Origin of the sequence: Enterobacter cloacae complex sp. P18RS (genome assembly GCF_014982105.1) — a bacterium.
GTDB lineage: Bacteria > Pseudomonadota > Gammaproteobacteria > Enterobacterales > Enterobacteriaceae > Enterobacter > Enterobacter hormaechei_C.
This window is the reverse complement of record NZ_JADCKV010000020.1, coordinates 39,067-82,583: the sequence shown is the minus strand read 5'-3', so window position 1 is coordinate 82,583 and position 43,517 is coordinate 39,067. Positions and strand designations below refer to the sequence as shown.

Sequence of the window (43,517 nt, the reverse complement as noted above, 5' to 3'; positions counted from 1 at the left end):
ACCCTGGCACGTTCACCGGTCATGTCGTGACAGAGTAGCAAGGAACATAAAGTGAACGGAATGACCACCAGAGCCGTATGTTCCCCCTCACCCCAGCCCTCTCCCTCAAGGGAGAGGGGGCCGTCTGTGCAGGCATTATTTTGTGGGGAACCCTCAGCCCCGTGGGAGAGGGTCAGGGTGAGGGCATCAGGCCGCACATACCCGGCGTTTACGCCGCACGCTCGTCCCTATTCGCCATCACCTGCGGCGTATTGACCTCAATCCAGTCGGCCAGCGCGGCCACCTTCTCGCTTACCTCCTGCCCCATCGGCGTCAGGCTATACTCCACATGCGGCGGCACGACCGGATACGACACGCGATCGACAAACCCGTCATGCTCCAGCGCCTGTAAAGACTGAGCCAGCATCTTCTCGCTGACGCCGCCCATCTTGCGGCGCAGATCGCTGAAGCGATGCGTCCCCTGACGTAACGCCACCAGGATCAGCACGCCCCAGCGGCTGGTTACGTGTTTGAGCACCTCCCGTGACGGGCACTGTTCCGCAAAGAGGTTGCCATCGCGCATTTGCTCGCTGAGCGTTGGTATTGTTGTTTTCATACTTACCTTTTTGTACGTACTTACTAAAAGTTAGTTATGGTGATAGTGTGCCACAACACCAGACAAACACGAAGGAGATTCATCATGATCGCGATTACCGGCGCAACTGGCCAGCTTGGCCAACACGTTATTGAAGAACTGCTGAAAACCGTTCCGGCCAGCCAGATCGTGGCTATTGTGCGTAACCCGGCGAAAGCCGAAGCGTTGCGTCAGCAAGGGGTCGTTGTGCGTCAGGCGGATTACACCGATGAAGCCGCATTTACCACCGCGCTGAACGGCGTGGATAAACTGCTGCTCATCTCCTCCAGCGAAGTGGGCCAGCGTGCCGTACAGCACCAGAACGTGATAAACGCCGCCAAAGCCGCCGGGGTGAAATTCATCGCCTATACCAGCCTGCTGCATGCTGACAAATCTCCGCTGGGTCTGCACGTTGAGCACGTCGAAACCGAAAATGCCCTGGCGGCCTCTGGCGTGCCTTACGCTCTGCTGCGCAACGGCTGGTACACCGAAAACTATCTGGCAAGCGCGCCGCCAGCGCTGGAACACGGCGTATTTATGGGTGCCGCAGGCGAAGGCAAAATTGCCTCTGCGACCCGTGCGGATTACGCGGCGGCGGCAGCGAAAGTGATTTCTGAAGAGGGTCATGCCGGCAAGGTGTATGAACTGGCGGGTGATAATGCCTGGACGCTGAGCGAACTGGCTGCGGAACTGAGCAAGCAGAGCGGTAAGCCGGTAACGTATCAGAACCTCAGCGAAGCCGATTTCGCCGCTGCGCTGAAGGGCGTTGGTCTGCCTGCCGGGCTGGCGGAGATGCTGGCGGACTCCGACACCGGCGCGTCCAAAGGCGGCCTGTTCGACGACAGCCGTACCCTGAGCAAACTGATCGGCCGCCCAACCACATCACTGGCGGAAAGCGTCAAAGCCATCCTGTAGTTGTTAAAAATTGGTTATTTTTTGTGGCATCCCCTCGGGTCATCTCTGATAATGAAGCGATGACCCACAAGGAGGCTCACCGTGCAAGGCGTACCGGAACAGTTCACTGATGAGAGAGACAGCGCGCGCTTTCGCCATCTGGCGCAGCTGCCGGGCCTGGAGCTTTATCACGCCCATATCTCTGACTACGCCTTTGAGCCTCACACTCATGAAGCCTTCGGTATCGGCACCATCGAAACCGGTGCCGAACGCTTCCGCTATCGCGGTACCCAGCATCTTGCCGCGGAAAAATCCGTCGTGACCATGAACCCGGACGAGATCCACACCGGGGAATCCGCCACCGAAGGCGGCTGGCGCTACCGGATGGTCTACATCGAACCCGACCTGCTGGAAGAGGTCACCGGCCTGCGTCACTGGTGGTTTAATGACGTCACGCGCCACGACCCTTTGCGCTCGCAGCAGATTGGCCGGTTAATTTACGGCTTGTGGCACACCAACGATCCGCTGGCGCAGAAGGGGCTGCTACTGGATTTGATTCAGACTTTTCAGCCACTGGCCCATCATGCGCCGGTGGTGCAGGAGGCCGCGCACCGCTTCGAACGCGTTCGCGATTATCTGCACGACAACTATATGCGCTCGCTGACCCTGGACGAGCTGGCTAACGTTGTCTCGCTCAGCCCGTACCATTTTCAGCGCCAGTTCAAAGCCCATTTCCACGTTACGCCCCACCAGATGCTGATGGCCATCCGGCTGTGGCGCGCAAAAGCATTCCTCACCCACGGCATGCCTGCCGCCGAGGTGGCCGCCGCGACCGGGCTGACCGATCAGTCGCATTTAACCCGCGCATTCACCCGTCGCTACGGCATCACGCCCGTGCGCTACCAGAAACAGGTTATGCCGCGCTAATGCGCAACCTCATACAATACGCGCGCGTTTTGCCCTCCTACACTGATCGCAAAGTGAATCAAGATGGATGGAAAAATGATTAGCGGCGTGTTGTATGCCCTGCTTGCGGGTTTGATGTGGGGGCTGATTTTTGTCGGCCCGCTGATTGTGCCGGAGTACCCGGCAATTTTGCAGTCGACCGGACGTTACCTGGCGCTGGGGCTGATTGCCGTGCCGCTGGCGTGGCTGGGGCGCGCGCGTCTGCGTCAGCTGGGCCGCCAGGACTGGCTCACCGCGCTGGCGCTGACCATGATGGGTAATCTGATCTACTACGTCTGTCTGGCGAGCGCCATTCAGCGCACCGGTGCGCCGGTGTCGACCATGATTATCGGCACGCTACCGGTGGTCATCCCGGTTTTCGCGAACCTGCTTTACAGCCAGCGTGACGGCAAACTGGCGTGGTCAAAAATGGCGCCCGCTCTGGTCTGCATCGCCGTGGGGCTGGTGTGCGTGAATATTGCCGAGCTTCGCCACGGCCTCGAAAACTTCAGCTTGTGGCGTTACGGTTCAGGGATCTTTCTGGCGTTTATCTCGGTTGTCTGTTGGGCCTGGTATGCCCTGCGCAACGCACGCTGGCTGCGGGAAAACCCGGATAAACATCCGATGATGTGGGCGACGGCGCAGGCGCTGGTCACCCTCCCTGTCTCGTTGCTGGGCTATGTGGGCACGTGTGTCTGGCTGGGTAGCCAGCAACCGGCATTTACCCTGCCCTTCGGACCGCGCCCGTGGGTATTCGTCGGGTTAATGGTCGCCATTGCCGTGCTCTGTTCGTGGGTGGGTGCGCTGTGCTGGAACATTGCCAGCCAGAAGCTGCCGACGGTGATACTGGGGCCGCTGATTGTCTTTGAGACGCTGGCAGGGCTGCTCTATACCTTCCTGATGCGTCAGAGCGTGCCGCCGCTGCTAACGGCCTGCGGGATCGCGCTGCTGGTCGTTGGGGTGGTGATTGCGGTGAGAGCGAAGCCGGAAAAACCGATGGTCGTTCCGGCGTCGGAGGGGTGAGCTTTTCGCCCAGCGGCGCTTCGCTTGCAGGGCCTACAAACCGTAGGCCGGGTAAGCGTCAGCGCCACCCGGCACAGTATCAGAACGTTTCCCAGTTCGCTTCAGACGCCGCCGCGAGGGGCTGCGCTTTAGGTGCATAGGTCTTAACCGGCGCGGCTTTCACCGCCTGGTTGCGGGTGATCTTAAACACCGCCACCGCGTCGTTCAGGCGTGCAGCCTGATCTTCCAGCGCCGCAGCTGCCGCCGCAGACTCTTCCACCAGCGAGGCGTTCTGCTGGGTGACGCGATCCATCTCCGCCACCGCCTGACCCACCTGGTCGATACCGCGGCTCTGTTCGTCGGAGGCCGACGCAATCTCACCCATGATGTCCGTCACGCGCGTAACCGCATTGACGATCTCCGCCATCGTCGCGCCCGCTTCATTTACCAGCTGAGAACCCGCGTTGACGCGTTCGCCGGAATCATCGATCAGCGCTTTGATCTCTTTCGCCGCCTGCGCGCTGCGCTGGGCAAGGGTACGCACCTCGCCCGCGACAACCGCGAAGCCACGTCCCTGCTCGCCCGCACGCGCCGCTTCTACCGCCGCGTTCAGCGCCAGAATATTGGTCTGGAAGGCAATGCCGTCGATCACGTTAGTAATTTGCGCGATTTTGCTGGAACTGGTGGCGATTTCATCCATGGTGCGCACAACGCCCTCGACCACGTTACCGCCCTTCTTCGCGGTGGAGGAGGCGTCCAGCGCCAGACGCGACGCCTGACGCGCGTTATCGGCGTTTTGCTTCACGGTGGCGGTTAACTGTTCCATGCTGGCTGCCGTCTCTTCCAGAGAAGCGGCCTGTTGCTCGGTACGAGAGGAGAGATCGTTGCTGCCCGCCGAGATTTCACCCGCGCCGGTGTAGATGGTATCTGCGCCTTCACGCACCACGCCCACCGTGTTGGCCAGCGCAGTCTGCATCTCCTGAACGTTGCGCGCCAGGATCGCCATTTCATTTTTACCCTCAGCCTGAATCGGCTGGGTTAAATCCCCTGCGGCAATGGCGCGGATATGGTTGATCACCTCTTCCAGCGGCAGCAGCAGCACACGGCGCATCGCAATCCAGCTGGAAATAATCACCGCGATCACCAGCAGCATCACCGCAGAAAGGATCCACAGAATGCGTTTGTAGTCGCTTTCATTGTCCTGGATACCTTTGGCGGCCAGCACGGCCTGCGCCTCACGCCACTCGCGATAAACCTTTTGCATCGCGGTCTGCTTCTGTTCGGCATTTTGTTTGAACATATCTTCCAGATTGCCCTGCCCCAGCAGAACGTTCATTTGCGTCAGCGTGGCGGAGTAGACGCGGTACTGCTCTTCCAGGCGATCGGCCAGGTGCTCGTCCATACCCGGCGTTTCCGGCAGCGCGTAGTATTTATCGTAATGGGTCTGGGCATCGGCCAGCAGGTTTTTCGCGGTATTGACCAGCTCGTTCAGCTGTCCGCCATTAATCTGCGACGCCATGCTGCTTTGCAGGCGCAACATGCCGCGGTTGAGGGTGACGCGCGCCTGGTTCAGGCTGATCCAGGCGTCGGTAAACTCCGCGACGTTCTGGCTGGAAAGCTGAGAAACGGTGAAGTTCTCTTTATCGTTATTGAGTGCGTTAATGAAAATGCCAGCGGAGATCAGCTGCATGATGCCGAGCACAAGCAGCACCGAAATCAAAAGAGTAATGACTTTTATACGTTTAAACATGCGTTGCCTTTTTTATATACAGGTATTGTCTGACCTGTATCTATCGGCACGCGCGGCAGGTTGTTTACTGTTTCTCCACCTTTAAAAACTTTCGAAAGCCCTTTTCTGCATTCAATCAGCAAGTTAAAAGCACGCTTTTTTTGTGATCCCCTTCTCATTTTCACCCTTGCCTCTAAAGGGTTATAGTATCCACCCAAAGATGCATTTAAAATGCATCTTATATTCCTGATGATGAGGTAACTGTTATGGCCTTCCGCGACCAACCCTTAGGCGAGCTGGCGCTCTCCATCCCTCGCGCTTCTGCGCTGTTCCGTAAATACGATATGGATTACTGCTGCGGTGGTAAGCAAACGCTGGCGCGCGCAGCGTCGCGTAAAGAGCTGGATGTGGAGGCTATCGAAGCGGAGCTGGCTCAGCTGGCTGAACAGCCTGTCGACAAAGACTGGCGCACCGCGCCGCTGGCTGAAATCATCGACCATATCATTGTGCGTTACCACGATCGTCACCGCGAGCAGCTGCCGGAGCTGATTTTACAGGCGACCAAAGTTGAACGCGTTCATGCCGATAAACCTTCCGTACCGCGCGGCCTGGCGAAATACCTGACCATGCTGCACGAAGAACTTTCCAGCCACATGATGAAAGAGGAGCAGATCCTCTTCCCGATGATCAAACAGGGCATGGGCAGCCAGGCCATGGGGCCCATCAGCGTGATGGAAAGCGAACATGATGACGCCGGCGAACTGCTGGAAGTGATCAAACACACCACCAACAACGTCACACCGCCGCCAGAAGCGTGCACCACCTGGAAAGCCATGTACAACGGCATTAACGAGATGATCGACGATCTGATGGAACACATTAGTCTTGAGAATAACGTTCTGTTCCCGCGTGCATTATCGGGTAAATAAAAAAGCCCGGTGGCGCTAGCGCTTACCGGGCCTACAACATCCGCGAACCTAGGCCGGGTAAGCGTCAGCGCCACCCGGCAACATGCTTAGCGCATGCCCGCCATACGTTTCTTACCGATAAACAGCCAGCCCAGCCCCAGCGCGATAAACCACAGCGGCGTGACCATCAGCGCCTGTCGGGTATCTTCTTCCAGCGTCAGCAGCACCAGCACGAAGACGAAGAACGCCATGCACACCCAGCACATCAGCTTGCCCAGCGGCATCTTGTAGATCGACTTCTCGTGCAGGTGTGGACGCTGCTTGCGGTACACCAGGTACGAGCAGAGGATGATGGTCCAGACGAACATAAACAGGATCGCCGACACCGTGGTGATCATGGTGAACGCGCCGATTACGCTCGGGTTGACGTAGAGCATCACCACACCGCCCAGCAGACAGATGCAGGAGAAGGTCAGCCCTTTCGCTGGTACCGCGCGTTTAGACAGTTTGGCAAACGCGCTGGGAGCAACGCCCTCCTGCGCCAGGCCGAACAGCATACGGCTGGTGGAGAAGACGCCGCTGTTCGCGGAAGAGGCCGCAGAGGTCAGCACCACAAAGTTAATCAGGCTCGCGGCAGCAGGCAGCCCCACCAGCACGAACAGCTCGACGAACGGGCTCTTGGTTGGCACCACCGAGCTCCATGGCGTCACGGACATAATGACGATCAGCGCGAACACGTAGAACATGATGATACGCAGCGGAATGGAATTGATCGCACGCGGCAGGGATTTCTCCGGATCTTTGGTTTCCGCCGCCGTGGTACCGACCAGCTCAATCCCGACAAACGCAAACACCGCAATCTGGAAGCCGGCAAAGAAGCCGCTGATACCTTTCGGGAACCAGCCGCCGTCATTCCACAGATGGGCAAACGAGGCCTGTACGCCGGTTGGCGACTGGAAGTGCGTCAGCACCATCACCAGCCCGACGACAATCAGCGCGATGATGGCGACGATTTTGATCATCGCGAACCAGAACTCCATCTCACCGAACATTTTAACGGTGGCGAGGTTCAGGCTCAGCAGCAGAACAATCACCGCCAGCGAAGCCACCCAGTCCGACAGGCCGGGGAACCAGAATTGGGCGTAGGCCGTAATAGCGACAACATCCGCCATGCCGGTAACCACCCAGCAGAACCAGTAGGTCCAGCCGGTAAAATAGCCCGCCCACGGGCCGAGCAGGTCTGACGCGAAGTCGCTGAAGGATTTGTATTCAAGATTCGAGAGCAGCAATTCACCCATTGCACGCATCACGAAAAAGAGCATAAAACCGATGATCATATAAACGAAGATGATCGACGGGCCGGCAAGACTGATGGTTTTGCCCGAGCCCATAAACAGCCCGGTGCCGATGGCTCCACCAATGGCAATAAGCTGAATGTGACGGTTCGTGAGATTTCGCCGTAGCGACTGTTCAGACGTCGCCTCTTCTGCGGCGGCGACTTTGACCTGATCTACCATGTGATATTTTCCTGTTTATGCCTGTCTGTGTTGTTAAGGCTCTTCTGGCCTTTATATACGCCAAATAAATGACGGACCCTGTGTAAGGACTAATCGATAGTAGGTAAGAATCGGCGGGATGAATACTATGATTTGAATATTATGTTAATAATATGTTGAAAGTGAGTGTCATATCACTCATACAGCGCGAAACAGCTCACAAAAATACACGTAACAGTTTCGTTTGCAATACAAAATGTTGATTTCGTCGTAACTCCGGGTTTTATCGCTATTTTCCTCTCCCCGATCGGAGAGAGGAAAATAAGAAAAACCGATTACAGGATTTCCAGCAGCTCGACTTCAAACACCAGGGTGCTGAATGGCGGAATGGACGCGCCAGCGCCACGCTCGCCGTAAGCCAGGTTGTGCGGGATAGTGAGTTCCCATTTGGAACCTACTGGCATCAGGGTCAGGGCTTCGATCCAGCCTGCGATAACGCCGTTGACCGGGAACTCAGCCGGTTCGCCACGTGCGACGGAGCTGTCGAACACGGTACCGTCGATCAGCTTACCGGTGTAGTGTACGCGAACGTGGTCGGTACGCGCCGGGATTGCGCCATCACCCTGATTGATTACGCGGAACTGCAAGCCGGACTCGGTGCTGTTCACGCCTTCACGCTCACGGTTCTCTTCCAGATATTTCACGCCTTCTGCCGCCATCTCTTCGAAACGCGCGCGACGTACGGCGTCAGCACGTTCGTGGATTTCACGCAGCGCACGGTGCACAACGTCAACCGGCACAGCGGGCTGCTTGCCTTCCAGCGCGTCAGCGATACCCGCCACCAGCGCTTCCGGTAACAGACCTTCCAGGCCGGATTCGCTCAGCTGCTGTCCTACCTGCAAGCCGATGCCGTAGCTTGCCTGCGCTTCGATAGTGTCAAAAGTCGGGGTGGTCATGGGTTTTCCTTCCATCACATTTAAAGTAGCGGGCAGCATATCAGCCATGCCCTTATGGGTAAAACTTTGTCTTAAGTAAAGGTGACAAACTGCGACGAAACGGAAACAATAGTAGCCGTCAGGATTTTCCCTAATATATGTCACGAAAGCTGGCTTTGTTACGCCCATCAGGCAGTTAGCAAACTACACTTCTCAGGACAGGATAAAAAGACGCGGAGCAGGAGGAGAGCCATGCCCGGGCGATTTGAACTGAAACCTACCCTGGCGAAAATCTGGCATGCGCCGGATAACTTTCGCATCATGGACCCGCTGCCGCCTTTGCACCGCAGAGGCATTATTATCGGCGCGTTGCTGATCGTCATCGGCTTCCTGCTTCCTTCCGGCAGTGACAACGTTGATACCGCGCCGGTCAGCCGGAATGCTGAGCTGGATATCCAGTCGCAAAGCCAGCCGCAGCCTGATTCACAGCCGATGCAGACGCAGCTGGTCACACCGTCTAACGATCCGGGCCAGGTTGCGCCGGTTGAACCTGAACCGGTTCAGGAAGATCAGGAGCAGGCCGCCGCCCCTTCAGAGCCACAGGCGCAACAGCCCACCGGCATTGAGCAGCAGTGGCGTTCGTATCGCGTAGAGCCTGGGAAAACTCTTGCCCAGCTGTTCCGCGACCACAATCTGCCAGCAACGGATGTGTATGCCATGGCGCAAGTCGAGGGGGCAGGCAAACCGCTCAGCAACCTGCAAAATGGTCAGATGGTGCAGATCCGCCAGAATGCCAGCGGGGTGGTGACCGGGTTAACGATCGATACCGGAAACGGGCAGCAGGTACTGTTTACCCGCCAGCCGGACGGCAGTTTCATCAGAGCACGTTAATGGCCCAGGCCGGGTAAGGCGATGCCGCCACCCGGCACTTTTGTTCTCAGGCACGCCGTTTATTCACCCACCAGATCCCCGAGCAGACCAGCACCAGCGCAATCGCGTATTTGATGTCCAGAATGTTTTCGCCGAGGAAGATGGCGGAGAGCACCGTCCCTGCTACAGGTATGACAAAGTTGAACGGGGCAATCATACTCACGCGGTTTACTTTCAGCAGCGCGCTCCACAGGGCGAACGCCACGGATGAGAGCAGCGTCAGATACCCCAGCACGGCGACGGCTTTCATGCTGTGCACCTCCAGCGTCCCGCCCGTGGCATAGCCTCCCGCAACCAGTGCCGCCCCGCCTATCCCCAGCTGCCAGCCAGTCATCACCGTCGGGTCAACGGTCTGGGAAATGCGTTTCCCGTAAAGCGTGGCCGCAGAGAGAATAAAGGCGGCCAGCACCACAAATCCGTCACCTTTCCAGACAAACTGGAACTCACTTAACCCGCTGTGGAAGTTCACCAGCATCACCCCGGCAAAGCCCAGAACACATCCCAGCGTTTTGTTATAGCTGAGTTTGTCGTTGTGGTAGATAAAGTGCGCCAGCAGCACGCTGAAGAAGGTCCCGGTGGCATTCATGATGGAGCCGTTCACCCCGGTCGTGTAGGCCAGGCCGATATAAAAGAAGGTGTACTGGAGGGAGGTCTGGGTCAGTCCGAGGATCGTGAGCTGGCCAAACTGCGTGGGCGTGAGCCTGCCAATCGGCTTTCGCTGGGCCATGGCAAAAAGCAGCAGCAACGCGCCGGCAAACAGAAAACGGTATCCGGCAAAGACGACTTTGGAGGGGATATCATCGGTCGCGATCTGAAAGAGTTCGTAGCCACTTTTAATGGCCGGGTACGAGCTTCCCCAAAGCAGACAGCAGAGCGTGGCGCAGGCATAGGCCACATTGCGACGGGCAAAGACGGGCGTGGGCAGAGCAGTATCCATGACAAATCTCATAAATAAAATTGCGTTTCAATTTATTATCAGAGAATGCGTCAGGAATAGCGACCTTACAAGAGCAAAAGATGACGCAGGGTCACGCTAAAAAGCAAAACGCCGGCACAAGGCCGGCGCTTCGACGCGAGCAGAGTAAAAAATTACTCAGCTACTACGTTAACAACCAGTTTAGCGAACACTTCGCTGTGAACCTGGAAGTCAACTTCGTGCTCACCAGTGGTACGCAGAACGCCGTTCGGCATACGAACTTCGCTCTTAGCCACTTTAACGCCTGCCGCAGTAACTGCATCAGCGATATCGCGGGTACCGATGGAACCGAACAGTTTACCTTCGTCGCCAGCTTTAGACGCGATAGTAACGGTGCCCAGTGCGTTGATTGCTTCAGCGCGAGCGTTAGCAGCCGCCAGAACGTCAGCCAGTTTGGCTTCCAGTTCAGCACGACGTGCTTCGAAAAACTCTACGTTTTTCTTAGTAGCTGGAACAGCTTTACCCTGTGGAACCAGGAAGTTACGAGCGTAACCCGCTTTAACGTTTACCTGATCACCCAGGCTGCCCAGGTTTGCTACTTTATCAAGCAGAATAACTTGCATTACCTTATCCTCTTAAAGTCGTATTAATGGACCGTGCCCGATTACTGATGACGATCAGTGTACGGCAGCAGAGACAGGTAGCGAGCGCGTTTGATAGCGCGAGCCAGCTGACGCTGATATTTTGCACGAGTACCGGTGATACGGCTTGGGACAATCTTACCGCTTTCGGTGATGTAGTTTTTCAGCGTTGCGATATCTTTATAGTCGATCTCTTGAACGCCTTCCGCGGTGAAACGGCAGAACTTGCGACGACGGAAATAACGTGCCATATGGCTAGTCTCCAGAATCTATCAAATCAATCTGCTCGGCATGCAGAACCATTTTGCTCAGGCCGTTCTTTGCCTTGTGGCAAGAAATGAACCCCTGAACGATTACTGCGCTACCGACCGTTAAACTGTGAGTAATGGCCTGGTTTTCGTGTCCGCTAATAATTACGGGCATTTGGCACCACGCCTGCCGGTGAAACCCGGCTTCCTCTTGCACAGAACGATGCTCAAGCACGAACTGGCAATGCGGAATTCCTGATGGGCTGACCTTTCGAAGGGGGGTCCTGCACACGGTGCCGGACAACACCAGACGGTTGGTCATCAGAAATTACTCTTCAGAATCCCCAGCATCAGAATCATCTGCGGTTTCGTTTGCGAAATCATCGCGACGCTCACGGCGCTCGTCTTTCGCTTTAACCATCGGAGATGCTTCGGTCACTGCGTGTTTGGTACGCATAACCATGCTGCGGATAACGGCATCGTTGAAGCGGAAGGTAGTTTCCAGCTCATCGATCACTTCCTGCGGAGCTTCAACGTTCATCAGAACGTAGTGTGCTTTGTGCAGTTTGTTGATCGGGTAAGCCAGCTGACGGCGGCCCCAGTCTTCCAGACGGTGGATCGTGCCTTCTGCACCAGTGATGGCAGCAGAGTAACGCTCGATCATGCCCGGAACCTGTTCGCTCTGGTCAGGGTGGACCATAAAAACGATTTCGTAATGACGCATCGAATTGCTCCTTACGGATTATTCAGCCTCCTGTCTGGGTCAGCCGAGGCCCGGGGAGGCAAGGAACGTGTTAAAGGTCGGCTGAAAAATTGACGCGTCATAATACTTGCGCCCCCCAGGAAACTCAAGCTGATTGCACAAATAATTCGCACAAAGGGTAAAGCTGTTCTAAGTGGGTGATTTAAAATCGCACTCATCAGAAGCGCTGTTTTTTTGAACAACACCATCAGAAATGGTCATCCATCGCAACCCGGGTAGCGATTACACTTTAATCAGAGACACTGAACAGAGAAGGAGAACATTACCCCGTATCACAGCACGCAGTCGTGGAGCGCATATCATGAAAAGAATCGCAATCGCCATTTTGGCTGCGCTTTTGCTCAGTGCAAACGCGATGGCAGCCATCAGAATAGACAGCCAACAGGCCAGAAACATGGATGATGTGCAGAGCTTAGGCGTTATTTACATCAATCATAACTTCGCCACTGAAAGTGAAGCAGATCAGGCGCTTAATGAAGAAACCGATGCGCAGGGCGCAAAATACTATCACGTCATGCTGACACGTGAGCCCGGCAGCAACGGTAATATGCACGCCAGTGCAGATATTTACCAGTAACGCTACATCGCTAGCACCAGGAAAGCCAACGAAAATCAAAGCCATATATAATTTGCCCCCTGCCCGGGGGCTTTTTTTATGAATGGCTCCGGAATACCACCGGTTACAACTGTTTCGGTATTCCAGAGCACTTATTCACTTCTGCCCGTAATAAGCATTCGGGCCATGCTTACGCATGAAATGCTTGTTCATCAGGTAATCATCAATGCCCTGAAGCTGTGGGTTAATGCCGCGCGCAATCCACGCCATTCTGGCCACCTCTTCCATCACCACCGCGTTATGCACGGCGTCATGCGCATCTTTACCCCAGGAGAACGGACCATGCTGGTACACCACAATACCCGGCGTATGCAGTGGTTCCGTCTCACCCAGCGTTTCGATAATGACCCTGCCGGTGTTAAGTTCGTACTCGCCTTCGACCTCAGCCTGCGTTAACGCTCGCGTGCAGGGAATATCGCCGAAGAAGTAATCTGCGTGCGTCGTACCCAAAGCAGGGATCGCCAGCCCGGCCTGTGCCCAGGCGGTGGCGTGCGTGGAATGGGTATGCACAACGCCCCCCAGAGACGGGTAACGCTGATACAGCGCCAGGTGGGTTGCCGTATCAGAAGAAGGGCGCCATTTGCCTTCAACGACGTGTCCTTCCAGGTCAACCACCACCATATCGTCCGCTTTCATGGCGTCATAGGCCACGCCGCTCGGCTTAATCACCACTAGCCCCTGCTCGCGATCGATGGCGCTTACGTTGCCCCAGGTAAACTTCACCAGTCCATAGCGCGGGAGATCCATATTGGCTTCAAAGACCTGCTGTTTCAGCTTAAGCATGTTCCGCCTCCATCAGCCCTGCCCGCGCCATGCGCTCGCGCACCCAGTCCCGGGCTTTCGCCACTTCTGCCGCCGGGTCGTCCGCGGTTTCGCTCCACATCTCAATCAGGTAAGGCCCGCAATAACCTGTCTGTTTGAGCGTCTGGAAGCACCGTTCGAAATCCACCACCCCGGTGCCGAACGGTACGTTTTTAAACACGCCAGGACGGGTATCTTTAACGTGCACCGCCACGATATGCCCGATGCCCGCCTGAAGCTCCATCTGTACGTCGTTATCCCATGCCGACAGGTTTCCGATATCCGGATAAAGCTGGAACCATGGGTTGTTCAGATAGTGCGCATAGCCCAGCGCCTTGCTGATGGAGTTCATCAACGGATAATCCATGATCTCCATCGCCAGCGTCACCTGCGCACGGCTTGCCATCTCAACGCTCTCTTTCAGGCCCTCCCGGAAACGACGGCGCGTTTCATCGTTGGCTTCCTGATAGTAAACATCGTAACCCGCCAGTTGGATCACGCGGATGCCGACATCCTGTGCAAAGCGAATGGCTTTACGCATGATCTCCAGCCCTTCGGCGCGTACAGCATCATCTTCGCTGCCAAGCGGAAAACGACGATGAGCGCTCAGGCACATGGATGGCACGCGCACGCCGGTTTCGGCAATGGCGCTCACCAGCGCCAGACGCTGGTCGCGACGCCAGTCCAGGCGAGAAAGACGCTCGTCCGTCTCATCCACCGACATTTCGACAAAATCGAAACCCAGCTGCTTCGCCAGCTGCAACCGCTCCAGCCAGCACTCCCCCGCAGGGAGTGCCTTTTCATAGATGCCAAGCGGGACCTGTTTTGACAACATACCCGCTCCTTAACCCCAAAGCTGAGCGATTGAGCGTTTGAACTGACGCGCCGCTTCCACCGGAGACGCAGCATCACGAATGCTACGACCGGCAATAAAGACGTGAATCGGGATACCCTGGAACAGCGGCAGATCCTCCAGCGCCAGGCCACCGGTGACGGTCACTTTGAAGCCCATATCGGCCAGACGTTTGATCGCGCTGATATCGGCTTCGCCCCACGCCACGCCTGCGGCCTGCGCATCACGGCTACGGTGATAAACCACCTGCTGGATACCCGCTTCGCGCCACTCCTGCGCCTGCTCCCAGGTCCAGAAACCAGTCAGTTCAATCTGCACGTCGCCGTTGAACTCTTTCGCCACGTCCAGCGCGCCTTTCGCGGTGTTGATATCCGCACAGCAGATCACGGTGACCCAGTCGGCGTTGGCTTCAAAGCACATGCGAGAGAGGATTTTGCCCGCGTCGGCGATTTTGGCATCCGCCAGCACGATTTTATGCGGATAGAGCGCCTTCAGGTCACTAACCGCACGAACGCCTTCGCCCACGCACAGAATGGTGCCGACTTCGATGATGTCCACTTCTTCCGCAATCAGACGGGTGGTTTCGTAAGCGTGAGACAGAGTCTGGTTATCCAGCGCGACCTGCAACATTGGTAATGACATTTTCAATTCCTCTTAAACGGCCGCCGCAGTGGCGTTATCAATTAAATCCAGCACGTCCTGCGCGGTACGACAGGCGCGTAAACGGTCAAAATTAGCTTCATCATCAAACAGATTGACGATCTGCATGATCCCCACCTCCTGGTGGGTGTTGGCATCGACAGCCGCCATGGTGATCAGAATGTCGACCGGGTCGTTATCTTCGTGGTTGAACACCAGTGGTTTTTTCAACGTCACCAGCGCAAAACCGGTTTTCTTGACGCCCTCTTCGGGACGGCCATGCGGCATTGCCAGCCCCGGGGCAATCACAAAATAGGGTCCAAACTGCGCCACGCCATCCAGAATGGCCTGGTAATAACGCGGCTCGACAACGTCAGCCTTAACCAGCAGGTCCACGCCCAGCTTCACCGCTTCCTGCCAGGTGCTGGCTTCGGCCTGTAAAAGGATGGAGTTATTCTCTGCCAGCGAATCACGTAGTTTCATGTGGCATCCTTACTTCACGTCTTGTGGGAAGTGTTCTTTGATCACTTCCAGCAGCTTTGGCCCGAAATCCGCAGGCGACAGCATGTTGCGTACGCCTACCACATATTTGTTGCCCGACACGCTAATCTCGCCGGCAATGTGCGTTGAGGCGATGATGATGTCCGCGCCGTTCAGTTCACTTTTGTATTCACCCACTGCGCAGCTGTTCACCGTGTGGTCAATGTTTGACTGGGTTAAAAACTGATCCACTTTCATTTTCATGATCATGGAGCTTCCTTGCCCATTGCCACACACAGCCAGGATACGTACGGTCATAATCGAAACTCCTTAGTGAGCAGAAACTTCTGCTGTTTGTTTTTCCGCATCTTCTTCAGCTCGCAGCGAACGGCCAGCGAAGAACATATAAGTCAGTGCAATCAGGATGATGACGGCCATAAAGACCAGCCCGACGGAGGCAAAGCCCTGCATCATCGGCGGCGCCAGAATTGACCAGTCCGCCATGCCCATCCAGGCGCTCATGCCGGTGAGCTTGACCGCCCACACGCATCCGAAGATTTCAACCATGCCCATCACCAGGCAGATCTTGAGCGCTGCGCGCCATCCGCCGAAGTGGTTAGCAAACACGCCGATGGTGGCGTTGGAGAAGAACATCGGGATAAAGCCAGGAATAATCAGGATTGAGGAGCCACAGCCCACCAGGATGCCCACCGCAATCAGCTGGCCGATGGTGCCCCACATAAAGCCCCAGACCACGGCGTTTGGCGCAAAGCTATAGATAGCCGCACAGTCAATCGCCAGCACCGCGCCAGGGATCAGGCGCTGGGAGATGCCGTTAAACGCTTCCGACAGTTCGGCGACAAACATACGCACGCCCTGGGTGATGATGAAAATGGCCACCGCGAAGGAGAAACCGGTTTGCAGGATATAGATCGTCCAGTGGGTTTTACCCGCCATCGCCTGCACCACGTCAATGCCAAAGGAGAGCAGGATGGCACCAAAGAAGATGGTCATCACAATTGCCGTGGAGACGATGTTGTCGTGGAAAATATTCAACCAGCCAGGCAATTTGAGGTCTTCAACACTCTCCTCTTTTTTGCCCAGGTACGGCGCAACTTTGTAAGCGATCCAGGAGGCAAACTGCTGCTGGTGACCGATGGAGAAGCCACAGCCGTCCGTAACGTCCTGCGTTGGCTTATACATCATGTTGGAGGTGATGCCCCAGTAAAGCGAGACCAGCACTGCCGTGCAGATGACCGTGGTCCACATCGGGTAGCCGAAGATATAGAGAGAAACGGCAATCAGCCCCGCCTGCTGGAACATGATGTGCCCGGTGAGCATGATGGTGCGAATACCGGTGATACGGCGCAGGAGCACGTAAATGATGTTCAGCGCCAGCGCGAGCAGTACCGCATACCCAACCCAGCTGTACGCATCTCCCATGCGATCGATGGTGGCCATCATGGACGCGTAAGTGTCAGAGATGGCGCCGTTAATGCCGTACACCTCTGACATTTTGGCAACAACCGGCTTAAACGTGCTGGTCAGAATGCCAGACCCCGCCTGCAACAGCATAAAACCAATGATGGTTTTGATGGTGCCTTTGATAATCACGCTGACGCTTTTGCGCAGCAGGATGTACCCCAGACACGTCACGATACCCAGCAACAGCGGGGCGTTGGTCATTACCTGATTAAAGAAAACGGTAAAGACGTTGTAGAGGATCTCCATAACTCTCTCCAGAAAATGAGAACACGAGGGGCAATCCCTGTGTGGTTGGTGTCATCACTCTATTAATCACAAATAATCATCACAAGATTGCATTTGATTATTTGTGACGGATCACGCAATTTATTTCCATGGTGTTAGTAATGATTTTCACTACCGATATAAACCAATAAATAAATTCTTAAATTTCAATATATTAATTATTTGTAGCGGTTATCTTAACAACGTCATGATGTTTTTTCTGTGATGTGGCGAGGGGAATTTTCCGCAAAACAGCCATTGCAAATCGATTCAAACAGTGCCAGCATTAATCACAACAAGTCACAGTATGATTACTTTTGATTAAAACCAGGAGTCAAACGATGAGTAAAGTGAAAACCATCACCCGTGAATCATGGATTCTGAGTACCTTTCCGGAGTGGGGTAGCTGGCTGAACGAAGAGATCGAGCAGGAACAGGTTGCTCCTGGCACATTTGCGATGTGGTGGCTGGGCTGCACCGGGATCTGGCTGAAATCAGAAGGCGGCGCCAACATTTGTGTCGATTTCTGGTGCGGCACCGGCAAACAGAGCCACGGCAATCCACTGATGAAAAAAGGCCACCAGATGCAGCGTATGGCCGGCGCTGAAAAGCTCCAGCCGAACCTGCGCACCACGCCTTTTGTGCTTGATCCTTTTGCCATTCGCCAGATCGATGCCGTTCTCTCTACCCACGATCACAACGATCATATCGACGTGAACGTGGCGGCAGCGGTAATGCAAAACTGCGCGGACGACGTACCGTTTATCGGGCCGCAGACCTGCGTGGATTTGTGGATTGGCTGGGGCGTGCCAAAAGAGCGCTGCATCGTGATGAAGCCGGGCGACGTGGTGAAAATCAAAGACATTGAGATTCACGCGCTGGATGCCTTTGACCGCACCGCGCTGATCACCCTGCCTGCCGATCAGAAAGCCGCAGGCGTACTGCCAGACGGGATGGATGAGCGCGCGGTGAACTACCTGTTCAAAACGCCCGGCGGTTCCCTGTATCACAGCGGTGACTCCCACTACTCCAACTATTACGCGAAGCACGGTAACGAGCATCAGATTGACGTGGCGCTTGGCTCTTACGGTGAAAACCCGCGCGGGATCACCGACAAAATGACCAGCGCAGACATGCTGCGTATGGCCGAAGCGCTGAACACCAAAGTGGTGATCCCGTTCCACCACGATATCTGGTCAAACTTCCAGGCCGATCCGCAAGAGATCCGCGTCCTGTGGGAGATGAAAAAAGACCGCCTCAAGTATGGCTTCAAGCCGTTCATCTGGCAGGTTGGCGGCAAGTTCACCTGGCCGCTGGATAAAGACAATCTTGAGTACCACTACCCGCGTGGTTTCGATGATTGCTTTACGATTGAACCCGATCTGCCGTTCAAATCCTTCCTCTGATTCTGAGGCCCAATCGCCAGACCTTGCGTCTGGCGATGTCATATTTATCTTAGTAATTTCACGCTATTTCAAATATCATCTTTTCAAATCAATTCTTATCGGAATAGCTCATGACGGAAGCGCAACGGCATCAAATTTTACTGGAACTCCTGGCGCAAACAGGGTTTATCACCGTCGAGAAAGTGATCGAACGTTTAGGGATCTCCCCCGCTACCGCGCGGCGGGACATTAACAAGCTGGATGAGAGCGGCAAGCTGAAAAAAGTCCGCAACGGTGCAGAGGCCATCAGCCAGCAGCGTCCACGCTGGACGCCGATGAACATCCACCAGGCGCAGAATCACGATGAAAAGGTGCGGATTGCCAGAGCGGCATCACAGCTGGTAAATCCTGGAGAAAGCGTGGTGATCAACTGCGGTTCGACGGCGTTTCTGCTGGGCCGTGAGATGTGCGGCAAGCCGGTGCAAATCATCACCAACTATTTGCCGCTGGCCAACTATCTCATTGACCAGGAACATGAAAGCGTGGTGATCATGGGCGGCCAGTATAACAAGAGCCAGTCCATCACCCTTAGCCCGCAGGACAGTGAAAACAGCCTCTACGCCGGGCACTGGATGTTTACCAGCGGCAAAGGTCTGACGGCGGATGGCCTGTATAAAACCGATATGCTCACCGCAATGGCAGAACAGAACATGCTTAACGTAGTGGGCAAACTGGTGGTGCTGGTCGACAGCAGCAAGGTCGGTGAACGCGCCGGCATGCTTTTCAGCCGCGCCGAGCAAATCAGCATGGTGATCACCGGCAAAAACGCCAACCCCGAGATCCTCAGCAAGCTGGAGGATCAGGGTGTCACAGTGCTGCGCGTTTAAAGGTGCTGACGGAAGAATTCCACGGTTGACTCCAGCGCGGCCGGGGTAATACGGTGCCGGACACCTGCTCCCCACAGGCAGGTCAGATTGCTGTCCAGCCCTTCACGCTGTAGCGCCTGTTGCAGGCGGAACGTTTCACCGGGCGGTACGACGTCATCGGCGTCCCCATGCCACAGAAGCAGCGGACGATCGGCCAGCTGCGAAAGCGCATGGCTGACGTCCCATTCAGACAACAGGGCCTCAATCTCCTGAGGGGCCTGCGGCGGGAACAGCGTCTTTGCCAGTGACGTAAAGTAGCCCGATCCCATCAGGCAAGCCACGGACGTCACCTCCGGATGCCTGACCATGATCCCCAGCGCCGTCATTCCGCCCATTGATGCGCCTGCGACCGCCAGCCGTTTCCCCTCCACCAGCCCGGCCTGCAAGAGCGCGTCACGCAGCCCGGCGAACTCGGTCAGATTGCCGTGCAGCGTTTGCCAGAACAGCCCCAGCCGCGCCTGCTCATCGCCCGTAAAGCGTGCCCCATGATTCGGCGCATCAGGCATGACCACCCGGAAACCGGCCTGCGCCAGCGCGACGGCAAAATAGCTGTAGACCAGCTTCGAGGAGAGAAAGCCATGATAGAAAACTACCGTCGGCAGCGGCTGTTCACCTTTACCAGCCGAAAAAGCATGGATGATTTCATGCCCACTCAGCTGGCGAGTTTCAATTTCAATCATTGTCGATCCTGTGCTGATGAATGATTCATAATGTTGAGAGCTGGATTACGGTTTCACGATATTTTCATTCGAAATCTACGTCCCAGATAACACTTCGGGAACATTCCCCCAAAACTAAATTCGCAGACAACTACACTATGGCTATCAGGAAAAGAGACAGGTTTATGCGCAGGCTTACGGCTTTATTGCTGGTCTCACTGCTCAGCGGATGTTCCATATTGCAGGGTACGCCAGAACCGGCGCCGCCGGTTACCGATCATCCTCAGGAAATTCGTCGTAATCAGACGGAAGGATTACAACGCCTGGGTACCGTATCCGCGATGGTTCGTGGTTCCCCGGATGATGCAGAAGACGCAATTGAAGCACAGGCAATTGCCGCAAAAGCAGATTATTACGTCATCACGATGATTGATGAAACCATTATTACGGGACAGTGGTACGCCCAGGGAATTTTGTACCGTAAGTAAGCATCATCATTTGAACGACTTTTACACTGCTTTGCGTCCGTAGACATTTTCCTGTCCACAATAAACTCCATGCCAGCAACAATGGAAATGAGTTTATTCGCGAAGGATTGCCCGGCGGATACCGGAGACACGTGAAAAGGAGCTGACGATGAAACGAACCCTTGCTTTAACGACGCTATTGCTTTCAGCGGGCCTGCTGAGCACCACGGCGCAGTCGGCCGAATTTGCCAGCGCGGATTGCGTCACGGGCCTGAACGAGATTGGTCAGATCTCCGTCAATAATATCACGGGAAGTCCGCAAGACGTTGAACGTGTCGTCGCCCTGAAGGCCGATGAACAGGGCGCATCCTGGTATCGCATCGTCCAGATGCAGGAAGATAACCATGTTAATCACTGGCGCGTGCAGGCCATTCTTTATGCATAATCCCTTCCGATAAAAGCCACTTAATTTTAGTGGCTTTTCACTTTTGCAAATTTTTTATCCCTCCCGAAACTTAATAAAAACAAATAGGTAACATTCAGTTACATTAAACAGATAAACGTTCTCTTCGCTCTGCCGTTGAACAGCCATCACTTTTCAATAATGAGCAATTTATGATCACCTTTTTCCGCCGGGCAGGTCTGGGCACGAAGCTATCGCTGCTAACAGGTGCAAGTGTCGCCACGCTTTTTTTGCTGTTCACTTTTCTGTTGAGCCACAACGCCAGCCAGCAGCTTGAAGATCTTGCGGTTGAAGACCTGCATAACCAGTCCACCGGCATGGTGGATATGGTAGAGATGTTCAACACCAGCCTGAGCGAAGAGGTTGAAAGCTATACCCGTCTGTTCACCACCTTTTTGCCACAGCCGCTGAACAGCGACAGCAGCCAGAGCCGGACCATAAACGGGCTTACCGTTCCTCTGCTGAAAGGCGGCGAAACGGAGTTGCATGAAAACAATACGCTTTCTGATGACTTCCTGAGCCGAACGGGCGCCATCTCGACGCTGTTTGTCCGCAGCGGTAACGATTTTATCCGCGTGGCCACGTCGCTGCGCAAAGAGAATGGCGACCGCGCCATCGGAACCGTTCTTGATACCACCAGCCCGGCATTTGCGGCTGTCACCAAAGGGGAGGTCTATCGTGGCCTCGCGCTGCTGTTCGGCAAGCGCTATATCACGCAGTACCAGCCTGTTAAAAATGCGGAAGGCCAGGTTATCGGGATTATCTTTGTCGGCGTGGACATCACCCATTCGTGGAACGTCATGCGCGAGAAAATCCTTAACCGTCGTCTGGGCGAGAGCGGCCACTTCTTTGTACTGGATCGCAGCAGCGGCAAAACGCGCGGACAGTATCTGTTCCATGCCAGCGATGAGGGCAAACTGCCCAACTGGGACACGGCGACACAGCAGCAGCTTCTGAGTGATAAAGCCGGCACGCTGGAGCGCGTGAGCGCAGATGGCCGTACGCTCAAAGTTGCCTACACGCCGCTGCCGGGCTGGAACTGGACCATCGTGGGTGAAGTGGATAAAGCCGTACTGCTTTCAAGCGTCACCACGCTGCGCGATCGCTTCCTGATCGCGGGCGTGGTGCTATCCGCGCTCTTCGCGGGCCTGTTCGTTATCCTCATTCGCCGGATGCTAACCCGCCCACTGCGCGCAGTGATCGCGCTTGCACGGCAGTATGCCGCAGGCGATCTGCGCGCCAGCCTGCCGGTAACCCGCCAGGATGAGGTCGGCCAGCTGATTGATGCCATCAACGGGATCGGGGGCGGCCTGCAAAAAATTGTGTTGCAGGTCCGCGAGGCCGCAAGCGAAATCCATCTGGGGACTAACGCGCTGGCTTCAGATACCGGCGAGATCTCTGAACAGATCAACAAGCAGGCCAGCAGCGTTGAGGAGACCTCCGCCAGCATGGAGCAATTAGCCGCCACCGTGCAGCAAAATGCCGCCAACATGGAGCAAACGCAGCAGCTGGTGGGTGAAACCTCGCGCGCGGTGCATCAGGGTGGAGAGACGGTGACCCACGCAGTCTCCACCATGGATGATATTCGTGATGCATCGAAACGCATTGAAGACATCACCCGCGTGATTGAGTCCATCGCTTTCCAGACCAATATCCTGGCGCTCAATGCGGCGGTTGAAGCGGCGCGGGCGGGCGAGCACGGGAAAGGTTTCGCAGTGGTGGCGCAAGAGGTGCGCGCCCTGGCCGCACGCAGCGCCAATGCGGTAAAAGAGATTGAACAGTTGATTGGCGACACGCTGAACAAGGTGAGCGAAGGCCATGCGCTGTCTGAGCAGACGCGTCTGGCGATGGATGCCATCATTGTTCATATCGATAACATCAGCCAGCTTGTCACCGAGATCAACCACGCCTCCCGCGAGCAGTCTGCGGGGATTGGTCAGGTGAATCTGGCGATGACGCACATCGGTGAGGCATCGCACATCAATGCCGATCGCATCTCACGCAGCGAGCAGACGGCACAGACGCTGCGCGAGAAGGGTTCACATCTCACCCGGCTGGTGAGCCTGTTCCAGCTGAAAGCTTAACCGACCCGGCCCGTGGCACGCAGCAGCAGGTCGGTTTGCACTTGTTCGCTCATCAGCGTGCCGCCTCGGGTATCCAGCATCATGCGGCACCACGCCTGCGCCACGGGCGGCGATGCGTGCCGCAGCATCTGACTTCCGGCCCCGAGTAAAAAGAGCTGCCGCGCGATCTCCCTGCCCTGCGCTTCCTGCGGTTTACGCAGCTTCTGCTGTAGCTGCCGCCAGCTGCGATCGAAATGCCTGTCCTGGCCTTTGACCTGCGCGAAATCATCGGCGAGCAGGTCGAGAATACCCGACTGCTTCGCCAGCACGCGCAGTACATCCAGGCACATAATATTGCCAGAGCCTTCCCAGATGCTGTTGACGGGCATTTCACGGTACAACCGCGGAAGTTCACTCTCTTCGCAATAGCCTGCACCGCCCAGCACCTCCATTGCCTCTGCCACAAACGGTATGCCCGCTTTGCAGACGCTGTATTTTGCCGCCGGAGTGAAAAGCCGCGCCCATGCGGCCTCCTGCGGGTCGGTGCGGTTGTCCCACGCCCGGGCGAGTCGGAACAGCAGTGCCGTGTGTCCCTCCAGCACCAGCGCCATACGGCTTAGCACGTCGCGCATTAGCGGCTGGTCGATCAGATTTTTGCCGAAGGTCTGCCGCTGATGGGCATGATAAAGCGCCACCGAGAGCGCACGGCGCATCAATCCGTGGCTGCCAAGCGCACAGTCAAAGCGCGTCAGCCCGCCCATCTTCAGAATTTGCCGGACACCTTCACCCTCTTCGCCCAGCAGCCAGCCGTAAGCATCAAGGAACTCAGCCTCACTGCTGGCATTTGAACGGTTACCGAGCTTGTCCTTCAGACGCTCAAGGCGCACGGCATTACGTTGCCCGTCGGGTAAAAAACGCGGAACAAAAAAGCAGGAAAGCCCGCCCTTCGCCTGCGCCAGCACCAGATGCGCATCGCTCTGCGGCACGGAGAAAAACCATTTGTGCCCCACCAGCCGGTAACTGCCATCACTGCATTTCTCTGCTTTGGTGGTATTACTGAGTACGTCCGAACCGCCCTGCTTTTCCGTCATCCCCATACCGATCAGCAGGCCGCGCTTTTGCGCCCCCGGCGCGAGATGGGGATCGTAGCGATCGCTCATCAGCGGCGTTAACCAGTTGTCAAACGGTTTGGGCAGCGACTGTAGCAACAGCGGCGTGGCGGCGAAGGTCATGGTCACCGGGCATAGCGTTCCCGCCTCCACCTGAGCATGCAGCACAAAACGCGCGGCCCGGGCGACGAACGATCCTTTCCGCGCCTCCTCCTCCCACGCCAGGTTGTGCACCCGGTTGGCGCAAAGCCCCTGCATCAGAAGATGCCATGCCGGATGAAAGCGGACGTCATCCAGCCTCGCTCCCGTGGCGTCATAACGCAGCAGCTCCGGCGGATTAACGTTCGCCAGCCTGCCCAGCTCCAGCGACTCCGCCGTACCCAACTGCTGTCCGATGCTGGCAAGAAGATCCACATCCCACTCAGCCCCTTCGCGCGCTACCGCATCGCGCAGGGCGCAATCAGAGAGAAAAAGGTTGCTGTTCGATAGCGGTGCAGGTTGATTAAAAACGGTATGTGTCTGCCAGTGCATGCTGTCTCCCTCCTTTCATTGGCAATAAAGGTAAGTATGGACAGAGGGCATGCACGCTGCATGGGAGGGGGGTCACACGATGACGATCGTGTTGATATCATTCGTGAAATAGCTCACAGAACATAAGAATAAACTATTTCATTACTTCACCAATGCTGAATAATTTATTCTTACCCCGTTTATGTGAGGATCGTTATGCAACAGGATGCGCACAAGCGTGCATTAATTGCAGGCTCCATCGGTAATTTCATCGAGTGGTATGAATTTGCGGTCTACGGTTTTCTGGCAACGGTGATTGCCAGAAACTTCTTCCAGCTTGAGGGGGAAGCGGAGCTCACCAGCCTGATCCTCACCTGGGCCTCGTTCGCCATCGCTTTCTTCTTCCGTCCGCTGGGTGCAGTGGTCTTTGGCCGCATTGGCGACAGGATTGGCCGCAAACCGACGCTGATTATAGTGCTGGTATTGATGACGCTCGCCACCGCTGCCATCGGTATTGTGCCGGTCTACGCCAGTATCGGGATTGCCGCGCCGCTGATCGTTACGCTCCTGCGTATTCTGCAAGGACTGTTCGCGGGCGGTGAGTATGGCGGTGCGGTCTCATTGATGACGGAGTTCGCCCCGCGCGGCAAGCGCGGTCTTTACGGGGCATGGCAGTCCTTTACCGTGGCGCTCGGGCTGTTAGCGGGCGCAGGCATTGTCGCGTTGCTCTCTGCCCTGCTCTCCCCTGAAGCCTTGCACGACTGGGGCTGGCGCATTCCGTTCTTCCTGGCGCTGCCGATGGGTGCGGTCGCGCTATGGCTGCGGGTGAGCATGGAAGAGACGCCGAGCTTTGTGCAGCAACGGGAAAAACCGGTTGTTACTCAGGCCAGCACCGCCGCCACGTTCAAAACCATCCTGATGGGCATTGGCCGCGTGATGGTCTGGTCTGCGGCGGGTTATACCTATCTGGTGATTATGCCGACCTATCTGCAATCTGCGCTGCACACCGGTTTTAACCAGGCGTTACTGATTGCGGTGATTTCTAACATTGGGTTTGCGCTCACGATCATTCCGTCGGGCATGCTGAGCGACAGGATCGGGCGGCGCACGGTGATGATTATCGCCATCGTGCTCCTGCTGATCCTCGCCCTGCCGCTGCTGAAAATTTTGCAGGCGGAATCCAGTACGCTGGCAGTCAAAGCGATTGTGGTGCTGATTGCGGGGGGTCTGGTTGGGATGCTGGCAGGGCCGGGGCCGGCAATGCTGTCTGAGATGTTCCCGACGCGCGTGCGTTATACCGGGCTGGGGCTGGCCTATTCTCTGTCGAATGCGATCTTCTCGGGCTGTGCGGGGCTGATCATTACCGGGCTGATTAAAGAGACGGGCAATCTGGATATTCCGGCGTACTACGTGATGGCAACGGCGGTGGTGAGTATTTTCGCGCTGATGACGCTGAGAAAGGATGACCATTTACGGTCGTTAGAGGAGTGAGATTGTTGCCCGGTGGCGCTACGCTTACCGGGCCTACGGTACCATGCTTTTGTAGGCCGGGTAAGGCGAAGCCGCCACCCGGCACAACAGGCTACCCGCGCTGACGCACCGCTTCAAACAGGCAGATACCCGTCGCAACAGAAACGTTCAGGGACGATACGCTGCCCGCCATTGGGATGCTGATCAGCTCATCGCAGTGCTCGCGCGTCAGACGACGCATACCTTCGCCTTCCGCTCCCATCACCAGCGCCATACGGCCGGTCATTTTGCTCTGGTACAGGGTGTGATCCGCTTCACCGGCTGTTCCTACGATCCAGATATTTTCTTCCTGCAACAGACGCATGGTGCGCGCCAGGTTAGTCACGCGGATTAACGGGACGTTTTCCGCCGCGCCGCAGGCGACTTTTTTAGCGGTAGCGTTAAGCTGCGCGGAGCGATCTTTTGGCACAATCACCGCATGCACGCCTGCTGCATCGGCGCTACGCAGGCACGCGCCCAGGTTATGTGGGTCGGTTACGCCATCGAGGATCAGGAAGAACGGGTTCTCCAGCCCGGCGATCAGATCCGGCAGATCGTTCTCCTGATACTGACGGCCTGGCTTCACGCGCGCGATAATGCCCTGGTGTACAGCACCTTCGCTTTTTTCATCCAGATACTGGCGGTTCGCCAGCTGGATCACTACGCCCTGCGCTTCCAGCGCGTGGATCAGCGGCATCAGACGTTTGTCTTCACGCCCTTTCAGAATAAAAACTTCCTGAAAACGCTCCGGCGCGCGCTCCAGCAGGGCCTGCACCGCGTGGATGCCGTAAATCATTTCACTCATTGATGGTTCTCGTAATAAATATTTTCCCTCTCCCTGTCAGGGAGAGGGTCAGGGTGAGGGGAAATTACTCCGCCTGCTGTTTCTTCGCCGCGCGCTTCGCTTTGGTCGCGGCCGCTATTTTTTGGGTCTTGGTCGACGGTTTTTTCGCTTTACGAGCGTCTTTTTTCGCCGCCTTGGGCTTCTGTTTCTTCTCACCACGGAAAGCGCTGTCTGGCTCAAAGTTTACTCTTTTACCTGCCTGACGTCGCTTGCCGCCCGCTTTACCGTTGCCGCCTTTTTTCGCTTTCTCACGCTCGGTTTTGCCGACGTTACGCGGAGCACGTTCGCTGGAGATGAGGCTGAAGTCGATTTTACGGTCGTCCATATTCACGGCTTCAACCTTCACTTCCACCCGATCGCCCAGACGGTAGGTCTGGCCGCCGGATTCGCCGATCAGACGTTGTCCGACCTGGTCGAAGCGGTAGTAATCGTTATCGAGGCTGGAAACGTGCACCAGACCGTCGATAAACAGCTCATCCAGACGCACGAAGAAGCCAAAGCCGGTGACGCTGGCAATCACGCCTTTAAAGACGTTACCCACCTGATCCAGCATAAAGTCACACTTCAGCCAGTCCGCCACGTCGCGCGTCGCTTCATCCGCACGACGCTCGGTCATGGAACAATGCTGGCCCAGTTGCAGCATCTCTTCCATGGAGTAGTGATACCCTCCGGTTTCGGTCGTGTTGCCTTTATGACCCTGCTCGTGCGCCAGCAGATACTTGATCGCACGGTGCAGGGACAGATCCGGATAACGGCGGATCGGCGAGGTAAAGTGCGCGTACGACTGTAACGCCAGACCAAAGTGGCCCCGGTTTTCAGGATCGTAAATCGCCTGCTTCATGGAGCGCAGCAGCATGGTTTGCAGCATTTCCGCGTCAGGACGATCGCTGATGGATTCCAGCAGCTCGGCGTAATCGCGTGGCTCAGGCTTATTACCGCCAGGCAGCTCCAGACCGAGTTCAGCCAGCACGGAGCGGAACGAGGTTACGGCTTCCGTGGTTGGCTTGTCGTGAATACGGAACAACGCAGGCTCTTTGGCTTTCTCAACGAAACGTGCCGCCGAGATGTTCGCCAGGATCATACACTCTTCAATCAGCTTGTGCGCATCGTTACGCTGAGTCTGTTCGATACGCTCGATACGTCGCTCAGCGTTAAAGATAAACTTCGCCTCTTCACTCTCAAACGAGATCCCACCGCGCTCTTCGCGCGCCTGATCCAGCGTTTTGTAGAGGTTGTGCAGCTCTTCGATGTGTTTGACCAGCGGCGCGTACTGTTCGCGAAGATCCTGATCGCCCTGCAACATATGCCAGACCTTGGTATAGGTCAGGCGCGCATGAGAACTCATCACCGCTTCGTAGAACTTATAGCCCGTCAGACGTCCCTTGCTGGAGATGGTCATTTCGCAGACCATACACAGGCGGTCCACCTGCGGGTTGAGGGAACACAGGCCGTTGGAGAGCACTTCTGGCAGCATCGGTACAACCTGCGACGGGAAGTAGACCGACGTACCGCGGCTGCGCGCTTCGTTATCCAGCGGCGTGTGCGGACGCACGTAATAGCTCACATCCGCGATAGCCACCCACAGACGCCAGCCGCCACCGCGTTTTTTCTCGCAATATACGGCATCATCGAAGTCACGGGCGTCTTCACCATCAATGGTGACCAGCGGCAGATCGCGCAGATCCACGCGGCCTGCTTTGGACTCTTCCGGCACTTCTTCACGCAGGTTTTCAATCTGATCTTCAACCGCTTTCGGCCAGACATACGGAATTTCATGGGTACGCAGCGCCATATCGACGGCCATGCCGGTGCCCATGTTATCGCCCAGCACTTCGACGATTTTACCCACCGCTTTGGTGCGACGAGTTGGGCGCTGGGTGAGTTCCACCACCACCACAAAGCCCATGCGTGCGCCCATCACCTCTTCAGGCGGGATGAGAATGTCGAAGCTCAGACGGCTGTCATCCGGCACCACAAAGCCTACGCCCGCATCGGTAAAGTAACGGCCAACGATCTGGCTGGTTTTCGGCACCAGCACGCGGACCACGCGCGCTTCGCGGCGGCCTTTACGATCTGCACCCAGCGGCTGCGCCAGGATCTGGTCGCCGTGAATACACATCTTCATCTGTTCGGATGAGAGGTACAGGTCATCTTTACGGCCTTCCACGCGCAGGAAGCCGAAGCCATCGCGGTGACCAATAACGGTGCCTTTCAGCAGGTCGAGGCGTTCTGGCAGCGCGTAGCACTGGCGACGAGTAAAGACCAGTTGCCCGTCACGTTCCATGGCGCGCAGGCGGCGGCGAAGGGCTTCAATTTGCTCTTCACCTTCAATGTTCAGTTCAACGGCAAGTTCTTCACGATTGGCGGGTTTTTCGCGTTTTGTTAAGTGTTCAATGATGAACTCGCGGCTGGGGATAGGATTCGCGTATTTTTCGGCTTCGCGTTCCTGGAAAGGATCTTGTGACATGTCGGTTCCTCCGTTGTCAGCTCCGGTGGAAATTTTCTTCATTCCACCAGCAATAATTTATAAAGCGGTTGATTCTCTTCAACCAAATCGGCCAGCGTGTAGTTATCCAGTTCCTTGAGAAAACTTTGCACGGCCTTTGAAAGCGCCTGTTTCAGGCGGCAAGCGGGCGTAATGTGGCAGAACGCGCTGCTACAGTTCACCAGAGAGAGCGGCTCCAGTTCACGTACCACATCGCCAATACGGATACTCTGCGCCGGTTTACCGAGACGGATCCCTCCATTCTTCCCGCGGACGGCAGCAACGTATCCGGCACGACTAAGTTGATTGATTATTTTGACCATATGATTACGGGACACACCGTACACCTCTGTGACTTCAGAGATGCTGGTCATCTTCCCATCGGGTAACGACGCCATGTAAATCAGCGCGCGTAAGCCGTAATCGGTGAAACTTGTTAACTGCACATCAACCTCAGGAAAAAGGGAAAACGCGGTCAAACCGCAGAGATATTCATTAATGATGATAAACCAGCCAGATAGTTAGCGGCTAATTTATTTGACAGACGGGGCGAAAAAGCGGAGATCCAGGAGCGGTCGCCGGATGGCGCTGCGCTTATCCGGCCTACGGGTTTCCCCGCAGGCCAGCAGTCACGAAGATTATGCGTCGAACGGGTCGCGCAGGATCATCGTTTCAGTACGATCCGGGCCGGTAGAAATAATATCGATCGGCACTTCGGTCAGTTCTTCAATGCGCTTGATGTAGTCCAGCGCGGCTTTTGGCAGGCCACTACGCTCTTTCACACCAAATGTGGTCTCAGACCAGCCCGGCATAGTTTCGTAGATTGGCTCAATGCCTTCCCAGTCGTCAGCAGCCAGCGGAGTGGTGGTCACTTCGCGGCCATCAGGCATACGGTAGCCTACGCAGATTTTTACTTCTTTCAGGCCGTCCAGTACGTCCAGCTTGGTCAGGCAGAAGCCAGACAGGGAGTTGATCTGCACTGCGCGACGTACGGCAACGGCGTCCAGCCAGCCGGTACGACGACGACGACCGGTGGTCGCGCCAAACTCGTTACCCTGCTTGCAGAGGAACTCGCCGGTCTCATCAAACAGTTCGGTCGGGAATGGACCTGCACCCACGCGAGTGGAGTACGCTTTAATGATGCCCAGAACGTAATCGACATAACGCGGGCCCAGACCGGAGCCGGTTGCCACGCCACCCGCGGTGGTGTTAGAGGACGTTACGTACGGATAGGTACCGTGGTCGATGTCCAGCAGCGTACCCTGCGCACCTTCAAACATGACGAAATCGCCACGCTTGCGCGCCTGGTCCAGCAGATCGGACACATCAACAACCATACCGGTCAGAATGTCAGCAATCGCCATGACGTCATCCAGCACTTTCTGGTAGTCAACGGCTTCGGCTTTGTAGAAGTTCACCAGCTGGAAGTTGTGATATTCCATCACTTCTTTCAGTTTTTCAGCGAAGGTCGCTTTGTCGAAGAGGTCACCCACGCGCAGACCGCGACGAGCCACTTTATCTTCGTAAGCCGGGCCGATACCACGACCGGTGGTGCCGATCGCTTTCGCGCCACGCGCTTTTTCACGCGCCACGTCCAGCGCCACATGATAATCCAGGATCAGCGGGCAGGCTTCGGAGAGCAGCAGACGCTCACGAACAGGGATACCACGGTCTTCCAGACCTTTCATCTCTTTCATCAGCGCAGCGGGAGACAGCACAACGCCGTTACCGATGATGCTGGTGACGTTTTCGCGAAGAATGCCTGATGGAATAAGATGGAGGACGGTTTTTTCACCGTTGATTACGAGAGTATGGCCTGCGTTGTGACCGCCCTGGTAGCGTACAACATATTTAGCCCGTTCAGTCAGAAGATCAACAATCTTCCCTTTACCTTCGTCACCCCATTGGGTGCCCAGTACGACGACGTTGTTACCCATTTTTTCAAAATCACCGTTTGCTTAAAAATGGATTCTACCATCGCTTTTTCAGATATACAGCACTTTTTGACCCTAAAATATGCCAATTGCGGTTAGTTTTTGATCAGCCAATCGTTTTCCTCAACATGTAGTAGATAACGATACCGGCAACCACAAGACCACCGCCAAAACGACGCAAAATATTGTCCGGGAGTTGGCTCATTGTCGCGATCATCCGGCGCCATGCGCGCGGATAGAGCATCGGGCCGAGGCCTTCCAGCACCAAAACCAGGGCCAGTGCGAGCCAGATCGTGGAGTTCATTTTTCATCCTTATAAAAGAAAACCACCGCTCCGTGAAGAGCGGTGGTTTGAATACTCAAACGAGCCTGAGTTTATCGCGTTGCGTTGGTCGGCGTCTTCATATAACGGAAGAAATCGCTGTCCGGGCTGAGCACCATCACATCCTGGTTGCTCTTGAAGCTATTCTCGTAAGCGCGAAGGCTACGGATGAAGGCGTAGAAGTCTGGATCCTGGCTGAATGCATCAGCAAACAGTTTAGCCGCTTCGGCATCACCTTCACCGCGCAGGATACGACCCTGGCGCTCAGATTCCGCCAGCGTCTTGGTGACTTCATAGTCCGCTGCCGCGCGCAGTTTTTCCGCTTCTTCCTGACCCTGTGAACGGTGACGACGGGCTACCGCTTCACGCTCGGCGCGCATACGGTTGTAGATCGCCTCGGACACTTCCGCTGGCAGGTTGATCTGCTTGATGCGCACATCAACCACTTCGATGCCCAGCGCCGCCATACTGTTCGGGTTGATCACCGGCACTTTACCGTTGGTTTCAGCCTGAACACGTTCAGCCGCTTTGGCAATCGCATCGTCTGCCGCCGGGGTTTCAACTTCATCCTCGGTGCCCGCAGAGCCGGAGTTCAGCGCATCACGCACTTCCAGCGTCAGACGACCACGGGAGTCGGTCACAATGTCTTTCACATCCAGACGACCAATTTCAGAACGCAGACGGTCAGAGAACTTACGTTTCAGCAGCACTTCTGCCTGAGAAACGTCGCCACCCCCGGTTGCCAGGAAGTAGCGGCTGAAATCGCTGATGCGCCATTTGATATAGGAATCAACGATCAGGTCTTTCTTCTCTTTAGTCACGAAACGATCGGCCTGGTTATCCATGGTCTGGATACGCGCATCGAGCGTTTTCACTGACTGAATGAACGGGATCTTAAAGTGCAGACCCGGCTCATAAATCACCGGACGCTTGTCGCCATCACGCACGACGCTGCTGAACTGGAACTTGATCCCACGCTCGCCCTCTTTCACCACAAAGATGGAGGTGTAGAGCACGACCAGTACGATGATGATGATCGCAATAACTGACTTACGCATCCTTATTCCCCCTGACGCTGGTAGTCGTTACGCTGCGCGTTAGCACGGCGTTGGTCCATAATGTCACCATCGTTCGAAGAAGGCGTTGTGTTCGCGCTGGCGCTGCCAGACGAGGCCGGTGGCAGACGCAGCAGGTTGTTCGCACCGCTGTTGTCTTTTGCTGCCGGTGCAGAACCGCCTTTCAGCATCTGATCCAGCGGCAGGACCATCAGGTTTCCGCCTTTGTTGTCGTTAACCAGCACTTTACGCGTATGGCTCAGCACTTTTTCCATGGTCTCGATATAGAGACGCTCACGGGTAATTTCCGGCGCGGCTTTATATTCCGGCAGGATCTTCGCGAAGCGAGCCACTTCACCCTGTGCTTCCAGGATGGTCTGGGTCTTATACGCACGCGCTTCTTCCAGAATACGCTGCGCCTGACCGTTTGCACGCGGCTGAACTTCGTTGGTGTACGCTTCCGCTTCACGGATGTACTGCTGTTCGTTTTCACGCGCGGCAATCGCATCGTCAAACGCCGCTTTCACCTCTTCCGGCGGACGTGCAGCCTGGAAGTTGACGTCCAGCAGGGTGATACCCATGTTGTACGGACGGATGGTCTCTTCCAGCTCACGCTGGGTATCGCTACGAATAACGGTACGACCTTCGGTCAGGATACGGTCCATGGTGTATTTGCCGATCACGCCACGCAGGGCGCTGTCGGTTGCCTGACGCAGGCTGTCATCGGCGCTGGTCACGCTAAACAGATAACGTTCCGGATCGGTCACGCGGTACTGTACGTTCATCTCAACGCGCACCACGTTCTCGTCAGAGGTCAACATCACGCCAGAGGCGGCCAGTTCACGGACGGACTCCACGTTAACCGCGGTCACGTCATCAATGAAGGTTGGCTTCCAGTTCAGGCCCGGTTCAACCAGATGGCTGAACTTACCGAAACGGGTGACCACGCCGCGTTCTGCTTCTTTAATGGTGTAGAACCCGCTGGCTGCCCAGATGATTACCACCGCAGCGGCGACAATGCCCACCACGCGGCCACCCATTGGCGGGCGCGGACTCTGAGTGGAATTGCCACCCGAGCCAGAACCTTTTCCTCCGCCAAGGCCACCAAGCTTTTTGCTCAGTTTGCGGAAGATATCATCCAGATCCGGCGGCCCCTGCTCGCGACCACCTTTGTTGCCATTTCCCCCAGAGTTGCCGCCTTGATTATTGCTGCCTCCCCACGGGTCGCGGTCTTGTCCGTTATTACCGGGCTGATTCCACGCCATGTATATGCTCCATATTTGTTATGCAAGGGCGAATTTTTCAGGCTTCCCCTTTCTGATCAGACGATATAGTCCGCCAGCGCAGGTTCTTGTTTACAGAGGCGACGCCAGTCAACGATCGGCATACGCACCTGCATCCCCACGCTGCCGTCATCCTCCATCCACTCTTTTTCTATCGCCTGAAGCTGATAAAACCGGCTGCGCAGCCTGCCTTCCTGTGGCGGCAGTCGCAGCGTGTGCTGAGCTACCTCACCGGAAAGACGTTCTGTCAAAGCCTGGAAAAGCAGTGGCACACCAATCCCGGCCTGAGCAGACAGCCAGACCCGAATCGGTTTGTTCTCTTCGTCTCGGTCAATACGCGGTTCGAAATCGTCCAGCATATCGATCTTGTTCATCACCAACAGGGTGGGAATTTCGTGGGCGTCGATCTCTTCGAGCACCACGTTCACCGCGTCGATGTTCTCCTGCACGCGTACGTCCGCCGCATCAATCACATGCAGCAGCAGGGTCGCCTGACGCGTCTCCTGCAACGTCGCTTTAAACGCCGCGACCAGATCGTGCGGCAGATGGCGGATAAACCCTACGGTATCCGCCAGCACCGTTTCACCCACGTCTGCGACGTCAATACGGCGCAGGGTTGGGTCCAGGGTCGCAAACAGCTGGTCTGCGGCATACACCTGGGCCTCGGTTATCTGGTTAAACAGGGTGGATTTACCGGCGTTGGTATAACCCACCAGCGACACCGTTGGGATATCGGCTTTCGTTCGCGCCCGACGCCCCTGTTCGCGCTGTTTCTCTACACGTTCCAGACGTGAAAGGATCTGGGTTATACGCCCACGCAGCAAACGGCGGTCGGTTTCGAGCTGGGTTTCACCCGGGCCGCGCAAACCAATCCCGCCTTTTTGTCTTTCAAGGTGTGTCCAGCCACGCACCAGACGCGTCGCCAGATGGCGCAACTGCGCCAGCTCAACCTGCAACTTACCCTCGTGGGTACGCGCACGCTGAGCAAAAATATCTAAGATCAACCCCGTGCGATCGATTACACGGCATTCGCAGAGAGCTTCCAGGTTACGTTCCTGAGCCGGAGACAGCGCATGATCAAATAGCACAACGGATGCGCCGGTTGCTTTTACGGCATCCGCAATTTCAACTGCTTTACCTTCACCAACAAAGTACTTCGGGTGCGGCGCTTTACGGCTACCGGTAATCACCTGCATTGCTTCGACACCGGCGGAAGAGACCAGAGATTCAAACTCCTGGAGGTCTTCCATATCTTTGTCTTGCGAAAAATAGATGTGTACCAGCACCGCCTGCTCACCGGCGTCATAACGGTCAAACAAGCGTAAACCTCTCTAAAAAGATCAGCGGGGAACGCAGGATCCCTGGCTCCCCGTGTGGATAACAGCCCAAAACCTTATTCGGTTTCTTCGCTGTCCTGCGCTGGTGTTGAAGAACCCTGCGCGTTGCTGCCGTGATGGTAGTTACTGCCAGTGCCGCCGCCAGCGTTATTGCTGTGATGAGATACCGGACGGGACGGAACAACAGTAGAAATCGCGTGCTTATAGACCATCTGGCTGACCGTGTTTTTCAACAGGATCACGAACTGATCGAAAGACTCAATCTGACCTTGCAGCTTAATACCATTCACCAAATAAATAGAAACTGGAACACGCTCCCGACGCAATGCGTTCAGGAACGGATCTTGTAAAGATTGCCCCTTAGCCATTCTATCTTTTCCTTATATGCTTGTTTTGTACTTAGAACCTTGCGATTCTGAAAAATTGCGCACGATACGGCTTAATTGTACACATTCAGTCAGCGATATCACCAATAACCTCAATCACTTCGTTTAACGCCTGTTGTGGTTTTTCACTGTCTAACCAGTGAACACCCTCCCAACCGCGTAACCAGGTGATCTGGCGCTTCGCTAACTGTCTCGTGGCGCAAACACCTCGATAAACCATTTCATCGTATGAAATCTCACCTTCAAGATACGACCACATCTGGCGGTATCCCACACAACGAATGGAAGGCATGTCCGTATGCAAATCTCCACGGGCAAAAAGCGCCCGCACTTCTGCTTCAAAATCTGAAGCCAACATCTGATGAAAACGCTGCTCAATTCGTTGATGGAGCAGTTCACGGCTCGCCGGGGCGATGGCGAACTGATGCACCTGATACGGCAGAGCGTCTCCTGACGTTTGCGTCAGTTCCGTTAAAGTTTTACCCGAAATGAAAAAAACTTCCAGTGCCCGGGAAAGCCTTTGCGGATCGTTTGGGTGGATCCGCGCTGCGGCAACCGGGTCAATCTCTTCCAGTTGCCTGTGCAAAGCGTCCCACCCCTGCTCTGCCGCCTGCCGCTCAATCTTCGCTCTCACTTCCGGATCGGCCGATGGCAGAGGCGATAACCCCTCCAGCAGCGCCTTAAAGTAGAGCATCGTGCCGCCAACTAACAGCGGTATGCGTCCCGCGGCGGTAATCTCGGCCATCTCGGCTAAGGCGTCGCGGCGAAAATCTGCCGCGGAGTAAGCCTGTGCCGGGTCGAGAATATCCAGTAAACGGTGCGGTGCCGCACGCAGTTCGTCTGCGTTGGGCTTCGCCGTGCCGATGTCCATCCCTCGGTAGATGAGGGCTGAATCAACGCTAATCAACTCTACTGGCAAAACTTTACGTAACTCAATGGCTAACGCCGTTTTACCGGAGGCCGTAGGCCCCATTAAAAAAATCGCCTTTGGCAGGCTCGCCTTACTTACATCAGTCATGTTTCAGGGCGGTCATCGCCGTTTGTAAATCAACAGGTTGTAACAAACCACCTGGAGGCGCTTTCACCAGCTGTGGACAGAGGCGCTCCACCTCCGCCAGAACGGTAATCGCCTGCGCCATACTCCACGGTGCATGCTCGCTGGCCAGATGGCGGGCGATCCACTGCGCGGTATCGGCGGCATCAAACGTCGTTTGCTGCGCCAGGTAGCCTATCAGTTCAGGAATCAAGTTTTGTAAATTTTGTTGGCGTAAGGGTAAAGGCACTGCGCGAATTGTCACATGCTGCGCGTCCAGTACGATTTCAATCCCCATTTCGGCCAGTTGCGTCTGCACGCGCCGCAAAACCCCTGTTTCTTCAGGGGATATTTTCAGGCGAACGGGGATCAACAGCGGCTGCGCGCAGGCGGCATTCACCCCCGGGGTTAACTGCGCCTGTTTGAGCCAGCGCTCCGCCACGGAAAGCGCCAGCAACAGCAGTTTACCTTCGCGTTCAAGCAACGCCATGTCGGGAGCAATAATGGTCAATACCCGACCAAAACTCTGGCTATGCCCATCCAGAGAGGGGGTTGAAACCGTGATGTGCTCTTTATGCTCCACCGCCGGCGTATCCAGCAGTTTGCGGTACAGCGCCCCCTGCTGTTTGTGGTAGCCCGGCTGAGCGTTGGGATAGTTGGCACCGGTTGGTCGCGGCGCGTTGCCCGCCGGGGATAAACGTGGAGCAGTCGGCTCGCGCGCGACCGCCGGTTCGGCAAAATGGTTACGCCCGGCCGCCACGCGGTTTTCCGGCAGTGGGCGCGGCGCGGGCTCTTCTTTTGCCAGCGGCAACTCTGGCTCTGCCTGCTGCTGCAATACAGCGGCAACGCCCTGGTAGATGAAATCATGCACCAGGCGCGACTGGTGGAAACGCACCTCGTGCTTGGCGGGGTGCACGTTAACGTCAACCTGGTGCGGGTCGATCTCCAGATAAAGCACAAAGGCGGGCTGTTGATCGGCGCCGAGCTTATCTTCGCAGGCCTGTCGAATAGCGTGGTTAATCAGGCGGTCGCGCATCATGCGGCCGTTGACGTAGCAATACTGGATTTCTGCGAACGCGGCGCTGCTGGCGTTCGGATCGGCAACCCAGCCGCGCAGGGCCAGATCGCCATGCTGCCACTCAATGGCCAGCGCTTTTTCCAGAAACGGTGTGCCGCAGATGGCGCCCAACCGACGCTCCTTTTGTCCACCCTCCGCCACTGCGCGGTACTGGCGCATCACCTTACCGTTATGGCTGAGGTTGAGGGTGACATCAAAGCGCGCCAGCGCGATGCGGCGGATGATCTCGTCGATATGTCCGAATTCGGTCTTCTCGGTTCGCATAAACTTGCGCCGGGCGGGCGTGTTATAGAAGAGATCCAGCACTTCAAGCGTGGTGCCTACCGGGTGCGCCGCAGGTTTAACCGTGACGTCCATATCACGCCCTTCGGCGTAGGCCTGCCAGGCTTCCTGCTGGTCGGCCGTGCGGGAGGTCAACGTTAAGCGGGAAACGGAGCTGATACTGGCCAGCGCTTCGCCGCGAAAACCCAGGCTGATAATCGCTTCCAGATCGTCAAGTGAGGCAATTTTACTGGTGGCATGACGCGCCAGCGCCAGCGCCAGCTCGTCCTTTTTGATGCCACAGCCGTTATCACGAATGCGGATAAGCTTTGCGCCCCCGCGTTCGATATCAATATCAATGCGGGTCGCCCCTGCATCGAGGCTGTTTTCAACCAGTTCCTTCACCACCGACGCAGGGCGTTCCACCACCTCACCGGCGGCGATTTGGTTCGCGAGCTGCGGCGGTAGAACCTGAATCGGCATGAACTCTCCTTAATTAGTCGCGGTCATCTCACCCGGCAGCGCGGCGCTTGCCGTCTGGGCGGCCCCGCCCTGCGGCGCAGACTGAAGCGGATGCGCGTCAAAGTATTTACGCAGACCGTTATAAATCGCTTCGGCAATTTGCTGCTGGTAGCTGTCGCTGCCCAACAGGCGCTCTTCGCCGTTGTTACTGATAAAGCCCGTCTCTACCAGAATCGACGGAATATCCGGCGAACGCAGGACACCGAGGCTTGCATGCTCAGGGCGACGCTTATGCAGCGATCCAATGCTTTGCAGCTGGCTCAGTACGTTAGTGGCGACATCATACCCGACGCGCTGAGAATGACCGAACTGTAAATCCAGCACCGCCTGGCTGAGATACGGATCGGCCTGGCTGTTTGCCAGCACATCGCCTGCCCCGCCTAACAGTTCAGACTGCTTCTCGTGCTCTTCAAGCCAGTTCGCCATTTCACTGTTGGCGCGACGGTTCGACAGCACCCATACCGACGCGCCGGTGGCGTTACGGTTCGGCGCAGCATCCGCGTGAATCGACACCAGGAAGTTGGCGTTTTGCTTACGCGCCACATCCGAGCGTCCCATCACTGAAATAAAGTAATCTCCGTCGCGGGTCATGACCCCTTTAAACATCGGATCGTCATTCAGAAGCGCACGCAACTTACGGGCAATGGCGATAGTGACGTTTTTCTCCCGCGTGCCGCCCGGGCCAATCGCGCCAGGATCTTGCCCGCCGTGTCCGGCGTCGATGGCGATAATCACTTTGTCGCCACTGACCGGCGTTCGCCGCGCGCTGACCGCCGGACGCGTCACCGTATTGCTGCTGGTCACGGCGGTAAGTCGGTCATTTTGTGATTTAAACGGATTACGGGCTGGCTCAGACGGCCTTGGGGTATAAACCGGCGCCTCCACGCGTTTTGCTACAACAGGTGCAGGCGGTGGCGGCGGAACATCAGCATTAATGGTAAAGACCACCGTATAATTGGCGCCGTTTTGCTGCTTAACCGCCTTCGTCTTGCCCTTTTCGGTGAGATCGACCACCAGACGCAGAGACTGCGCATCCTTCGGCGTCCCCGAACGGATGCTTTTCACCAGATTGTTGCCGCTGAACTGGAGCGGCAGCCCCTGGATCACCCCGGTCTGTTTAATATCGAGCGCCACGCTGCGGCTGTCGATTTGTGAGAAAGCATATTCAGGATCGCCCATAAAGCTGAACGTAATACGGGCCTGGCTATCGCCATTCGACACCTGAATATCCGAGAGGCTGGCCGCCCCGGCCTGCGCGCACAGCAGGACCGTGGCAGCCAGCACCCAACCTTTAACGCGATTAATCATCCCGTTATCCCTACGCTCAACCGGCTAAACGCGCCAGTAAGGAACAGCCTGATGAGGAAACCGCACTGATGCGCGCCTCACGCCCTTGTGCCTGGTAATCTAAGTGAATTTCGACATCCGGGTCAGGCAGCACACCCGCACCTTGTTGCGGCCACTCCACCAGGCAGATGGCGTCGTTGGCAAAGTAATCGCGGATCCCCATAAATTCCAGCTCCTCAGGATCCGCAAGACGATATAAATCAAAGTGGTACACCATGATATTTTCAAGCGTGTACGGTTCTACCAGCGTATAGGTCGGGCTTTTTACGTTCCCGTTATGGCCTAACGCCTGCAAAAAGCCACGGCTGAAGGTTGTTTTACCCGCGCCTAAATCACCATACAGATAAATGACGGTCGCCCCCTGACAGGCCTGCGCCACGCGCTTGCCGAGATCTAAAGTGGCTTGTTCATCAGGTAAAGGAATCGCTCGATTAGTCATTTTCTACGTCAATCACATCCGGGTTAACAACACGCCGCAGCGTGCAAAAAAGATCGGTGGCCAGCATACCGCGCGTTCCGTAACAAGCAGCCAGCCTGTCAGCCGCCGCACCGTGGGCCACGCAGCCGGCACAGGCTGCATCATAAAGGGGAAGTTTCTGTCCGAGCAATGCGCCAATGATGCCAGAGAGCACATCGCCCATGCCGCCGCTCGCCATGCCTGCATTACCGGCATCAACGATGCCCATCGCACCATCGCTGGCGATAACGGTCCCCGCCCCTTTCAAAACGGCAACACCTCCGTAACGTTTTACCAGACGTTGGGCTGAAAGTAAGCGATCGCTTTCAATTTCTGCCACGCTACAGTTAAGCAGCCGTGCGGCTTCGCCGGGGTGCGGCGTCAGAATGCGATTGTGACGCTTATCCGGGTTTATTGCCAGAAGGTTAAGCGCGTCGGCATCCCAGAGCATCGGTTTACGAAAATTCTCGGCCTTTTGCAGGGCCTGTTTACCCCACTCCTGCTGACCCAGGCCCGGACCAATGACCACCACGTCCGCCCACTCAAGACCCTCTTCAATCGCCTGCGGGGTAAGCTCGTGGACCATCAGCTCCGGCCGCGCGGTAATAATGGGCGGGATGTTTTCGCTGCGGGTCAGCACGCGTATTAATCCGGCGCCGCTGCGCAACGCGGCCTCTCCTGTCATACGAATCGCACCTGCCGTGCCGCGATCGCCGCCGATAATCAGCAGTCGGCCATGGTCGCCCTTATGGGACGTGGGACGGCGCGGCGGCAGCCACTGTGCAAGCAGGGAGGCATCAAAGCGGGTGATGTGGGTATCCTGTCCGGCCAGCCAGTTTTCCAGCCCCAGGGCGTTGTGGTGTAACGTGCCCACGACATCCCGCGCTTTACCGGTCAGTAAACCCGGCTTCAGGGCGATAAAGGTCACGGTGCGCGCCGCCTCAATCGACACGCCCGGCGTCACGCCGGTTTGCGCCATCAGGCCGGAGGGAATATCCAGCGCTACCACCGGGGCGGAGTGCGCATTAGCGCGCGTAATCAGCGCGGCGACGTCATCGCGAGGCGCGCGCATCAGTCCCGTCCCCAGCAGACCGTCAACAATCACGTCGACATCCTCGGGCCAGACGATATCAGGCGCATGAATAATGCCCCCCGCATTCAGCCAAGCCTCTCTCGCCATGCCCGCTTCTTCCGGTAACGGCTTGTCGCTCTCCAGCGCCAGCAGGGTGACGCGCAGCCCCGCCGCCACCGCAAGACGAGCCACCACATAACCATCGCCACCGTTATTGCCGTGCCCGCACAGGATCAGATAGTGCGAAGCATTCGGATAAGCCGTACGCGCCACGTTAAACGCCGCCTCGCCCGCGCGCTGCATCAGTTCGTAAAGGGTAATGCCCAGGCTATCTGCGGCCTCTTTCTCGGCCCGACGGAGGTCATCCGCATGCCAGATGGAATGTGGTATACTTGCGGGGTTTTTCTTCACAGTATGGTCCGTCATGTCACAGCCCCTCGATCTCAATGAATTAGCGCAAAAAATAAAACAGTGGGGTGCTGAACTGGGCTTCCAGAAGGTCGGTATTACTGACACCGACCTCTCTGCCAGCGAGCCTAAGCTCCAGGCATGGCTGGATAAACAATACCACGGCGAGATGGAGTGGATGGCGCGTCACGGTATGATGCGTGCCCGCCCCCACGAGCTGTTGCCGGGTACGCTGCGCGTTATTAGCGTACGCATGAACTATCTGCCTGCTAACGCGGCCTTTGCGCGCACGCTAAAAAATCCTTCGCTGGGTTACGTCAGCCGATACGCTCTGGGACGTGACTACCATAAACTTCTGCGCAACCGTCTAAAAAAGCTCGGGGAAACCATTCAGCAGCACTGTGTTTCGCTGAATTTTAGACCCTTTGTCGATTCTGCGCCTATTCTTGAGCGCTCGATCGCCGAAAAAGCCGGGCTCGGCTGGACAGGTAAGCACTCACTTATCTTAAGCCGCGACGCGGGCTCATTCTTTTTCCTGGGTGAACTGCTGATTGATTTACCCCTGCCGGTAGACGGTCCGGTGGAAGAAGGCTGTGGTCGCTGTGTGGCCTGTATGACCATCTGCCCAACGGGCGCTATTGTCGAACCGTATACCGTTGATGCGCGCCGCTGTATCTCTTATCTCACTATCGAGCTGGAAGGCGCCATTCCAGAGGAATTTCGTCCGCTTATCGGCAACCGCATCTACGGCTGTGATGACTGTCAGCTGATTTGTCCGTGGAACCGTTATTCACAGTTGACGGACGAAGAAGACTTCAGTCCGCGCAAGGCGTTACATGCCCCGCAGTTGATCGAACTGTTCGCCTGGAGCGAAGCCTGGTTCCTGAAGGTGACGGAGGGTTCCGCCATACGTCGTATCGGCCACCTGCGCTGGCTGCGTAATGTGGCCGTTGCGCTGGGGAATGCCCCGTGGGATGAAGCAAATCTTCAGGCGCTCGAAAGCCGTAGAGGTGAGCACCCACTTCTTGATGAGCACATAGAATGGGCGATTGCGCAGCAAATTGAGAAGCGAAATGCGGGTGTGGTTGAAGTGCAGTTACCGAAGAAACAGCGCCTGGTCAGGGTGATTGAAAAAGGGCTGCCGCGGGATGTGTGATATATTCACAGGCTGTGAATAAAAATAAGAATTCAGGTGCCATCAGCTCTGGCAAACAGGTCAAGTGATCTCAATAACATTTTGAAATCAAATTTTCTTCATAAATTACAGGGAATTACGGAGATATTATTCACCCTGCTAACATTTTGTACAGACTGGTTTTAACACGGTTTCTGTGGATAACTCTGTTCACAAGAGTATTTCAGACATAATAGAAAACGTCCCCAACGAAGCACTTCGCTGTGGATAATCTGGAGATGAAGAAGAATTTGGAGCGGGAAACGAGAC

The 43,517-nt window shown here is 56.1% G+C and carries 44 protein-coding genes; 13 read left to right on the top strand and 31 right to left on the bottom strand.

Going from position 1 to position 43,517, the window contains the following annotated elements:
- Positions 1-208 precede the first annotated feature (208 nt).
- Complete coding sequence (locus INF61_RS16455) at positions 209-595, bottom strand: helix-turn-helix domain-containing protein (RefSeq protein WP_023302966.1); 387 nt, start codon at positions 593-595, stop codon at positions 209-211.
- 84 nt (positions 596-679) lie between these two features.
- On the opposite strand from INF61_RS16455, the gene INF61_RS16450 reads away from it, so the two are divergent.
- The 3 genes from INF61_RS16450 to INF61_RS16440 all read left to right on the top strand — a co-directional run bounded on the left by INF61_RS16450 (position 680) and on the right by INF61_RS16440 (position 3,475).
- The gene (locus INF61_RS16450; protein ID WP_017383937.1) at positions 680-1,528 is read left to right on the top strand and encodes an SDR family oxidoreductase; all 849 of its coding nucleotides are present in this window, start codon (positions 680-682) and stop codon (positions 1,526-1,528) included.
- An 81-nt stretch (positions 1,529-1,609) separates the two neighbouring features.
- Positions 1,610-2,434 carry an AraC family transcriptional regulator gene (locus INF61_RS16445; protein ID WP_017694662.1) on the top strand — a complete coding sequence of 275 codons (825 nt, stop codon included), beginning with the start codon at positions 1,610-1,612 and terminating at the stop codon, positions 2,432-2,434.
- Positions 2,435-2,509: 75 nt separating this feature from the next.
- Entirely contained in the window at positions 2,510-3,475 is a 966-nt protein-coding gene (locus INF61_RS16440; RefSeq protein ID WP_193547926.1) for a DMT family transporter, read from the top strand.
- 79 nt (positions 3,476-3,554) lie between these two features.
- On the opposite strand, the gene INF61_RS16435 is transcribed toward INF61_RS16440, so the two are convergent.
- Positions 3,555-5,204, bottom strand: a complete 1,650-nt coding sequence (locus INF61_RS16435; protein ID WP_039271950.1) for a methyl-accepting chemotaxis protein — start codon at positions 5,202-5,204, stop codon at positions 3,555-3,557.
- 245 nt (positions 5,205-5,449) lie between these two features.
- Between INF61_RS16435 and ytfE the strand changes: the two genes are divergently transcribed.
- The gene (gene ytfE, locus INF61_RS16430) at positions 5,450-6,112 is read left to right on the top strand and encodes an iron-sulfur cluster repair protein YtfE (protein ID WP_015572484.1); all 663 of its coding nucleotides are present in this window, start codon (positions 5,450-5,452) and stop codon (positions 6,110-6,112) included.
- Positions 6,113-6,198: 86 nt separating this feature from the next.
- On the opposite strand, the gene cycA is transcribed toward ytfE, so the two are convergent.
- Entirely contained in the window at positions 6,199-7,608 is a 1,410-nt protein-coding gene (gene cycA / locus INF61_RS16425; RefSeq protein WP_015572483.1) for a D-serine/D-alanine/glycine transporter, read from the bottom strand.
- Positions 7,609-7,922: 314 nt separating this feature from the next.
- On the bottom strand, positions 7,923-8,543 hold the full coding sequence (gene fklB, locus INF61_RS16420; RefSeq protein ID WP_008502892.1) for an FKBP-type peptidyl-prolyl cis-trans isomerase: 621 nt from the start codon (positions 8,541-8,543) through the stop codon (positions 7,923-7,925).
- A gap of 231 nt (positions 8,544-8,774) precedes the next feature.
- Here fklB and INF61_RS16415 point away from each other — a divergent pair, with 231 nt between their 5' ends.
- Entirely contained in the window at positions 8,775-9,413 is a 639-nt protein-coding gene (locus INF61_RS16415) for an OapA family protein (protein ID WP_015572481.1), read from the top strand.
- Positions 9,414-9,459: 46 nt separating this feature from the next.
- Here INF61_RS16415 and INF61_RS16410 read toward each other — a convergent pair whose 3' ends face one another.
- The 5 genes from INF61_RS16410 to rpsF all read right to left on the bottom strand — a co-directional run bounded on the left by INF61_RS16410 (position 9,460) and on the right by rpsF (position 11,981).
- Complete coding sequence (locus tag INF61_RS16410; RefSeq protein WP_032646988.1) at positions 9,460-10,389, bottom strand: DMT family transporter; 930 nt, start codon at positions 10,387-10,389, stop codon at positions 9,460-9,462.
- Between the two features lie 152 nt (positions 10,390-10,541).
- A complete protein-coding gene (gene rplI / locus INF61_RS16405) occupies positions 10,542-10,991 on the bottom strand; it encodes a 50S ribosomal protein L9 (protein ID WP_006810372.1) in 450 nt (149 codons plus the stop codon).
- A gap of 41 nt (positions 10,992-11,032) precedes the next feature.
- Complete coding sequence (gene rpsR, locus INF61_RS16400) at positions 11,033-11,260, bottom strand: 30S ribosomal protein S18 (RefSeq protein WP_000135199.1); 228 nt, start codon at positions 11,258-11,260, stop codon at positions 11,033-11,035.
- 4 nt (positions 11,261-11,264) lie between these two features.
- Entirely contained in the window at positions 11,265-11,579 is a 315-nt protein-coding gene (gene priB / locus INF61_RS16395; protein ID WP_003856035.1) for a primosomal replication protein N, read from the bottom strand.
- Between the two features lie 6 nt (positions 11,580-11,585).
- The gene (gene rpsF, locus INF61_RS16390; RefSeq protein WP_003856034.1) at positions 11,586-11,981 is read right to left on the bottom strand and encodes a 30S ribosomal protein S6; all 396 of its coding nucleotides are present in this window, start codon (positions 11,979-11,981) and stop codon (positions 11,586-11,588) included.
- A 340-nt stretch (positions 11,982-12,321) separates the two neighbouring features.
- Here rpsF and yjfY point away from each other — a divergent pair, with 340 nt between their 5' ends.
- On the top strand, positions 12,322-12,597 hold the full coding sequence (gene yjfY, locus INF61_RS16385; RefSeq protein WP_017383944.1) for a DUF1471 family protein YjfY: 276 nt from the start codon (positions 12,322-12,324) through the stop codon (positions 12,595-12,597).
- A gap of 135 nt (positions 12,598-12,732) precedes the next feature.
- On the opposite strand, the gene INF61_RS16380 is transcribed toward yjfY, so the two are convergent.
- Genes INF61_RS16380 through ulaA form a run of 6 tightly spaced genes read right to left on the bottom strand, consistent with a single transcriptional unit; the run spans position 12,733 to position 17,140 of the window.
- Positions 12,733-13,419: an L-ribulose-5-phosphate 4-epimerase gene (locus INF61_RS16380; protein ID WP_193547925.1), complete on the bottom strand. Its 687-nt coding sequence runs from the start codon at positions 13,417-13,419 to the stop codon at positions 12,733-12,735.
- Positions 13,412-14,272 (bottom strand): L-ribulose-5-phosphate 3-epimerase, encoded by an 861-nt coding sequence (locus INF61_RS16375; protein ID WP_015572478.1) that lies wholly within the window; start codon positions 14,270-14,272, stop codon positions 13,412-13,414. Before INF61_RS16375 ends, INF61_RS16380 begins: the two co-directional genes overlap by 8 nt.
- Before the next feature lie 9 nt (positions 14,273-14,281).
- Entirely contained in the window at positions 14,282-14,932 is a 651-nt protein-coding gene (ulaD, locus tag INF61_RS16370; protein WP_017383946.1) for a 3-keto-L-gulonate-6-phosphate decarboxylase UlaD, read from the bottom strand.
- Between the two features lie 12 nt (positions 14,933-14,944).
- Positions 14,945-15,412, bottom strand: coding sequence for a PTS ascorbate transporter subunit IIA (gene ulaC, locus INF61_RS16365; protein WP_023302961.1), 468 nt, complete (start codon positions 15,410-15,412; stop codon positions 14,945-14,947).
- Between the two features lie 9 nt (positions 15,413-15,421).
- The gene (gene ulaB / locus INF61_RS16360) at positions 15,422-15,727 is read right to left on the bottom strand and encodes a PTS ascorbate transporter subunit IIB (RefSeq protein WP_003856022.1); all 306 of its coding nucleotides are present in this window, start codon (positions 15,725-15,727) and stop codon (positions 15,422-15,424) included.
- 12 nt (positions 15,728-15,739) lie between these two features.
- A complete protein-coding gene (gene ulaA / locus INF61_RS16355) occupies positions 15,740-17,140 on the bottom strand; it encodes a PTS ascorbate transporter subunit IIC (protein ID WP_193547924.1) in 1,401 nt (466 codons plus the stop codon).
- A gap of 359 nt (positions 17,141-17,499) precedes the next feature.
- On the opposite strand from ulaA, the gene ulaG reads away from it, so the two are divergent.
- Entirely contained in the window at positions 17,500-18,564 is a 1,065-nt protein-coding gene (gene ulaG / locus INF61_RS16350) for an L-ascorbate 6-phosphate lactonase (RefSeq protein ID WP_193547923.1), read from the top strand.
- A gap of 110 nt (positions 18,565-18,674) precedes the next feature.
- Positions 18,675-19,430 carry an HTH-type transcriptional regulator UlaR gene (ulaR, locus tag INF61_RS16345; protein WP_003856014.1) on the top strand — a complete coding sequence of 252 codons (756 nt, stop codon included), beginning with the start codon at positions 18,675-18,677 and terminating at the stop codon, positions 19,428-19,430.
- Here ulaR and yjfP read toward each other — a convergent pair.
- On the bottom strand, positions 19,427-20,149 hold the full coding sequence (gene yjfP / locus INF61_RS16340) for an esterase (protein ID WP_193547922.1): 723 nt from the start codon (positions 20,147-20,149) through the stop codon (positions 19,427-19,429). The genes ulaR and yjfP overlap by 4 nt on opposite strands.
- 137 nt (positions 20,150-20,286) lie before the next feature.
- Here yjfP and bsmA point away from each other — a divergent pair, with 137 nt between their 5' ends.
- The 3 genes from bsmA (at position 20,287) to INF61_RS16325 (ending at position 23,142) form a co-directional block, all read left to right on the top strand.
- Complete coding sequence (bsmA, locus tag INF61_RS16335; protein WP_193547921.1) at positions 20,287-20,616, top strand: biofilm peroxide resistance protein BsmA; 330 nt, start codon at positions 20,287-20,289, stop codon at positions 20,614-20,616.
- Positions 20,617-20,764: 148 nt separating this feature from the next.
- Positions 20,765-21,040: a DUF1471 family protease activator YjfN gene (gene yjfN, locus INF61_RS16330; protein ID WP_017694671.1), complete on the top strand. Its 276-nt coding sequence runs from the start codon at positions 20,765-20,767 to the stop codon at positions 21,038-21,040.
- Between the two features lie 170 nt (positions 21,041-21,210).
- Positions 21,211-23,142: a methyl-accepting chemotaxis protein gene (locus INF61_RS16325; RefSeq protein WP_023302959.1), complete on the top strand. Its 1,932-nt coding sequence runs from the start codon at positions 21,211-21,213 to the stop codon at positions 23,140-23,142.
- Here INF61_RS16325 and INF61_RS16320 read toward each other — a convergent pair.
- On the bottom strand, positions 23,139-24,761 hold the full coding sequence (locus tag INF61_RS16320; RefSeq protein ID WP_040117115.1) for an isovaleryl-CoA dehydrogenase: 1,623 nt from the start codon (positions 24,759-24,761) through the stop codon (positions 23,139-23,141). The two genes, INF61_RS16325 and INF61_RS16320, sit on opposite strands and share 4 nt — an antisense overlap.
- 195 nt (positions 24,762-24,956) lie before the next feature.
- Between INF61_RS16320 and INF61_RS16315 the strand changes: the two genes are divergently transcribed.
- Entirely contained in the window at positions 24,957-26,231 is a 1,275-nt protein-coding gene (locus INF61_RS16315) for an MFS transporter (protein ID WP_193547920.1), read from the top strand.
- A gap of 91 nt (positions 26,232-26,322) precedes the next feature.
- Here the strand turns inward: INF61_RS16315 and rlmB are convergent, their stop codons facing one another.
- The 14 genes from rlmB to nnr all read right to left on the bottom strand — a co-directional run bounded on the left by rlmB (position 26,323) and on the right by nnr (position 42,091).
- Entirely contained in the window at positions 26,323-27,054 is a 732-nt protein-coding gene (gene rlmB, locus INF61_RS16310) for a 23S rRNA (guanosine(2251)-2'-O)-methyltransferase RlmB (protein WP_015572470.1), read from the bottom strand.
- A gap of 64 nt (positions 27,055-27,118) precedes the next feature.
- The gene (rnr, locus tag INF61_RS16305; protein ID WP_032104769.1) at positions 27,119-29,560 is read right to left on the bottom strand and encodes a ribonuclease R; all 2,442 of its coding nucleotides are present in this window, start codon (positions 29,558-29,560) and stop codon (positions 27,119-27,121) included.
- Positions 29,561-29,598: 38 nt separating this feature from the next.
- Positions 29,599-30,024, bottom strand: a complete 426-nt coding sequence (nsrR, locus tag INF61_RS16300; RefSeq protein ID WP_003855998.1) for a nitric oxide-sensing transcriptional repressor NsrR — start codon at positions 30,022-30,024, stop codon at positions 29,599-29,601.
- 192 nt (positions 30,025-30,216) lie between these two features.
- A complete protein-coding gene (locus INF61_RS16295; RefSeq protein WP_003855997.1) occupies positions 30,217-31,515 on the bottom strand; it encodes an adenylosuccinate synthase in 1,299 nt (432 codons plus the stop codon).
- A 103-nt stretch (positions 31,516-31,618) separates the two neighbouring features.
- Positions 31,619-31,816, bottom strand: coding sequence for a DUF2065 domain-containing protein (locus INF61_RS16290; RefSeq protein ID WP_003855996.1), 198 nt, complete (start codon positions 31,814-31,816; stop codon positions 31,619-31,621).
- A gap of 71 nt (positions 31,817-31,887) precedes the next feature.
- The gene (gene hflC / locus INF61_RS16285; RefSeq protein WP_003855994.1) at positions 31,888-32,892 is read right to left on the bottom strand and encodes a protease modulator HflC; all 1,005 of its coding nucleotides are present in this window, start codon (positions 32,890-32,892) and stop codon (positions 31,888-31,890) included.
- 2 nt (positions 32,893-32,894) lie between these two features.
- Entirely contained in the window at positions 32,895-34,154 is a 1,260-nt protein-coding gene (gene hflK / locus INF61_RS16280) for an FtsH protease activity modulator HflK (protein WP_193547919.1), read from the bottom strand.
- 56 nt (positions 34,155-34,210) lie between these two features.
- Complete coding sequence (gene hflX, locus INF61_RS16275; RefSeq protein ID WP_003855991.1) at positions 34,211-35,491, bottom strand: ribosome rescue GTPase HflX; 1,281 nt, start codon at positions 35,489-35,491, stop codon at positions 34,211-34,213.
- Positions 35,492-35,565: 74 nt separating this feature from the next.
- On the bottom strand, positions 35,566-35,877 hold the full coding sequence (gene hfq, locus INF61_RS16270; RefSeq protein ID WP_003855990.1) for an RNA chaperone Hfq: 312 nt from the start codon (positions 35,875-35,877) through the stop codon (positions 35,566-35,568).
- Between the two features lie 85 nt (positions 35,878-35,962).
- Entirely contained in the window at positions 35,963-36,913 is a 951-nt protein-coding gene (gene miaA, locus INF61_RS16265) for a tRNA (adenosine(37)-N6)-dimethylallyltransferase MiaA (RefSeq protein WP_017383956.1), read from the bottom strand.
- Entirely contained in the window at positions 36,906-38,750 is a 1,845-nt protein-coding gene (gene mutL, locus INF61_RS16260) for a DNA mismatch repair endonuclease MutL (protein ID WP_193547918.1), read from the bottom strand. The genes miaA and mutL overlap by 8 nt, the downstream gene beginning before the upstream one ends.
- Before the next feature lie 9 nt (positions 38,751-38,759).
- On the bottom strand, positions 38,760-40,097 hold the full coding sequence (gene amiB, locus INF61_RS16255) for an N-acetylmuramoyl-L-alanine amidase AmiB (protein ID WP_015572465.1): 1,338 nt from the start codon (positions 40,095-40,097) through the stop codon (positions 38,760-38,762).
- A gap of 16 nt (positions 40,098-40,113) precedes the next feature.
- Positions 40,114-40,575 carry a tRNA (adenosine(37)-N6)-threonylcarbamoyltransferase complex ATPase subunit type 1 TsaE gene (tsaE, locus tag INF61_RS16250; protein ID WP_003855970.1) on the bottom strand — a complete coding sequence of 154 codons (462 nt, stop codon included), beginning with the start codon at positions 40,573-40,575 and terminating at the stop codon, positions 40,114-40,116.
- Positions 40,568-42,091: a bifunctional ADP-dependent NAD(P)H-hydrate dehydratase/NAD(P)H-hydrate epimerase gene (gene nnr, locus INF61_RS16245; protein WP_193547917.1), complete on the bottom strand. Its 1,524-nt coding sequence runs from the start codon at positions 42,089-42,091 to the stop codon at positions 40,568-40,570. The genes tsaE and nnr overlap by 8 nt, the downstream gene beginning before the upstream one ends.
- Between nnr and queG the strand changes: the two genes are divergently transcribed.
- The gene (gene queG, locus INF61_RS16240; RefSeq protein WP_193547916.1) at positions 42,090-43,229 is read left to right on the top strand and encodes a tRNA epoxyqueuosine(34) reductase QueG; all 1,140 of its coding nucleotides are present in this window, start codon (positions 42,090-42,092) and stop codon (positions 43,227-43,229) included. The two genes, nnr and queG, sit on opposite strands and share 2 nt — an antisense overlap.
- Positions 43,230-43,517 lie beyond the last annotated feature (288 nt).

What these genes read in the sequence shown, in the direction of transcription:
- INF61_RS16455 (WP_023302966.1), bottom strand. Translation starts at nt 595, where the DNA reads ATGAAAACAACAATACCAACGCTCAGCGAGCAAATGCGCGATGGCAAC.
- INF61_RS16450 (WP_017383937.1), top strand. Translation starts at nt 680, where the DNA reads ATGATCGCGATTACCGGCGCAACTGGCCAGCTTGGCCAACACGTTATT.
- INF61_RS16440 (WP_193547926.1), top strand. Translation starts at nt 2,510, where the DNA reads ATGATTAGCGGCGTGTTGTATGCCCTGCTTGCGGGTTTGATGTGGGGG.
- INF61_RS16435 (WP_039271950.1), bottom strand. Translation starts at nt 5,204, where the DNA reads ATGTTTAAACGTATAAAAGTCATTACTCTTTTGATTTCGGTGCTGCTT.
- ytfE (WP_015572484.1), top strand. Translation starts at nt 5,450, where the DNA reads ATGGCCTTCCGCGACCAACCCTTAGGCGAGCTGGCGCTCTCCATCCCT.
- cycA (WP_015572483.1), bottom strand. Translation starts at nt 7,608, where the DNA reads ATGGTAGATCAGGTCAAAGTCGCCGCCGCAGAAGAGGCGACGTCTGAA.
- fklB (WP_008502892.1), bottom strand. Translation starts at nt 8,543, where the DNA reads ATGACCACCCCGACTTTTGACACTATCGAAGCGCAGGCAAGCTACGGC.
- INF61_RS16415 (WP_015572481.1), top strand. Translation starts at nt 8,775, where the DNA reads ATGCCCGGGCGATTTGAACTGAAACCTACCCTGGCGAAAATCTGGCAT.
- INF61_RS16410 (WP_032646988.1), bottom strand. Translation starts at nt 10,389, where the DNA reads ATGGATACTGCTCTGCCCACGCCCGTCTTTGCCCGTCGCAATGTGGCC.
- rplI (WP_006810372.1), bottom strand. Translation starts at nt 10,991, where the DNA reads ATGCAAGTTATTCTGCTTGATAAAGTAGCAAACCTGGGCAGCCTGGGT.
- rpsR (WP_000135199.1), bottom strand. Translation starts at nt 11,260, where the DNA reads ATGGCACGTTATTTCCGTCGTCGCAAGTTCTGCCGTTTCACCGCGGAA.
- priB (WP_003856035.1), bottom strand. Translation starts at nt 11,579, where the DNA reads ATGACCAACCGTCTGGTGTTGTCCGGCACCGTGTGCAGGACCCCCCTT.
- rpsF (WP_003856034.1), bottom strand. Translation starts at nt 11,981, where the DNA reads ATGCGTCATTACGAAATCGTTTTTATGGTCCACCCTGACCAGAGCGAA.
- yjfY (WP_017383944.1), top strand. Translation starts at nt 12,322, where the DNA reads ATGAAAAGAATCGCAATCGCCATTTTGGCTGCGCTTTTGCTCAGTGCA.
- INF61_RS16380 (WP_193547925.1), bottom strand. Translation starts at nt 13,419, where the DNA reads ATGCTTAAGCTGAAACAGCAGGTCTTTGAAGCCAATATGGATCTCCCG.
- INF61_RS16375 (WP_015572478.1), bottom strand. Translation starts at nt 14,272, where the DNA reads ATGTTGTCAAAACAGGTCCCGCTTGGCATCTATGAAAAGGCACTCCCT.
- ulaD (WP_017383946.1), bottom strand. Translation starts at nt 14,932, where the DNA reads ATGTCATTACCAATGTTGCAGGTCGCGCTGGATAACCAGACTCTGTCT.
- ulaC (WP_023302961.1), bottom strand. Translation starts at nt 15,412, where the DNA reads ATGAAACTACGTGATTCGCTGGCAGAGAATAACTCCATCCTTTTACAG.
- ulaB (WP_003856022.1), bottom strand. Translation starts at nt 15,727, where the DNA reads ATGACCGTACGTATCCTGGCTGTGTGTGGCAATGGGCAAGGAAGCTCC.
- ulaA (WP_193547924.1), bottom strand. Translation starts at nt 17,140, where the DNA reads ATGGAGATCCTCTACAACGTCTTTACCGTTTTCTTTAATCAGGTAATG.
- ulaG (WP_193547923.1), top strand. Translation starts at nt 17,500, where the DNA reads ATGAGTAAAGTGAAAACCATCACCCGTGAATCATGGATTCTGAGTACC.
- ulaR (WP_003856014.1), top strand. Translation starts at nt 18,675, where the DNA reads ATGACGGAAGCGCAACGGCATCAAATTTTACTGGAACTCCTGGCGCAA.
- yjfP (WP_193547922.1), bottom strand. Translation starts at nt 20,149, where the DNA reads ATGATTGAAATTGAAACTCGCCAGCTGAGTGGGCATGAAATCATCCAT.
- bsmA (WP_193547921.1), top strand. Translation starts at nt 20,287, where the DNA reads ATGGCTATCAGGAAAAGAGACAGGTTTATGCGCAGGCTTACGGCTTTA.
- yjfN (WP_017694671.1), top strand. Translation starts at nt 20,765, where the DNA reads ATGAAACGAACCCTTGCTTTAACGACGCTATTGCTTTCAGCGGGCCTG.
- INF61_RS16325 (WP_023302959.1), top strand. Translation starts at nt 21,211, where the DNA reads ATGATCACCTTTTTCCGCCGGGCAGGTCTGGGCACGAAGCTATCGCTG.
- INF61_RS16320 (WP_040117115.1), bottom strand. Translation starts at nt 24,761, where the DNA reads ATGCACTGGCAGACACATACCGTTTTTAATCAACCTGCACCGCTATCG.
- INF61_RS16315 (WP_193547920.1), top strand. Translation starts at nt 24,957, where the DNA reads ATGCAACAGGATGCGCACAAGCGTGCATTAATTGCAGGCTCCATCGGT.
- rlmB (WP_015572470.1), bottom strand. Translation starts at nt 27,054, where the DNA reads ATGAGTGAAATGATTTACGGCATCCACGCGGTGCAGGCCCTGCTGGAG.
- rnr (WP_032104769.1), bottom strand. Translation starts at nt 29,560, where the DNA reads ATGTCACAAGATCCTTTCCAGGAACGCGAAGCCGAAAAATACGCGAAT.
- INF61_RS16295 (WP_003855997.1), bottom strand. Translation starts at nt 31,515, where the DNA reads ATGGGTAACAACGTCGTCGTACTGGGCACCCAATGGGGTGACGAAGGT.
- INF61_RS16290 (WP_003855996.1), bottom strand. Translation starts at nt 31,816, where the DNA reads ATGAACTCCACGATCTGGCTCGCACTGGCCCTGGTTTTGGTGCTGGAA.
- hflC (WP_003855994.1), bottom strand. Translation starts at nt 32,892, where the DNA reads ATGCGTAAGTCAGTTATTGCGATCATCATCATCGTACTGGTCGTGCTC.
- hflK (WP_193547919.1), bottom strand. Translation starts at nt 34,154, where the DNA reads ATGGCGTGGAATCAGCCCGGTAATAACGGACAAGACCGCGACCCGTGG.
- hfq (WP_003855990.1), bottom strand. Translation starts at nt 35,877, where the DNA reads ATGGCTAAGGGGCAATCTTTACAAGATCCGTTCCTGAACGCATTGCGT.
- miaA (WP_017383956.1), bottom strand. Translation starts at nt 36,913, where the DNA reads ATGACTGATGTAAGTAAGGCGAGCCTGCCAAAGGCGATTTTTTTAATG.
- mutL (WP_193547918.1), bottom strand. Translation starts at nt 38,750, where the DNA reads ATGCCGATTCAGGTTCTACCGCCGCAGCTCGCGAACCAAATCGCCGCC.
- amiB (WP_015572465.1), bottom strand. Translation starts at nt 40,097, where the DNA reads ATGATTAATCGCGTTAAAGGTTGGGTGCTGGCTGCCACGGTCCTGCTG.
- tsaE (WP_003855970.1), bottom strand. Translation starts at nt 40,575, where the DNA reads ATGACTAATCGAGCGATTCCTTTACCTGATGAACAAGCCACTTTAGAT.
- queG (WP_193547916.1), top strand. Translation starts at nt 42,090, where the DNA reads ATGTCACAGCCCCTCGATCTCAATGAATTAGCGCAAAAAATAAAACAG.
- nnr (WP_193547917.1), bottom strand. Translation starts at nt 42,091, where the DNA reads ATGACGGACCATACTGTGAAGAAAAACCCCGCAAGTATACCACATTCC.